Source organism: Arenimonas composti TR7-09 = DSM 18010, from assembly GCF_000426365.1.
GTDB classification, from domain to species: domain Bacteria; phylum Pseudomonadota; class Gammaproteobacteria; order Xanthomonadales; family Xanthomonadaceae; genus Arenimonas; species Arenimonas composti.
This window is the reverse complement of sequence record NZ_AUFF01000002.1, coordinates 371836-428337: the sequence shown is the minus strand read 5'-3', so window position 1 is coordinate 428337 and position 56502 is coordinate 371836. Positions and strand designations below refer to the sequence as shown.

General features: G+C 71.1%; 49 protein-coding genes and 2 pseudogenes (1 of these 51 only partly in view). 24 read left to right on the top strand and 27 right to left on the bottom strand.

Going from position 1 to position 56502, the window contains the following annotated elements:
• The 7 genes from K311_RS17565 to K311_RS0106235 form a co-directional block, all read right to left on the bottom strand.
• Positions 1 to 203, bottom strand: partial view of an acyltransferase gene (locus K311_RS17565; RefSeq protein WP_161627302.1) — the 5' portion only. It extends 367 nt beyond the left edge of the window; the window shows 203 of its 570 coding nt (coding positions 1-203); its start codon is at positions 201 to 203; its stop codon lies off the left edge, out of view.
• A complete protein-coding gene (locus K311_RS0106260; RefSeq protein WP_026816603.1) occupies positions 193 to 1257 on the bottom strand; it encodes an acyltransferase family protein in 1065 nt (354 codons plus the stop codon). Before K311_RS0106260 ends, K311_RS17565 begins: the two co-directional genes overlap by 11 nt.
• 430 nt (positions 1258 to 1687) lie before the next feature.
• Positions 1688 to 3964 carry a GumC family protein gene (locus tag K311_RS15700; RefSeq protein WP_081683307.1) on the bottom strand — a complete coding sequence of 759 codons (2277 nt, stop codon included), beginning with the start codon at positions 3962 to 3964 and terminating at the stop codon, positions 1688 to 1690.
• Between the two features lie 15 nt (positions 3965 to 3979).
• Positions 3980 to 4705, bottom strand: coding sequence for a polysaccharide biosynthesis/export family protein (locus tag K311_RS0106250; RefSeq protein ID WP_043796953.1), 726 nt, complete (start codon positions 4703 to 4705; stop codon positions 3980 to 3982).
• A 29-nt stretch (positions 4706 to 4734) separates the two neighbouring features.
• A complete protein-coding gene (locus tag K311_RS15695) occupies positions 4735 to 5526 on the bottom strand; it encodes a tyrosine-protein phosphatase (protein ID WP_043796945.1) in 792 nt (263 codons plus the stop codon).
• Positions 5523 to 6683, bottom strand: a complete 1161-nt coding sequence (locus tag K311_RS15690) for a glycosyltransferase family 4 protein (protein ID WP_051239609.1) — start codon at positions 6681 to 6683, stop codon at positions 5523 to 5525. Before K311_RS15690 ends, K311_RS15695 begins: the two co-directional genes overlap by 4 nt.
• A gap of 147 nt (positions 6684 to 6830) precedes the next feature.
• A complete protein-coding gene (locus K311_RS0106235) occupies positions 6831 to 8285 on the bottom strand; it encodes a mannose-1-phosphate guanylyltransferase/mannose-6-phosphate isomerase (RefSeq protein WP_026816601.1) in 1455 nt (484 codons plus the stop codon).
• A 94-nt stretch (positions 8286 to 8379) separates the two neighbouring features.
• On the opposite strand from K311_RS0106235, the gene K311_RS0106230 reads away from it, so the two are divergent.
• Entirely contained in the window at positions 8380 to 9378 is a 999-nt protein-coding gene (locus K311_RS0106230; RefSeq protein WP_026816600.1) for an aminoglycoside phosphotransferase family protein, read from the top strand.
• A 47-nt stretch (positions 9379 to 9425) separates the two neighbouring features.
• Entirely contained in the window at positions 9426 to 10124 is a 699-nt protein-coding gene (murU, locus tag K311_RS0106225) for an N-acetylmuramate alpha-1-phosphate uridylyltransferase MurU (RefSeq protein WP_026816599.1), read from the top strand.
• On the opposite strand, the gene hda is transcribed toward murU, so the two are convergent.
• From hda to K311_RS15680, 4 genes are read right to left on the bottom strand one after another with little or no spacing between them, the layout of a single operon-like run.
• Positions 10121 to 10819 (bottom strand): DnaA regulatory inactivator Hda, encoded by a 699-nt coding sequence (hda, locus tag K311_RS0106220; protein WP_026816598.1) that lies wholly within the window; start codon positions 10817 to 10819, stop codon positions 10121 to 10123. The two genes, murU and hda, sit on opposite strands and share 4 nt — an antisense overlap.
• Positions 10816 to 12075 carry an AI-2E family transporter gene (locus tag K311_RS15685; RefSeq protein WP_081683306.1) on the bottom strand — a complete coding sequence of 420 codons (1260 nt, stop codon included), beginning with the start codon at positions 12073 to 12075 and terminating at the stop codon, positions 10816 to 10818. The genes hda and K311_RS15685 overlap by 4 nt, the downstream gene beginning before the upstream one ends.
• Complete coding sequence (locus tag K311_RS0106210; RefSeq protein ID WP_026816597.1) at positions 12072 to 12647, bottom strand: CDP-alcohol phosphatidyltransferase family protein; 576 nt, start codon at positions 12645 to 12647, stop codon at positions 12072 to 12074. The genes K311_RS15685 and K311_RS0106210 overlap by 4 nt, the downstream gene beginning before the upstream one ends.
• Positions 12644 to 13783: a DUF2066 domain-containing protein gene (locus K311_RS15680; RefSeq protein WP_051239608.1), complete on the bottom strand. Its 1140-nt coding sequence runs from the start codon at positions 13781 to 13783 to the stop codon at positions 12644 to 12646. Before K311_RS15680 ends, K311_RS0106210 begins: the two co-directional genes overlap by 4 nt.
• 103 nt (positions 13784 to 13886) lie before the next feature.
• Here K311_RS15680 and purM point away from each other — a divergent pair, with 103 nt between their 5' ends.
• The 3 genes from purM to K311_RS0106190 all read left to right on the top strand — a co-directional run bounded on the left by purM (position 13887) and on the right by K311_RS0106190 (position 16515).
• On the top strand, positions 13887 to 14951 hold the full coding sequence (gene purM, locus K311_RS0106200; RefSeq protein WP_051239606.1) for a phosphoribosylformylglycinamidine cyclo-ligase: 1065 nt from the start codon (positions 13887 to 13889) through the stop codon (positions 14949 to 14951).
• Positions 14952 to 15139: 188 nt separating this feature from the next.
• Positions 15140 to 15802, top strand: a complete 663-nt coding sequence (gene purN, locus K311_RS0106195; protein WP_026816595.1) for a phosphoribosylglycinamide formyltransferase — start codon at positions 15140 to 15142, stop codon at positions 15800 to 15802.
• Positions 15799 to 16515, top strand: a complete 717-nt coding sequence (locus K311_RS0106190) for a DUF3108 domain-containing protein (protein WP_026816594.1) — start codon at positions 15799 to 15801, stop codon at positions 16513 to 16515. Before purN ends, K311_RS0106190 begins: the two co-directional genes overlap by 4 nt.
• Positions 16516 to 16518: 3 nt before the next feature.
• Here the strand turns inward: K311_RS0106190 and murA are convergent, their stop codons facing one another.
• The gene (gene murA / locus K311_RS0106185; protein ID WP_026816593.1) at positions 16519 to 17778 is read right to left on the bottom strand and encodes a UDP-N-acetylglucosamine 1-carboxyvinyltransferase; all 1260 of its coding nucleotides are present in this window, start codon (positions 17776 to 17778) and stop codon (positions 16519 to 16521) included.
• 185 nt (positions 17779 to 17963) lie between these two features.
• Positions 17964 to 18197, bottom strand: a complete 234-nt coding sequence (locus K311_RS0106180; RefSeq protein ID WP_026816592.1) for a BolA family protein — start codon at positions 18195 to 18197, stop codon at positions 17964 to 17966.
• A 65-nt stretch (positions 18198 to 18262) separates the two neighbouring features.
• Here K311_RS0106180 and K311_RS0106175 point away from each other — a divergent pair, with 65 nt between their 5' ends.
• The 10 genes from K311_RS0106175 (at position 18263) to rapZ (ending at position 25950) form a co-directional block, all read left to right on the top strand.
• Complete coding sequence (locus K311_RS0106175) at positions 18263 to 19264, top strand: KpsF/GutQ family sugar-phosphate isomerase (RefSeq protein WP_026816591.1); 1002 nt, start codon at positions 18263 to 18265, stop codon at positions 19262 to 19264.
• 7 nt (positions 19265 to 19271) lie between these two features.
• On the top strand, positions 19272 to 19826 hold the full coding sequence (locus tag K311_RS0106170; protein WP_026816590.1) for a KdsC family phosphatase: 555 nt from the start codon (positions 19272 to 19274) through the stop codon (positions 19824 to 19826).
• Positions 19823 to 20380 (top strand): LPS export ABC transporter periplasmic protein LptC, encoded by a 558-nt coding sequence (lptC, locus tag K311_RS17560; RefSeq protein WP_051239604.1) that lies wholly within the window; start codon positions 19823 to 19825, stop codon positions 20378 to 20380. Before K311_RS0106170 ends, lptC begins: the two co-directional genes overlap by 4 nt.
• A complete protein-coding gene (gene lptA, locus K311_RS0106160; RefSeq protein ID WP_026816589.1) occupies positions 20367 to 20927 on the top strand; it encodes a lipopolysaccharide transport periplasmic protein LptA in 561 nt (186 codons plus the stop codon). Before lptC ends, lptA begins: the two co-directional genes overlap by 14 nt.
• Positions 20927 to 21646, top strand: a complete 720-nt coding sequence (gene lptB, locus K311_RS0106155; RefSeq protein ID WP_026816588.1) for an LPS export ABC transporter ATP-binding protein — start codon at positions 20927 to 20929, stop codon at positions 21644 to 21646. Before lptA ends, lptB begins: the two co-directional genes overlap by 1 nt.
• Before the next feature lie 32 nt (positions 21647 to 21678).
• On the top strand, positions 21679 to 23121 hold the full coding sequence (locus tag K311_RS0106150) for an RNA polymerase factor sigma-54 (RefSeq protein ID WP_026816587.1): 1443 nt from the start codon (positions 21679 to 21681) through the stop codon (positions 23119 to 23121).
• 201 nt (positions 23122 to 23322) lie between these two features.
• Positions 23323 to 23649: a ribosome hibernation-promoting factor, HPF/YfiA family gene (gene hpf, locus K311_RS0106145; RefSeq protein WP_026816586.1), complete on the top strand. Its 327-nt coding sequence runs from the start codon at positions 23323 to 23325 to the stop codon at positions 23647 to 23649.
• A gap of 4 nt (positions 23650 to 23653) precedes the next feature.
• Positions 23654 to 24127 (top strand): PTS sugar transporter subunit IIA, encoded by a 474-nt coding sequence (locus K311_RS0106140; RefSeq protein WP_026816585.1) that lies wholly within the window; start codon positions 23654 to 23656, stop codon positions 24125 to 24127.
• On the top strand, positions 24128 to 25078 hold the full coding sequence (hprK, locus tag K311_RS0106135; RefSeq protein WP_026816584.1) for an HPr(Ser) kinase/phosphatase: 951 nt from the start codon (positions 24128 to 24130) through the stop codon (positions 25076 to 25078).
• Complete coding sequence (rapZ, locus tag K311_RS0106130) at positions 25075 to 25950, top strand: RNase adapter RapZ (RefSeq protein ID WP_026816583.1); 876 nt, start codon at positions 25075 to 25077, stop codon at positions 25948 to 25950. Before hprK ends, rapZ begins: the two co-directional genes overlap by 4 nt.
• A 72-nt stretch (positions 25951 to 26022) precedes the next feature.
• On the opposite strand, the gene K311_RS0106125 is transcribed toward rapZ, so the two are convergent.
• From K311_RS0106125 to K311_RS18035, 5 genes are all read right to left on the bottom strand, one after another.
• Entirely contained in the window at positions 26023 to 26466 is a 444-nt protein-coding gene (locus K311_RS0106125; RefSeq protein ID WP_026816582.1) for a FecR family protein, read from the bottom strand.
• Between the two features lie 100 nt (positions 26467 to 26566).
• Positions 26567 to 28282 carry a phosphoenolpyruvate--protein phosphotransferase gene (gene ptsP / locus K311_RS0106120; protein ID WP_026816581.1) on the bottom strand — a complete coding sequence of 572 codons (1716 nt, stop codon included), beginning with the start codon at positions 28280 to 28282 and terminating at the stop codon, positions 26567 to 26569.
• Positions 28282 to 28551: an HPr family phosphocarrier protein gene (locus tag K311_RS0106115; protein ID WP_026816580.1), complete on the bottom strand. Its 270-nt coding sequence runs from the start codon at positions 28549 to 28551 to the stop codon at positions 28282 to 28284. Before K311_RS0106115 ends, ptsP begins: the two co-directional genes overlap by 1 nt.
• Positions 28544 to 28936, bottom strand: coding sequence for a PTS sugar transporter subunit IIA (locus tag K311_RS0106110; protein WP_026816579.1), 393 nt, complete (start codon positions 28934 to 28936; stop codon positions 28544 to 28546). The genes K311_RS0106115 and K311_RS0106110 overlap by 8 nt, the downstream gene beginning before the upstream one ends.
• Positions 28937 to 29004: 68 nt before the next feature.
• Positions 29005 to 29352: a GNAT family N-acetyltransferase gene (locus K311_RS18035; protein WP_245570631.1), complete on the bottom strand. Its 348-nt coding sequence runs from the start codon at positions 29350 to 29352 to the stop codon at positions 29005 to 29007.
• Here K311_RS18035 and mgtE point away from each other — a divergent pair.
• Both mgtE and K311_RS15670 read left to right on the top strand, forming a co-directional pair.
• Entirely contained in the window at positions 29332 to 30693 is a 1362-nt protein-coding gene (mgtE, locus tag K311_RS0106105) for a magnesium transporter (RefSeq protein ID WP_026816578.1), read from the top strand. The two genes, K311_RS18035 and mgtE, sit on opposite strands and share 21 nt — an antisense overlap.
• A complete protein-coding gene (locus tag K311_RS15670; protein ID WP_051239602.1) occupies positions 30693 to 31391 on the top strand; it encodes a potassium channel family protein in 699 nt (232 codons plus the stop codon). The genes mgtE and K311_RS15670 overlap by 1 nt, the downstream gene beginning before the upstream one ends.
• 137 nt (positions 31392 to 31528) lie before the next feature.
• On the opposite strand, the gene tsaB is transcribed toward K311_RS15670, so the two are convergent.
• The 4 genes and pseudogenes from tsaB to mrcB form a co-directional block, all read right to left on the bottom strand.
• The gene (tsaB, locus tag K311_RS0106095; RefSeq protein ID WP_026816577.1) at positions 31529 to 32245 is read right to left on the bottom strand and encodes a tRNA (adenosine(37)-N6)-threonylcarbamoyltransferase complex dimerization subunit type 1 TsaB; all 717 of its coding nucleotides are present in this window, start codon (positions 32243 to 32245) and stop codon (positions 31529 to 31531) included.
• 1 nt (position 32246) lies between these two features.
• Positions 32247 to 34241: a DNA repair helicase YoaA gene (yoaA, locus tag K311_RS15665; RefSeq protein WP_043796966.1), complete on the bottom strand. Its 1995-nt coding sequence runs from the start codon at positions 34239 to 34241 to the stop codon at positions 32247 to 32249.
• On the bottom strand, positions 34242 to 34778 hold the full coding sequence (locus tag K311_RS0106085) for a tetratricopeptide repeat protein (protein ID WP_026816576.1): 537 nt from the start codon (positions 34776 to 34778) through the stop codon (positions 34242 to 34244).
• Positions 34779 to 35020: 242 nt separating this feature from the next.
• Positions 35021 to 37285 (bottom strand): annotated as a pseudogene (gene mrcB, locus K311_RS15660) (penicillin-binding protein 1B); the annotation flags it as partial.
• An 80-nt stretch (positions 37286 to 37365) separates the two neighbouring features.
• Between mrcB and K311_RS19000 the strand changes: the two are divergent.
• Positions 37366 to 38925, top strand: a pseudogene (locus K311_RS19000) (glycosyltransferase family protein); the annotation flags it as partial.
• A gap of 888 nt (positions 38926 to 39813) precedes the next feature.
• The gene (locus K311_RS18970; protein ID WP_051239668.1) at positions 39814 to 41901 is read left to right on the top strand and encodes a glycosyltransferase; all 2088 of its coding nucleotides are present in this window, start codon (positions 39814 to 39816) and stop codon (positions 41899 to 41901) included.
• Positions 41902 to 41990: 89 nt separating this feature from the next.
• On the opposite strand, the gene K311_RS15655 is transcribed toward K311_RS18970, so the two are convergent.
• Positions 41991 to 43577, bottom strand: a complete 1587-nt coding sequence (locus tag K311_RS15655; protein ID WP_081683303.1) for a hypothetical protein — start codon at positions 43575 to 43577, stop codon at positions 41991 to 41993.
• 82 nt (positions 43578 to 43659) lie between these two features.
• Positions 43660 to 45714, bottom strand: coding sequence for a bifunctional (p)ppGpp synthetase/guanosine-3',5'-bis(diphosphate) 3'-pyrophosphohydrolase (locus K311_RS15650; protein ID WP_425476573.1), 2055 nt, complete (start codon positions 45712 to 45714; stop codon positions 43660 to 43662).
• Between the two features lie 156 nt (positions 45715 to 45870).
• On the opposite strand from K311_RS15650, the gene K311_RS0106060 reads away from it, so the two are divergent.
• On the top strand, positions 45871 to 46350 hold the full coding sequence (locus K311_RS0106060) for a hypothetical protein (RefSeq protein WP_051239596.1): 480 nt from the start codon (positions 45871 to 45873) through the stop codon (positions 46348 to 46350).
• Between the two features lie 122 nt (positions 46351 to 46472).
• Here the strand turns inward: K311_RS0106060 and hrpA are convergent, their stop codons facing one another.
• A complete protein-coding gene (gene hrpA, locus K311_RS0106055) occupies positions 46473 to 50591 on the bottom strand; it encodes an ATP-dependent RNA helicase HrpA (protein ID WP_026816573.1) in 4119 nt (1372 codons plus the stop codon).
• Positions 50592 to 50676: 85 nt separating this feature from the next.
• Here hrpA and K311_RS0106050 point away from each other — a divergent pair, with 85 nt between their 5' ends.
• The gene (locus tag K311_RS0106050) at positions 50677 to 51297 is read left to right on the top strand and encodes a Dps family protein (protein WP_081683302.1); all 621 of its coding nucleotides are present in this window, start codon (positions 50677 to 50679) and stop codon (positions 51295 to 51297) included.
• A 134-nt stretch (positions 51298 to 51431) separates the two neighbouring features.
• On the opposite strand, the gene K311_RS17555 is transcribed toward K311_RS0106050, so the two are convergent.
• Together K311_RS17555 and K311_RS15640 are read right to left on the bottom strand one after the other, a co-directional pair.
• Positions 51432 to 52085 (bottom strand): YiiX/YebB-like N1pC/P60 family cysteine hydrolase, encoded by a 654-nt coding sequence (locus K311_RS17555; RefSeq protein ID WP_026816571.1) that lies wholly within the window; start codon positions 52083 to 52085, stop codon positions 51432 to 51434.
• Between the two features lie 4 nt (positions 52086 to 52089).
• Entirely contained in the window at positions 52090 to 52482 is a 393-nt protein-coding gene (locus K311_RS15640) for a DUF4878 domain-containing protein (protein ID WP_043796967.1), read from the bottom strand.
• Positions 52483 to 52587: 105 nt separating this feature from the next.
• On the opposite strand from K311_RS15640, the gene recQ reads away from it, so the two are divergent.
• From recQ to K311_RS0106025, 3 genes are all read left to right on the top strand, one after another.
• Positions 52588 to 54408 carry a DNA helicase RecQ gene (gene recQ / locus K311_RS0106035; RefSeq protein ID WP_026816570.1) on the top strand — a complete coding sequence of 607 codons (1821 nt, stop codon included), beginning with the start codon at positions 52588 to 52590 and terminating at the stop codon, positions 54406 to 54408.
• Positions 54409 to 54450: 42 nt separating this feature from the next.
• Positions 54451 to 55488: a lipid A deacylase LpxR family protein gene (locus K311_RS0106030; RefSeq protein ID WP_026816569.1), complete on the top strand. Its 1038-nt coding sequence runs from the start codon at positions 54451 to 54453 to the stop codon at positions 55486 to 55488.
• A gap of 83 nt (positions 55489 to 55571) precedes the next feature.
• Entirely contained in the window at positions 55572 to 56333 is a 762-nt protein-coding gene (locus K311_RS0106025; RefSeq protein WP_026816568.1) for a hypothetical protein, read from the top strand.
• Positions 56334 to 56502 lie beyond the last annotated feature (169 nt).

The window sequence follows — 56502 nt, the reverse complement described above, 5'->3', positions numbered from 1 at the left end:
TGGTCGCCAATCGAGATGAGGAATGGCTCCGAGCCAAAAGTTCCAGGCTTAACGCCATAGAATCGGCAACCCTCACCAACTCTTGCGCCAACTCTCCTTAGCCATGCCTCCGGGTCCAATCGGATCGCGATCGAGTCGAAGACGAACTTGCCGTACTTCCGAATCCGAACTAACGAGCGAGAAGTTCCCACGTCACACTCCATTCGCCGGTTCAACGGCCGGACCCCGAGACGCATCGCGGCGAGTCCACCTCATGATGGGCTTTTCGACGCCATAGGTGAGGGCGGACGAAAGCGCAATCACTACGGAAATCACGGTCAAAAGCGCTATCGGTGCATGCACACCTGCGTCCCGGAGTCGCAGTATCAGTGCATAGCCGATGTTCTGGTGCACCAGATAGAGCGGATACGAGATTGCCCCAAACCAAACCAGCGGCCGAAATGACGGCGCGCCGAAATTGGAATACCACCTCGAGGTAAACAAATAGATCAGCCCGGCACAGATAATCACGACCACTGACTCCAAAGGCTCCAGTGTCGTGAAAGCGTCGACGCAAAAGACCAGCGCGAACAAGAAGAGCGTGCGTGGCCCAACTCGCCGGTTGTGAAACAGATAGATCGAGATCCCCAATGCAAACAGCGGAACCCAGTCTCCGATTATCAGGACCCGTATCGCAGTGAAAAGGCTAAGCTGCGGCGCCAGTACTGCGACCGCCTTGCCCAGTAGCACCCAGACGAACAAGGCGATTGGGAACAAGCGTGGGGGTACCAGGAAGTAGATCGCTGCTATCCAGAAGTAGAAGATGAGCTCTACCTCAAGGCTCCAATAGACTCCATCCACGAAGTTCGCCCCCAAGAGACGAGGAATCATCGTTAGATTGAGGAGCGCATCTGACCAAGACGCCTCTCTGCCGGGAAGCGTGAGCTGTGAAACCAAGGCAAAAGTGACACCAACAGCAACCCAGAATATCGGGTACAGGCGATAGAATCTGGCCTTCGCAAAGTCAACCACACCAAGCCCAGCAGCGCGGAGCTTGTTAAGCGTCATAAATATTACGTACCCACTTATGACGAAGAACACGTGCACGCCAACATGGCCGATGCCGAAGGTGAATGCTGAGCCATATTGAGGATACAGCTCGCCGAGCCTTGAGGTGTAGTGATACGCAACCACCATAAGGGCAGCCACACCTCTCATCATGTCGAGCGGAAGTTGCCTCGTTTGAGTTTGGCTATGCATATCGGAAGTTTCGCTCATGCTTAGGAGCGCCCGCGGCTTCGGGAGACCTGCATTCTAATGACGCCCCACCCATCTTCCCTGTCGATAGCAAAGCGCGATGGCGATGCACCTGACTCCGCCCCGAATCCTATGCTGGCCAAGCTGCACGCTGGTCTTTGTTTGGAAGCGCGTCACGGACTTAGCTCCGCCCAAATGGCCATAGTTAAAGTTCAGGGGCGCACATCGCAGTCACCCGGAATATCAATCGCATCAGAGGAGGGAATTCGCCCCAAGGCAGCGGCGCCGAAGCATTCATTCCGGAGCGTTGATCGTGTCTCCCAACGGAGCGTTCGAGAAAACGCCCTACTTGCCTTGGCAACGCAGCTTGGGATAGACGGCGTTACTCGACTGCATTCCAATCCGGCAGGGGGATTTAATTGTTCCTAACGGAAAGGAAGGTATCCGCTCACTAACTCGCCGTGAGCTTCTTAGTCGATTCCCCAGCACCATAAGAGTAGTAGTTGTAGCCGCCGTAGTGATAGCCGGACACTTTCGCATCAAACTTCGTCAACAGAGCACCGATTACGCGAGCACGAGCAGCCTGGAGTCGTTTAAGCGCATTTTTGGCGTGTGCAACGCGCGTCCCACCTGCCTCGATCACCAGAAGCGTGCCGCTCGTCATGTTTGCGAGCGTGGGCGCATCAGCGAGGCCCATGACCGGCGGCCCGTCGATAATCACATGGTCGTACTTGTCGCTCGCGACCTTGACGAGAGCGATCATCTTGGGTCCAGCGAGCAGTTCTGCGGGGTTCGGCGGGAGTGGGCCGGAAGAAAGGAAACTGAAATTTGACAGTTCAGTTTGTTTGATTACATCCATCGCCTTCGCGGCTCCCGAAAGGTAGTTGCTCAATCCTGCGCTGTTATCGCTCCCCACTGCCCTATGGAGTGAAGGGTTTCGAAGATCGGCGTCAATGATCAGAACCCTTTTCCCGAGCTGGGCAAAGTTCTGGGCCAACATGAAGGCCGTCGTTGATTTCCCCTCAGACGGGGAAGCGCTAGTGATTAGCAAGCTTCGGGGCACGCCACTTTCAGTTGCAAACTGAAGCGCAGTCCGAAGTGAGCGGTATGCTTCTGCGAAGGCCGACCGGGGATCGGCGATGGCCCTTGCCGGGGTCATCGGCGACTTCAAGAGAGGGATCACCCCAAGCACGGCCTGCCCAAGCAACCTTTCGACGTCCTCCGGGTGCTTGACGCTGTCGTCGATCACTTCAAACAGCAGAGCGAGGAGCAATCCGACGACGAGTCCCAATAGCAGACCAATCGCCAAGTTCATCGAAAGCCGCGGTTTGTACTTTGAAATCGGAAGCTCGGCAGGATCGACGATTGAGATGTTGTTAGTGCCAACACCCCCGGCAACGCCGATCTCCTTGTATCGCTGAAGCAGCGCGTCATATTGCTGCCGGTTGGTGTCGACTTCCCGACGCAGGATGTTGTACTCAATGCTTCGGTTGCGCAGGTCGAGCACTTCATCTTTCAAGGCATCGATCTGAGCACGAAGCATCTGTTCCTGTGCAAGCGCAGACTCGTACTCGCCCCTGATCGCCGCCTTGATGTTTCCAACTTCGGTCTGAATCTGTCGGTCAAGCTCATCAATCTGGGCCTGCAGCTGCTGCATCTCCGGAAAGGCAGGCTTGAAGATGCTGAGCTTGTCCTGATACTGAGCCTGCAAGTCGGCACGGCGTTCTTGCAGCGCTTGGACGATTTCACTGCCGAGGACGGCGCTAAGGCCCATGCCCGACGCTGACTCCGCATGCTTCCAGCGCGCTTCCGCACGAATGCGTTGGTCTTGGGCGGCTGCCAACGTTGAGTTCAGCTCGGAAAGACTCTGCGTCGAGAGGGACGATCCGTCGATTGCATCAACAATTCGCTCGCGCTGGGCGAACTCGACCAGCCGCGATTCAGAATCCTCCAATTGAATTCGAAGCTGCTCTAGCCTCTCCTCCAGGAAGGTTTTGGCGTATGAAGATGCGTCGAAGCGGCGCTCCAGATTGCTCGCGATATAGGCCTCAGCGACGGCATTGACGACGCGCTGCGAAAAAGCTGCGTCCGGACTGTCAAAGTGAACTCGAACTAGACGCGAGTTACGCACCGGCTCAATGCTGAGGCTTGCGAGAAAGCTGTTGATGCGCAATGTCTGTCTGACGGATTCTGTGGCGGCGAGATGAGCCGCATCGAGTTCCTCGTCGTCAGTTTCTCCGGCCAGGCCTAGCAAGAGTTTCCACGGCGCAGGCGCCGTCATGGCTTGGTATGCCGTGTCGTTTTCTAGATCAAGCTCACTAATGACTCGTTGAGCGAGCGACCGGCTCTTTAGCAGCTCATATTGAGTTTGAAAGAAATCTCGATCCGCAGGGGACTCTGCCGGATTGAACCCTTCCACCTGAACCACCTGCATCGTGTCGCGCTCGATCTGAAGCGTTGCAGTTGCGCGATAGATGGGAGTCAGCAGCAGAGTCCCGACCAATGCAGCGATCGAAATGATCAGCGTTGCGGCGATTACCGTCCAGCGACGCTTTACGATTACTCGCCAGTAATCAAGAAGATCGATTTCGCCCTTTCTTTCGGGTTCGGCTGGCTCAGCCAGCTCCGCACTGAGAAGCCGTTCGCGCGACGCAAGCATATGCCGCGGCTGTGGTTTTGGAGCCGGCGCCGGCAAACCGGCCTCCTGGGGGTCGAATTCCTGGTTCATCACGAGAGTCCTGGATCAGAATGTGCGGAAACCAACGATGCCGCGCAGGCTCTCGGTGATCGTTTTCAGGGCAGTCCGCGGGCCGGACTGGTCGATGACGATGATGTCGTCGCCGTAGACCTGCGGGTCTTCGGCGTTGCCGGCGCGGATCTCGCGCAGGTCGAACAGCGCCGCCATCCGCTGGCCGTCGATGGTGCGGAACACGACCACCGCCGACGGGTCCGCCAGCGGGGTCAGGCCTTCGCTCATCGCCACCGCCTGCAGCAGGCTGGTGCGGCCGGTGATCGGGAAGATGCCGGGCTTGTTGACGGCGCCTTCCACGGTGATGCGCTGGCTGGTGTATTCCTTCACGAACACGCTGACCTGCGGGTTCTGCAGGAATTCCTCGGACAGCCGGCGGGCGATTTCCTGCTCGAGCTCCGGCACCGTCTTGCCGCCGGCGGCCACGGCGCCGATCAGCGGCAGCGAGATCATGCCCGATGAGTTGACGCGGACCTCGCGGTTCATCGCGTCGAGCTGGAACACGCTGATCTGCAGCAGGTCGAGGGCGCCGACGCGGTAGTCGGGTACGCCGGTGTAGGCGCCGCTGGCGCCGGTGGAGTCCGGGGCCGGCAGCGCTTCGTTGGCCACGACCACGGCGCGCGCATTGCCGGCCCGCAGGTTGCCGGTGTTGCTGGTGACGCAGGCCGTCAGCAGCAGCACGCAGAGCAGCAGCAGGAACCGGAAGTAAGCGCGGGTCATCGTCATTTCCTACGGAAGGGCTCGGGATTCTACTGGAACAGGCGCCGCCAGAAGCCGCCCTTCCCCTTCGCGCTGGGTCTGGGCGCCGGCAGCGGCGGCAATTCGGACGGCGGACGGTCGTCGAGGATCCCCTGCGGACGCGTGACGACCAGGTGAGTCGCTTCCTCGGCGCCGACCCGGCGGGCCGCCGCTTCCCGTCCTTCGGCGAGCAGCGGCGGCCGCTTGTCGATGTGGTGGGAGTCGGTGGCGAGGATGTGTACCAGCCCTTCGTCGAGCATCCGCTCGGCCCAGTACTGCGGGCGGCGGCCGAAGCGGCCGGTGAGGCTGCCCGAGGTCAGCTGCATCCAGCAGCCCTGGTGCACCAGGTCCGGGAACACCTGGTAGTGGCTTTCGATCCAGCTGAGCCGTTCCGGGTGGGTGATCACCGGCACGATGCCGGCGGTCATCAGCCCGAACACCGATTCGGCGAAGCGCGGCGGCGCCACGTGGTGCGGCGGCTCGAGCAGCAGGTAGCGGCTTCCGCAGATCGTCGGCACCCGGCCACCCTTGATGCCGCCGACCAGGTCGGGGGCCAGGTGGGTGTCGGCGCCGAAGCCGAGCTGCAGCGGGATGCCGGCCTTCGCGAGCTCGGCGCGGAAGGCGTCGACCGCGGCGGCGATGCCGTCCTTCGAGTTCTCGTACAGGCCCGGGTAGATGTGCGGGGTGCAGGCGGTGAAGGTGATGCCGTCCGCGACCGCGCAGCGGGCCATCGCCAGCGACACGTCCAGTGCCGTCGGGCCGTCGTCGATGGCCGGCAGCATGTGGCAGTGCAGGTCGATCATCGGGCGGGACCGTCGGCGGGCACGGCCTCGTCGTCGTCGCCGTCGTCCACGGCCTGGCGGCTGACGAAGGCGCCACGCAGGCGCTTGAGCCGCTCGACCGCCAGTTCGTGGTCACGGGTGAACACGAACCAGCCGACCAGCAGCACGCCGAACAGCACGACCAGCAGCGGCCGCCAGATGTCCAGCTTCACCGCGAAGGCGGCGAACAGGCCCAGCGCCAGCGACACCCCGGCCATCAGCAGCACCACCGCCACCGGCTTGAAGCCGGCATCGAGCAGCAGGTGGTGCATGTGCTGGCGGTCGGCCGAGAACGGCGACTTGCCCTGCATCAGCCGGCGGAAGATCAGCACGATGCAGTCGATCAGCGGCAGCGCGATCGTCCACGGCCCCAGCACCGGCGACACCGGGTGCTGTTCGTTCTGGGTCAGCTGCACGCTGCACCAGGCGATGACGAAGCCGAGCAGCATGCTGCCGCCGTTGCCGAGGAACACCCGCGCCCGCGGCTGCCACGGGAAGCGGAAATTCCACAGCAGGAAGCCGACCAGCGCCGCCGCCACCGCCAGCAGGTGGCCGGCGATGCGGAAGTCGCCGGAATACAGGGCGAAGCAGGTGAACAGCGCCACCGACACCAGCGACAGCGAGCCGGCGAGGCCGTCGACGCCGTCGGCCATGTTCAGGGCGTTGATGACGCCGACGACGATGAAGATCGTGAACGGGAAGGCGAACAGGCCGATGTTGGAGCCGGCGAAGCCGAACACGTCCTGCAGGTTGGTGGCGGTGACGCCGGCCAAGAGCATCATCGCGGTGCCGGCCAGGGCCTGGGCGCCGATGCGCCAGCGGGCGCTGATGTCGAAGCGGTCGTCGAGCTGGCCGACCAGCACCAGGCCGATCGCGCAGGCGGCGAAGGTGACCAAACGGATGTCGATCGGCGTCTCGGTGAACAGGGTGACCAGGATCAGGCTGACCAGGATGCCGAGCCCACCGACCACCGGGATCGGCGCCCCGTGGTCCTTGCGGCCGCCGGGCTTGTCGACCATTCCGAAGCGCAGCGCCACTGGCACCAGCGCCCGGATCAGCACCGCGCAGGTCAGCAGGCAGATGCCCGCGCGCAGCCATTGTGCAAGCTCGATCTTCTCGATCAAGGCCAGATACTGCATCAAGGACCCCCTGTCCCCGTTTTTGACGGCGAGAAACGCGATCTTGGGCGCGTGTTCATGCCGGGAACGGGGATTCTAACCGGTAACGGCAGGGGATCGCGCCTGAACGCGCTCCTACGGGTGGGGGGATCGCGCCTGAAGGCGCTCCTACAGGTCGGGGGGGGAGTGGCGGCCATAGGCATCCTCGAAACGGACGATGTCGTCTTCACCCAGATAGCTGCCCGACTGCACTTCGATGAGCTCGAGCGGCACCTTGCCGGGGTTCTCCAGACGGTGGCGGCTGCCCAGCGGGATATAGGTACTCTGGTTCTCGCTGAGCAGAAACTCGCGGTCGTCGCAGGTGACGCGGGCGCTGCCGCTGACGACGATCCAGTGTTCGGCGCGGTGGTGGTGCATCTGCAGGCTGAGCGCGGCGCCGGGATTGACGACGATGCGCTTGACCTGGAAGCGGTCGCCGCTGTCGATGCCGTCGTAGCTGCCCCAGGGCCGGTACACCTTGCGGTGCACGCTGGCCTGCGGGCGGCCTTCGGCCTTCAGCCGGGCGACGATGTCCTTCACCTGCTGCACCTTCTCCTTCGCCGCGACCAGCAGGGCGTCGTCGGTGTCGACGACGATCACGTCCTCGAGCCCGAGCAGGCTCACCAGCCGCCTTCCGCCCCAGGCCAGGGTGTTGCGGCAATCCAGTGCGATCACGTCGCCGTGGTGGGCATTGCCGTCCGCATCCTGGTCGGCCACCTGCCACAGCGCCGACCACGAGCCGACGTCGTTCCAGCCCACGTCGACCGGCAGAACGGCGGCGCTTCGCGTCCGTTCCATCACCGCGTAGTCGATGGAATCTGAGGGGCAGGCCGCGAAGGCCGCGTGTTGAAGGCGCGTGAAATCGGCATCCTGAGCGGCCCCGGCCAGGGCGGCCTCGGCGGCGGCGGCGATCCCCGGGGCGAAGGCCTGCAGCTCGGCGAGATAGCGCGAGGCGCGGAACAGGAACATGCCCGAGTTCCAATAGTGGTCGCCGCTGGCGACGTAGGCCTCGGCGGTGGCGCGGTCGGGTTTCTCGACGAAGCGGGCGACCGGGCGCACGGCGCCTTCGGGATCCCCGGCGACGCTGCCGGCGCCGGCGCGGATGTAGCCGTAGCCGGTTTCCGGGGCGTCCGGCACCACGCCGAAGGTGACCAGGGCGCCGGCGGCGGCGGCCGGCAGCGCGCGCTCGACCGCGGCGCGGAAGCCGGCGGCGTCGGCGATCACGTGGTCGGAGGGCAGCACCAGCAGCAGCGGGTCGGCGCCACCGGCGCGCGCCTGCAGGGCGGCGACGGCGATCGCCGGGGCGGTGTTGCGGCCGACCGGTTCGAGCAGCAGCGCCGACGGCTTCACGCCGACCCGGCGCAGCTGTTCGGCGACCATGAAGCGGTGTTCCTCGTTGGCGACGACGATCGGCGCCGCCACCCCGGCCAGGCCGGCGACCCGGCGCCAGGTGGCCTGCAGCATCGACGCGTCGCCGACCAGGGGCTGGAACTGCTTCGGGTGGGTTTCCCGCGACAGCGGCCAGAGCCGGGTGCCGGAGCCGCCGGAAAGCAGTACGGGAACGAGAGGGGTCTTGCTGGCCATCGCGGTCTTTCGTGTTCGGACCGGCGCAGGATAGCCGGCCCGAGCGGCTACTATCCGGTCTTTCGTACCCCGAGCCGCCGGCGCAAGCGATTTCATGGCCCTGCCCACCCGCGAAGAACTCCGCCTGGAATGGACCCGCCAGGCCCTCGCCGATCCCGATGCGCCGCTGCGGCGGGCGTCCAACGACGCCAGCTTCCGCAGCTACTGGCGGGCGGAATCGGCCGGGCGCAGCTGGATCGTCATGGACGCGCCGCCGGACCGCGAGGACATCCGCCCCTGGCTCGACGTCGCCGACCGCCTGGCCCGCGCCGGCCTGCACGTGCCGGAGATCCAGGCCGCCGACCCCGAGCGCGGCTTCGTGCTGATGGAAGACCTCGGCGACCGCACCCTGCTCCCCGAGCTGTCGTTGGCCACGGTCGACCGCCACTACGGCGACGCCCTCGCCGCCCTGCTGGCGATGCAGCTGAAGGCCGACACCGCCGGCCTGCCGGTCTACGACGAACCGCGCCTGGTCGCCGAGATGGAGCTGATGCCGGAGTGGCTGCTGCGCCGCCACCTCGGCCGGGAGATCGGCTGCGAGCAGTGGGACGTCATCGAATCGGCCTTCCGGGTACTGGTCGACAGCGCGCTGGCGCAGCCGCAGGTGTTCGTGCACCGCGACTTCCACTCGCGCAACCTGCTGATCACCGACCGCGACAATCCCGGCATCGTCGATTTCCAGGACGCGGTGCGCGGGCCGGTCACCTACGACCTGGTGTCGCTGCTGCGCGACTGCTACATCGAATGGCCGCGCGAGCGGGTCGAGGCCTGGGCCGGGGATTACCGGCAGATGCTGGCGAACGCCGGCGTGCCGGTGCCGGGCCGCGAGGCCTTCCTGCGCGCCTTCGACCTGATGGGGCTGCAGCGGCACATCAAGGTGCTCGGCATCTTCTGCCGGCTCTGGTACCGCGACGGCAAGGCCGGCTACCTCGGCGACCTGCCGCTGGTGTGGAAGTACGTGCGCGAGGTCGGCGGGCGCTATCCGGAGATCGCGCCACTGGTGGGGCTGATCGCCGGGGCGATCGGCGACCGCGACCTGACGATGCCGCAGTGACGCGGGCCGCAATGAGGGACACGGACCGCAATGCAGGACGCTGACCCGTGAAGGCGCTGATCTTCGCCGCCGGGCGCGGCGAGCGCATGCGGCCGCTGACCGACACCACGCCGAAGCCGCTGCTGCCGGTGCGCGGCAAGCCGCTGATCGTCTGGCACCTGGAGCGGCTGGCGGCGATCGGGGTGCGCGAGGTCGTGGTCAATACGAGCTGGCTGGCGGAGTGCTTCGAACCGGCGCTCGGCGACGGCGCGCGCTGGGGGCTGCGCCTGCACTGGTCGTACGAGGGGCCGGAGCCGCTGGAGACCGGCGGCGGCATGCTCGCGGCGCTGCCGCGGCTCGGCGAGGGGCCCTTCCTCGGGCTGAACGGCGACGTCTGGTGCGACGCCGACCTCGCCGCCCTGCCCCGCGATCCGCCGGGGCTGGCGCATCTGCTGCTGGTCGACAACCCCGGGCACCACCCGGGCGGGGATTTCGTGCTCGGGGCGGACGGGCGGGTTGCCGCCGAGGGCGCGCCGCGGCTGACCTTCGCCGGCGTGGGCGTGTACCGGGCGGCGTTGCTGGACGGGTGGTGTTCGGCGGTGGGCGATGCGCCGGGGGTCGCGCTGGATCCGCCGCGCTTCAAGCTGGCGCCGGTGCTGCGTGCGGCGATGGCGCGCGGCCTGGTGACCGGGCAGCGGCACGCGGGCGAGTGGACCGACGTCGGCACCATCGAGCGCCTGCGCCAGTTGGGGACGTACCCCGCTTAACGGGGTACGTCCCCGTTCAGGAGTCGGCGGAGGAAGGGGACGGTGAGTCGGCGCTGCGCGGCGAGGCTGGCGCGGTCGGCGCGGTCGAGCAGTGCGGTCAGGGAGCCGAGGTCGCGGTCGACGCGGCGTTCCAGCCAGTCCAGCACGGCGTCGTCGAGGTCGAGGCCGCGGCGGGCGGCGCGGGCGCGCAGCACGTCGCGGCGGCCGGTGTCGTCGAGCAGCGCCAGGTTCACGCGGGTGCACTGGCCCAGCCGGGTCACGAGGTCGGGCAGCGCCAGGCCCAGCGCCGCCGGCGCCTGCCGCGCCGCGTACACGACGGTGGCGCCGCCGGCGCGGGCGCGGTTGTGGAAATGGAACAGCGCCTCTTCGTCGCCGCCGTGCCCGGCGACCGCATCGAGCCCGTCCAGGCACACGAGGTCGGCGCCTTCCTGCGCCGGCAGCATGTCGGCCAGATGCCCGGAGAACCCGGCCAGCGGCAGGTAGGCGGCGCGCCGGCCGGTTTCGGCCGCGGCGGCGCAGGCGGCGAGCAGCAGGTGGGTCTTGCCGCTTCCCGCCGGCCCGGCCAGATACAGCCAGTCGCCGCCCGCGGTCGCGGCCGCGGCGAGCGCGGCGACGGCTTCGGGCTGGCCGTGGAAGGTGTCGAGACGCTGGTCCGGCGGCGCCCGCAGGCCGAGCGGCAACTGCGGCGTGATCACGGCTGCCCTGTAGGAGCGCCTTCAGGCGCGACCTCACCTGTAGGAGCGGCTTCAGCCGCGATCGCACCTGTAGGAACGCCTTCAGGCGCGATTTCTTCCATCGCGGCTGAAGCCGCTCCTACGGGGGCGGGCGGGATCGCGCCTGAAGGCGCTCCTACAACAGAACCAGGGGTTTCGTCGGCGCCGTAGAGCTGGCTCTCGGTGTAGCGCTGGTGCAGGTAGCGGCCGACCACGACCACCACCGCCGCGACCGGCAGCGCCAGCAGCACGCCGAGGAAGCCGAACAGCTGCCCGCCGGCCATGATCGCGAAGATCACCGCCACCGGATGCAGGCCGATCTTGTCGCCGACCAGCCACGGCGTCAGGAAGAAGCTCTCGAGCAGCTGGCCGACGCCGAACACCCCGAGCACCAGCGCCAGATGCATCAGGTCGCCGTGCTGGACCAGGGTCGCGATCACCGCCAGGCCGACGCCGATCGCGGCGCCGAGATAGGGCACGAAGCTCACCAGCCCGGCGATGAAGCCGATCAGGATGCCGAGGTCGACCCCGACCAGACTCAGCCCGGTCGCATAGACCGCGCCGAGCGCGATCATCACGCTCAGCTGGCCGCGCAGGAAGCCGCCGAGCACCTGGTCGGACTCGTGCGCCAGCCGCACGACCACCGGCTCCACCGGCCGCGGCAGCAGGTCGCGCAGCATCCGCCCCATCGCCTGGCCGTCGCGCATGAAATAGAAGGTCACCACCGGCACCAGCGCCAGGTTGACGATCCAGCCGATGATCGCCAGCCCCGAGCGCGACACCCCGCCGAACACCGTCGCGGCGATGCCGCCGGCCTCCTGCCAGTGCTGGCGCAGCAGCATGATCACGTTGCTGGGGTCGAAGTAGCCGCGCAGCTCGAGGTTGAAGCGCTCCTCCGCCCACGGCACCGCGGTGAAGGTGATCCACGCGCCGAGCCGCGGCAGCCAGTCGATCAGCTTCGAGATCTGCCGTTCGATCAGCGGGATCAGCAGCAGCACCGCCAGCACGATCACCAGCGTCATCAGGCAGAACACCAGCACCACCGCGGTGGTGCGCGAACGCCCGGCCTGCTCGACCCGGCGCACCAGCGGCTCGCCGATCCAGGCCAGCAGGGCGGCGACCACGAACGGCGTGAGGATCGGCGCCAGCAGCCAGATCAGCACGCCGACGCCGACGGCCAGCGCCAGCCACTGCCAGCGGCGACGGTCGCTGAAGGGATCGGGGAGGGGTCGGTTCATCGTGGGCGTTTCCCGGAGGCCTGCCATGCCTTCGCACCATAACGGAAGACGTAGTCGAGGCCGCTGAGCAGGGTCACGAGCGCGACGCCGACCAGCAGCTGGCGCATCACCGCCAGGTACTCGCCGCGGTCCAGGCCCCACAGACCGGCCGCATCGCCGAGGCAGAACAGCACCAGCGCCAGCTGCAGCAGGGTGCTGGCCTTGCCGAGCCAGCTCGGCGCCGCCTCGAAGCCGCGCCTGAGCCGCCACCAGGCGGCGGCGCCGGCGACGATCACCAGATCGCGCCCGAGCACCAGCGCCGGCACCCAGCCCGGCAGTTTCAGCGCCCACCACAGGCCGAGGAAGGCGGCCGCCGCCAGCAGCTTGTCGGCGATCGGGTCGAGGGCGCCGCCGAGGCGGCTCTGCCAGCCGTGCCGGCGCGCCAGCCAGCCGTCGGCGAGGTCGCTGAGCGCGGCGGCGACGGCCAGCCAGAACGCCGCCCGCCAGTGCCCCTGCAGCATCAGCCACGGCAGCACCGGCGCCATCGCCAGGCGCAGGCCGGTGATGGCGTTGGGCAGGTGGCGCAGGTTCATGGCCGCAGCTGGTAGCGGCGTGCCTCCGGAGGAGCCAGCGGATCGGCCTGCAGCACGTCGCCGGAGGCCAGGAAGCGGTCGAAGCCCTCGGGGCCGACGGCCAGTTCCAGGTGCAGGCGCAGCGAGTCCGGGCCGGCCTCGAGCACGCGCAGCTCGCGCACCACGGCGAGCTTCTGCAGATAGCCCATCGCCCGGGCGAAGTCGGCGGCGCCGTGCACGCGCACGACCTCGATCACGAGCGGGCCGGGTTCGCCGGCGGCGACGGTGACCGCATCGCGGCGGGCCAGCGCATCGGCGGCGCCGTCGGCACCGGAGGCCAGCGCCCGCTGCGGGCTCGGGTCGCTGAAGGACCAGCGCGACAGCACCGTGCCGCCGTCGCTGAGCACCCAGTCGGCGGTCCAGCCGGCGCCGGCGCGGTAGAGCTTGCCGATCAGCTGGGTCTCGCCGCCGTAGCGCGAGGTCAGCGCCTGCATCGGGCCCGGGTCGAGCGACCAGATCGTGTTCACCGCCGCCTGCTCGACCGAGCTGCCGGAGGGCATGCCGAAACGCAGGCCGCGCTCGACGCCGCGGCTGGCCAGCGGCTTCACGACATTGAGCTGCTGGGCGTTGACCAGGCGGGCGCCGCGGCCGTCGTCGATCGCCAGCCACAGCAGCGGCCGCGGCCGCGGGCTGGTCCAGTAACCGAGGCCGGCGCCGGCGACCAGGGCGTCGACGCTGCCCGGATCGAAGGCGAAGCTCATGTTCGTCTTCAGGATCGGCACGCCGCCGATCGCGGTGTTGCCGCCGGCGTCGCTGGCCTCGCTGGTGTCGCTGGTGACGACGAAGCTCTCGGCCTGCGGCAGCGCCCGGCGCACCACCGGATGCGCGGCGGCCTGCGGGTCGCCGGTGATCTTCACCATCACCTGCGCCAGCGCGCGCGCGGCGGCGGCGCGGCGCTCGGCGGCGCCCTGCGACAGCAGTTCGACCTCGGCGCGGTAGAGCTCGGGGTCGCGGGTCGCTTCCGGGGCGGCCACGGCACTGTCGGCGTCGCCGCCGGTTTCGGGCTGCGGGGATGCGGCGTCCTGTGCGGCGGCCAGCGCGGGCGCCAGCAGCGTCGTCAGCAGCAGCGCGGCGAGCCTTCGTGGAAACGGGGACATGGACGGAACCGGAATCGAGACTGCCGGCATGGTGCCGCAAGCGGCCGGCAGCCGTCCACGACGCGCGCCGCGCCGGCCGGCCGGTCGCGGCGCCGCTGCTAGAATGCGCGCCTTCCCCCGCGCCGGAACCGCCGTGACCACGCCCACTCCCCTCACCTACCGTGACGCCGGCGTCGACATCGACGCGGGCAACCAGGTCGTCGATCGGATCAAGCCGCTGGTCAAGCGCACCTTCCGCCCGGAAGTGATGGGCGGCCTCGGTGGTTTCGGCGCGCTGTTCGACCTGTCGAACAAGTACAGGGAGCCGGTGCTGGTCTCGGGCACCGACGGCGTCGGCACCAAGCTCAAGCTCGCCCAGCAGCTGAACCGCCACGACTCGATCGGCATCGACCTGGTGGCGATGTGCGTCAACGACGTGCTGGTGCAGGGCGCCGAACCGCTGTTCTTCCTCGACTATTTCGCCACCGGCAAGCTGCAGGTCGACACCACGGTGGCCGTCGTCGGCGGCATCGCCAAGGGCTGCGAACTCGCCGGCTGCGCCCTGATCGGCGGCGAGACCGCCGAGATGCCGGACATGTACCCGCCGGGCGAATACGACCTGGCCGGCTTCTGCGTCGCCGCGGTCGAGAAGTCGGCGATCGTCGACGGCGCGGCGGTACGCGCCGGCGACGTGCTGCTCGGCGTCTCCTCCAGCGGCCCGCATTCGAACGGCTATTCGCTGGTCCGCAAGATCTACGAGCGCGCCGGCCGCCCGGCCGACACCGAGGTCGGCGGCGTGCGCCTGATCGACGCGCTGATGGCGCCGACGCGCATCTATGTGAAGCCGGTGCTGCAGCTGCTGCCGGCGCACGAGATCCACGCGATGGCGCACATCACCGGCGGCGGCCTGACCGAGAACATCATCCGGGTGATCCCGGACGGCCTCGGGCTGTCCATCGATGCCGCGTCCTGGCCACTGCCGCCGGTGTTCGACTGGCTGATGCGCGAGGGCGCGGTGCCGAAGGAAGAGATGTGGCGCACCTTCAACTGCGGCATCGGCTTCGTCTTCGTCGCCCCGCCGGCGGCGCTGCCGGCCCTCGAAGCGGCGCTGGCCGCGCTCGAGCTCCCGAGCTGGCGCATCGGCGAAGTGATCCCCGCCACCGGCCCCGACCGCGTCCGCATCGGCTGAGCGCCCGGTCGAGTCGAGCGAAAGGAACGCAGATTCCGCAGATCAAGGCGGATGAAGGCGGTTCGTTCCACTGTTCGGGCCCTCGGAAATCGTGAGTCCTGGCCCAACCCTGTTGATCGATCCGCCCTTATCCGCGTGGATCTGCGAAATCTGCGTTCCCTTGCCATGACCTCCAAGGTTTCGGACGAATGAAGATCGCAGTGCTGGTTTCGGGGAGGGGCAGCAATCTGCGCGCGCTGGTCGCGGCGACGCGGGACGGGCGGGTGCCGGCGGAGGTCGTCGGGGTGTTCTCGGACAAGCCGGCCTGTGCGGCGCTGGCGTTCGCGCGTGAGGCCGGCATTCCGGCGCTCGCGCGGGCACCGAAGGATTACGCGGACCGCGACGCGCACGACGACGCGCTGTTCACGGAAATCGCCCGCGTTCAGCCCGACCTCATCGTCTGTGCGGGATACCTGCGCATCATCGGCGCCGCCGCGCTGATGCGTTTCGAGAACCGCATGCTCAACATCCACCCTTCCCTGCTGCCGAAATATCCGGGCCTGCACACGCATGCCAAGGCGCTCGCCGCCGGCGATGCCGAGCACGGCGCCAGCGTGCACAGCGTCATCCCGGCGCTCGACGCCGGCCCGGTGCTCGCACAGGCACGCATTCCGGTGCGGCCCGGCGACGACCCGGACGCGCTGGCGGAGCGGCTGCTGCCGCGCGAGCACGCCCTGCTCGTCGCGAGCGTGGCGCTGGTGGCGGAAGGGCGGATGCGGCTGCGCGACGACCACCTGCTTCTCGACGGCGAACGCCTGCAGCAGCCGCTGCAGCTCGACGCCGACGACCGCCTCACGGGAGCCACCGCATGAACCTTCTCCGCAGCACCGTCCTGGCCGCCGCCTTCGTGCTGCCGGCCGCCTCCGCCCTCGCGGCGCCGCCGCCGGCCGGATTCAGCGCCGAATACGAGGTGTTCCAGAACGACAAGAAGCTCGGCGTCGGCACGATCACGCTGCGCGTGCTCGCCGACGGCCGCTACGAGCTGGTCACCCACACCGAGGCGACCCAGGGCATGTACGGCGCCGCCGGCATCCGCCGCGACGAACGCAGCGTGATCGACTGGCGCGGCGCGCAGCCGGCCGGCGTCAGCTACCGGATGGAGCAGCGCGCGGCGTTCAGCCGGCGCACGCACGAGATCGACATCGACGCCGCCGCGCGCACCGCCGTCAGCCGCTACCGCGACGACACCTATCGCCTGCAGTGGAGCCCGGCGCTGATCGACAAGCACGGCCTGACCGCGGTGATGATGTCGGAACTGGCCGCCGGCTGGCGCGGCGAGCGCACGTTCTCCGTCGCCGAACGCCGCGACGTCGATGCGCAGGTCTACCGCACCGCCGCCGCGGTGCGCCTGCGCACCGCGATCGGCACCGAGCGCGCGATCCGCGTCGAGCGCGTGCGCGGCGACGGCAGCGGCCGCGTCACCAAGATCTGGTTCGCCCGCGAACGCGGCTGGCTGCCGCTGCGCATCAAGCAGTACGAAGGCGACGGCGACACCCTCGACCTGCGGATCGTACGGGTGCTCTGAGGCTCAGCTGGGCAGGCGGCGGATCTTCGCGCCGAGGGTGCCGAGCTTCTCTTCGATGTTCTCGTAGCCGCGATCGATGTGGTAGATGCGGTCGACGACGGTTTCGCCTTCGGCGACCAGGCCGGCCAGCACCAGCGACGCCGACGCGCGCAGGTCGGTAGCCATGATCGGCGCGCCGGTCATCTTCGGCACGCCGCGGATCACCGCGGTGTTGCCCTCGACGCGGATGTCGGCGCCCAGGCGCGACAGCTCGTTGAGGTGCATGAAGCGGTTCTCGAAGATCGTCTCGGTGATGATGCCGACGCCTTCGGCGATCGTGTTCAGCGCCGCGAACTGCGCCTGCATGTCGGTCGGGAAGGCCGGATACGGCGCGGTGGTCAGGTCGACCGCCCGCGGGCGGCGGCCGCGCATGTCGACCTCGATCCAGTCGGCGCCGGTGTTCACCTGGGCGCCGGCTTCCTCGAGCTTCACCAGCACCGCGTCGAGGATGTCGGCGCGGGTCTTCTTCGCGAGCACGCGGCCGCCGGTCATCGCGCCGGCGACCAGGAAGGTGCCGGTCTCGATGCGGTCGGGCAGCACGTCGTAGTGCACGCCCTGCAGGTTGTCGACGCCGTGCACGACGATGCGATTGCTGCCGGCGCCCTCGATCCGCGCGCCCATCGCGTTCAGGCAGTTGGCGAGGTCGACGACCTCCGGCTCCTGCGCGCAGTTCTCGAGCACCGACGTGCCCTTCGCCAGCGCCGCCGCCATCAGCACGTTCTCGGTGCCGGTGACGGTGATCAGGTCGAACACATAGCGGCCGCCCTTCAGGCGTTCGGCGCGGGCCTTGATGAAGCCGTTCTCGACCGTGACCTCGGCGCCGAGCGCCTGCAGGCCGCGGATGTGCTGCTCGACCGGCCGCGAACCGATCGCGCAGCCGCCGGGCAGCGACACCTCGGCATGGCCGAAGCGCGCCAGCAACGGACCGAGCACGAGCACCGAGGCGCGCATCGTCTTCACCAGTTCGTAGGGCGCGACGGTGCTGGTGATGAAGCGCGGGTCGGCGGTGATGGTCAGCTTCTCGTCGACCATCAGCTGCACGCCCATCGCGCCGAGCAGCTCCATCGTCGTGGTGACGTCGTGCAGGTGCGGCACGTTGCCGATCGAGATCGGGCCATCGGCGAGCAGCGTCGCCGCGAGGATCGGCAGTACGGCGTTCTTGGCGCCGGAAATCTGCACCTCGCCTTCGAGCGGCACGCCGCCGGTGATCACGATCTTCGCCATGTGCTGCTTCCGTCGAACCCTGTAGGAGCGCCTTCAGGCGCGATGCTTTGCTCTTGCAGGAGCGCCTTCGGGCGCGATCCCTTGCTTCTGTAGGAGCGCCTTCAGGCGCGATCCCTTGCTTCTGTAGGAGCGCCTTCAGGCGCGATGCTTTATCCGGTTGAAGAGCATCGCGCCTGAAGGCGCTCCTACAGGGAGGCTTCTTCGGGCGTGAGCGTCCGCAGCGCCAGCGCATGGATCTCCCGGCCCATGCGCTCGCCCAGGGTCGCGTAGACCAGCCGGTGCCGGGCCAGCGGCAGCTTGCCGCGGAACTGTTCGGCGACGACGGTGGCTTCGAAGTGGACGCCGTCGTCACCCTGGACGTCGGCGGTGGCGCCGGGGAGGCCGGCTTCGATCAGTTCGCGGATGGCTTCGGGATTCATGGCGACGGCGCGGTCGGCGCCCAGGCCTTACAATGCGGCCCCGCATGATACTCCAAGAGCCCGGCATGACCGCTCCGCGCCCGCTCCCGGACCTCACCGACGACGCCCTGATCGCCAGCGGCCGCCAGGTCGTGGCGATCGAAATGCAGGCGCTGGAGGCCCTCGGCGCCCGCCTCGGCACCGATTTCGCCGCCGCCTGCCGGCGCATCCTGGCCTGCGAGGGCCGGGTCGTCTGCACCGGCATGGGCAAGTCCGGGCACATCGCCCGCAAGATCGCCGCGACCCTGGCCTCGACCGGCACCCCGGCCTTCTTCATGCACCCCGGGGAGGCCAGCCACGGCGACCTCGGCATGGTCACCGACGCCGATGTCGTGCTGGCGCTGTCGAACTCCGGCGAATCCGAGGAGATCCTGCAGATCGTCCCGGCGCTCAAGCGCCAGGGCAATGCGCTGATCGCGATGACCGGCCGCCCGGCCTCGAGCATGGCCCGGCTCGCCGACGTCCACCTCGATGCCGGGGTGCCGCTGGAAGCCTGCCCGCTCGGCCTGGCCCCGACCTCGAGCACGACCGCGGCGCTGGCCCTCGGCGACGCGCTGGCCGTGGCCCTGCTCGAGGCCCGCGGCTTCACCGCCGAGGACTTCGCCCGCTCGCACCCGGCCGGCGCGCTCGGCCGCCGCCTGCTGCTGCACATCCGCGACGTGATGCACACCGGCGACGACTGCCCGGTGGTGCGCGCCGACGCGATGGCCAGCGCCGCGCTGCTGGAGATGACCCGCAAGCGCCTCGGCATGACCGCGGTGGTCGACGCCGACGGCGTGCTGCAGGGCGTGTTCACTGACGGCGACCTGCGCCGCTGCCTCGACGACGAGGACACCGATCTGCACGGCACCCCGGTGTCGGCGCTGATGGGCCGCAACCCGAAGACGATCGGTGCCGATGCGCTGGCCGTCGAGGCCGCGCACCTGATGGAAGAACACAAGATCAGCGCGCTGGTCGTGGTCGACGGCGAACGCCGCGTCGTCGGCGCCCTGAACATTCATGACCTGTTGCGCGCACGGGTGGTGTGATCCGGCCATGTCCCTCGATCCCGAACTGCTGCAGCGCGCCGCGCGCATCCGGCTCGCCTGTTTCGACGTCGACGGCACACTGACCGACGGCGGCCTCGTCTACCACGTGCTCGGCGAGGCGAAGGTCTTCGACGTCGCCGACGGCTTCGGCCTGAAGCTGCTGCAGGAACACGGCATCCACATCGCCTTCATCACCGCCCGCCGCGGCGAGATCGTCGCGGCCCGCGCGAAGGACCTCGGCGTCGAGCACGTGGTGATCGCCAGCCATGACAAGGCGGCGAGCCTGCGCGAGATCGCCGGCCGGCTCGGCATCGATCCCGCGGAAGCCGCGCACATGGGCGACGACCTCAACGACCTGCCGGCGATGGCGATCGCCGGCCTCGCGGCGGCGCCGGCGAACGCGCATCCCTGGGTCGCCGAGCGCGTGCACTGGATCGCCCGCGCCCGCGGCGGCCACGGCGCCGTGCGCGAGTTCTGCGACCTGCTGCTGCAGGCGCGCGGGCTGAAGGAGGCGATCCTCGCCCGCTACGGCGTCGGCGTCGGCGTCGGCGCGCCGCGATGAACCGCACCGCGCTCAACCTCGTGCTGATGGTCGCCTTCGTCGCCGGCGTCTGGCTGCTGTGGCGGCTGCGCGGCGACGAGGAGGTCGTCGCGACGCCGGTGCAGCGCTCCGATTACGTGCTGCGCGACTTCGAGCTGATCGCCCTCGACGAGGAAGGCGCCGAATCCTTCACCGCGCAGGGGCCCTACCTGCAGCGCGACGTCGGCGGCGAGAGCCTGAGCATGGTGCAGCCGCGCTTCACTTTCCCCGCGGCCGGCGGCAACGGCAGCTGGAACGCGCGCGCCGACAATGCCTGGGTGTCGCCCGGCGCGACCGAGGTGCACCTGCTGCACGACGTCAGCATCGTCGGTCCCGCCGGCTCCTCCGGCACGCCGCTGCGCGTCGACACCGAGCGCCTGCTCGTGCTGCCCGACGAGGACGCGCTGCGTTCGGATCATCGGGTGACCATCACGCAGGGCGACTCTATACTCGCCGGCACCGGCCTGCGCGGGGACATGAAGGCCAAGCGCTTCGAGCTTCTGGATCAGGTGAATGCCCGTTATGTCCCACGTTGAATCCCGTTTCCTGCTGCTGCTCGCCCTCGCCGCGCTGGTCTGCGCGCCGGCCGCTTCCGCACGTTCCACCGATCGCGACCAGCCGATGCAGGTCGACGCCGGCAGCGGCGATTTCTGCCTGCAGGACGACTGCGTGTCGCATCTGCGCGACGTGATCATCCGCCAGGGCACGCTGGAGATCCGCGCCGCCACCGCCGACATCCACAAGGTGCGCGGCGACATCGAACGCGTCGTGCTCGCCGGTTCGCCGGCGACCCTCATGCAGGTCGGCGACGACGGCCAGCCGACCAACGCCAGTGCCCAGCGCATCACCTACGTGCTCGCCGACGAACGCATGCTGCTCAGTGGCGACGCGGTGATCCGCCAGCCGCGCGGCGACCTGCGCGGCGACACGGTGACCTACGACATCAATTCCGGCCGCCTGACCGGCGGTGGCGACGGCCGCCGGGTGTCGATGACGATCCTGCCGCGCACGAACCGCGCCGCGGCCCCGGCCCCAGCCACGGACACGCCGGCCGAACCCGCCGCGCCGCCGACCGAAGACTGATGCTCACCGCGACCGGGCTGGCCAAGAGTTACCGCTCGCGGCGGGTCGTCACCGACTTCGGCCTGAGCCTGCGGCCGGGTGAGGTCGTCGGCCTGCTCGGCCCGAACGGCGCCGGCAAGACCACCTGCTTCTACATGATCGTCGGCCTGGTGTCGGCCGACGCCGGGCAGATCCTGCTCGACGGCAAGGACATCACCGCGCTGCCGATGCACGAGCGCGCCCGCCGCGGCCTCGGCTACCTGCCGCAGGAAGCGTCGGTGTTCCGCAAACTCAGCGTCGCCGACAACATCTCGGCGGTGCTCGAGCTGCGCAACGACCTCGACGAGGCCGGCCGCCTGCACGAGCTGTCGGCGCTGATGGAAGAACTGCAGGTCACCCACGTCGCCGACCAGGCCGGCGCCAGCCTGTCGGGCGGCGAGCGCCGCCGCGTCGAGATCGCCCGCGCCCTCGCCGCGGCGCCGCGCTTCATGCTGCTCGACGAGCCCTTCGCCGGCGTCGACCCGATTTCGGTCGGCGAGATCCAGAAGATCGTCCGCCACCTCAAGCAGCGCGGCATCGGCGTGCTGATCACCGACCACAACGTCCGCGAAACCTTGGGGATCTGCGACCGCGCGTATATCCTCAATGCCGGCAGTGTCCTCGCCCAGGGGGCGCCGGAGGACCTGCTGGAGAACCCGGACGTCCGCCGGGTCTACCTCGGCGAATCCTTCCGCCTCTAGCAGGCCGCTGGTCCCGTCCCCCGCGGAGCGCCATGAAACCGACCCTGCAGACCCGGCTAGGCCAGCAGCTGACCCTGACGCCCCAGTTGCGTCAGGCGATCCGGCTGCTGCAGCTGTCGACGCTGGAGCTGGAGGCGGAGCTGACCACCGCGGTCGAGTCCAACCCGCTGCTCGAGCGCGCCGAGGATCTCGAGGACTACGGCCGGAGCGATACGCCACCGTCCGAAGGCGGCGGCGAGGCCCCGACGTCCGACAGCGCCCCCGACCCCGCCCCGTCCGACGACGGCCCGGAGCCGCCGGAAATGGACGGCGAGTGGTACGAATCCAGCCATGGCGCCGGCGAGCGTCGCGGCAACGGCGAGGACGATCCGGAAGAGCTGACCGCCGCCGCGCCGATCGACCTGCACGACCACCTGCTGTGGCAGCTGAGCCTCAGCCACCTGTCGGCGCGCGACATCGCGATCGGCCAGGCCCTGATCGAGGCGATCAACGATGACGGCTACCTGGCATCGCCGATGGCCGACATCGAGGCGACGCTGCTGCCGGAAATCAGTGCCGACCCTGCCGAGATCGAGACCGTCCTGCGCATCGTCCAGCACTTCGACCCGGTCGGCAGCGGCGCCCGCAGCCTGTCCGAATGCCTGACCGTGCAGCTGAGCCTGCTCAGCGACGACACCGCCGGCCTGGGGCTGGCGCGGGAACTGGCGCGGCAGCACCTGGATGCCCTCGCCCGCCTCGGCGCCGAGCGGCTGGCGGCCCAGCTCGGCCGCGACGGCGCGGAAATGCAGGCGGCGGTGGCGCTGCTGAAGTCGCTCGACCCCAAGCCCGGCGCGCGCATCGGTGGCGGCAGCGCCGAATACATCGCCCCGGACGCGATCGCCTACCGCCACGGCGGCGTCTGGAAGGTGCAGCTGTCGGCGCACAGCCAGCCGCGGCTGGCGATCAACCGCCATTACGAACGCCTGATCGGCAAGGCCAGCCGCGAGGACGACAGCTACCTGCGCGGCCAGCTGCAGGAAGCGCGCTGGCTGATCAAGAGCCTGGAGACCCGCGCCGACACCCTGTTGCGGGTGGCGCGGGCGATCGTGCGCCAGCAGAGCGGTTTCCTCGACCACGGCAGCGAGGCGATGCGGCCGCTGACCCTGCGCGAGGTCGCCGAGGAACTGGGCCTGCACGAGTCGACCATTTCCCGGGCCACCACCCGCAAGTTCCTGCGCACGCCGCGCGGCACCTTCGAGTTCAAGCATTTCTTCAGTTCCGGCATCGCCACCGAACATGGCGGTGCCGCCTCGGCGACGGCGATCCAGGCGATGCTGCGCAAGCTGATCGAGGCCGAGAACCCGCGCCAGCCCTTGTCCGACCAGCGGCTGGCGGAATTCCTCAAGGGTGAGGGCATCCCCGTGGCGCGACGAACCGTGGCAAAGTACCGGGAAGCGATGAACATCCCCGCCTCCAACGAACGCCAGCGCCTCTAGCCCTCCCGTAGGAGCGCCTTCAGGCGCGATGCTTCGTGCGTGGAGGGTTCTCGATAAGAGCATCGCGCCTGAAGGCGCTCCTACGGGGGATGGAGGACGGCTGGAACCTTCAGCCCGCGACCCCATCTCAGTATTCGTGACGCGCAAGCGCGACACATCCCATCAAGAGGCGCCCCTGCGGCGCGACAGGAGGAAAGCGACATGCGGATCGAGATCAGCGGCCACCAGATCGACGTGACCCCGGCCCTGCGCGACTACGTCCAGGACAAGCTCGCGCGCGTCGCCCGCCATTTCGACCATCACCTCGAGGCGCGCGTGGTGCTCGCGGTCGACAAACTCGAGCAGAAGGCCGAGGCGACGCTCACGACCACCGGCAAGACCATGCATGCCGACGCGATCGCCCCGGACATGTACGCCGCGATCGACCTGCTGGCCGACAAGCTCGACCGCCTGGTGCTGAAGCAGAAGGAGAAGATGACCGACCATCGCCGCGGCGAATCCCCGGCCCGCACGGACACCTTCGGCTGACGTCATGCATCTGCTGGATCTGCTGAGTCCGGCGCGGGTGCGCACGGAGGTCCCGGTCAGCGGCAAGAAGCGGTTGCTGGAGGTGCTCGCGCGCGTGCTCGCCGACGGTGCCGGCGGCGACAGCGAGGCCGGCATCTACGACACCCTGTGCAGCCGCGAGCGGCTCGGCAGCACCGGCCTCGGCCACGGCGTGGCGATCCCGCACGCGCGCAGTGCGCGTGCGAAGGTCGCCACCGGCGCCTTCGTGCGCCTGGCCGAGGCGGTGGACTTCGGCGCCCCCGACGGCGAACCGGTCGACCTGGTCTTCGCCCTGGTGGTGCCCGAACACTTCGCGCAGCAGCACCTGCTGCTGCTCGCCGGCCTCGCCGAGATGTTCGGCGACGCCGGCTTCCGCGACCGCCTGCGCAAGGCGCCGGACCCGGCCGCCCTGCTCGCCCTGCTCGCCGACTGGCAGGCCACCCACGAGCCGGTGGGCTGAATGACCGACCGCCTGCGGGCCCGCGAACTCTTCGAGGAACTGCGCGAACGCCTCGCGCTGCGCTGGCTCGCCGGCCAGCGTGGCAGCGAGCGGCTGATCGAACGCGGCGAGCACCTGTCGCGGCGGCCCTCGCTCGCCGGCTACCTCAACGTGATCCACCCGAACAAGGTGCAGGTCGTCGGTTCGGCGGAACTGGCCTGGCTCGACGGCCTCGACGCCCGCCAGCGCTGGGAGACGCTGCAGAAGATCATGGACGCGCGGCCACTGGCCCTGGTCATCACCCAGGACCAGAGCTGCCCGAGCGACCTGCGCGAGCTCGCCGAGGAAACCGACACCGCGATCTGGGTGTCGCCACGGCGCGGCTTCGAGCTGCTGAACCTGCTGCAATACCACCTGGCGCGCGCGCTGGCACCGCGGCTGACGCTGCACGGCGTGTTCATGGAGATCTATTCGATCGGCGTGCTGATCACCGGCGACTCCGGCCTGGGCAAGAGCGAACTCGCGCTCGAGCTGATCAGCCGTGGCCATCGCCTGGTCGCCGACGACGCGCCCGAATTCACCCAGATCGCCCCCGACGTGCTCGACGGCACCTGCCCGGAGCTGCTGCAGGACCTGCTCGAGGTGCGCGGCCTCGGCATCATGAACATCCGGCAGATGTTCGGCGACACCGCGGTGAAGCGGAACAAGTACCTGCGCCTGATCGTGCACCTGGTGCGCGCGCAGGAACCGAGCGCCGAGGCGATGGCGCGCATCACCGGCGAGTCCCGCAGCCGCCGCGTGCTCGACCTCGACGTGCCGGTGGTCGAGCTGCCGGTCGCCGCCGGCCGCAACCTCGCGGTGCTCGCCGAGGCGGCGGTGCGCGTGCACCTGCTGCGCCTGAAGGGCGCCGACCCGGCCGTCGCCTTCCTCGCCCGCCACAGCGAATTCCTGCAGCAGAACGAACCCTCATGAACGAACCCGTGCGGCCCCTGCTGATCGTCGTCAGCGGCATGTCCGGCAGCGGCAAGTCGGTGGCCCTGCACACGCTCGAGGACCTCGACTTCTTCTGCACCGACAACCTGCCGGCCGAGCTGCTGCCGCGCTTCGTCACCGCGATCGGCGGCGCCGACAGCGCCCGCCAGCGGCTCGCCGTCGGCATCGACGTGCGCAGCGGCACGATCGACCTGGCGCGGATTCCGGAGTGGCTGTCGGCGGTCGGCGACCTCGGCATCGACTACAAGCTGGTGTTCTTCGACACCCGCGACGAGGTCCTGCTGAAGCGGTATTCCGACACCCGCCGGCGGCATCCGCTGAGCCACGACGGGCTGTCGCTGGCCGATGCGATCCGTCTCGAGCGGCAGGCGATGCGGCCGCTGCTGGCGATCGCCGACCTGGTGATGGACACCTCCGAGCTCAACGTGCACCAGATGCGCCGGCTGGTGCTGACCGAACTCGGCATCGAGGCGCAGCAGGGCATGTCGCTGCTGTTCGAGTCCTTCGCCTACAAGCGCGGGCTGCCGGCCGACGCCGATTTCGTGTTCGACGCGCGCGCGCTGCCGAACCCGCACTGGGACACGCGGCTGCGGCCGCTGTCCGGGCGTGACGCGGGGGTGCGCGACTTCCTGGATGCCGACCCCGCGACGCAGGCCTTCGTCGCGCAGGTCACCGCCTTCCTCGACGACTGGGTGCCGCGTTTCGAGTCCGGCACCCGCAGCTACTTCACGGTGGCCTTCGGCTGCACCGGCGGACGCCACCGCTCGGTCTACCTGGCCGAGACGATGGCCCGGCATTTCCGCGATGCCGGTCGCGACGCGGTGCTGACCTTCCACCGCGAACTCGAATAACGCGACCGGACCCGGAAATGAAACGGGCCGGCGTTGTCGCCGGCCCGTCGGGAAGCACGCGAGTGCATCGGATCAGGGGCTGACCGGCACGTCGAACTCGGCGTCCTTCTCCGAAATCAGCAGGATGGTCACGCCCATGACGCCGGCGACGACCAGGCCGGTGGCGCCGGCACTGCCACCGGCGCTGCCGACGGCCTGGGCGTACTGGCGCGGCACCGGCTGCACCGCGGCGACGGCACCGGCGCAGGGGGACATTTCCGGAACCACGACCATCGAGCCGGCCTCGACCACGAGCGGGCAGCCGTCCGCGAAGGTCAGCTGGGCGGTACCGCCTTCCATCACGAGCACGCGCTCGCCGGGCTGCAGGGCCTGGCCGTCGGCGGCGGTGACGAATTCGTCCCCCGCATTGACCATCACGACGCCGTCCTGGGCGGACAGGGTCGCGACCGGTTCGGCGGCGAAGGCCACCGAGGCTGCGCTGAGGGAAAGAGCGAGGGCGAGCAGTCGGCGCTTCATCTGGACATCTCCGTGACGGGGGTTGGCGGAGGGACGGTCGGTTTGGCCATCCTTCTACTCCGGGTGTCAACGCGGTGCAAACGAGGGACCGGACGCGCTGTCAGGTCCGTGCCAGCCAGCCCTCGATCCCGGCCCGGTCGTGGACCCGCAGCAGGGTCGCGGCGCGCCGGCGCAGGCGGCCGAAGTCGGCCGCGCGGACCGCCCGCCGGACCTCCAGCAGGCTGCCGGGATGCAGGCTCAGGTCGCGCAGGCCCAGGGCCAGCAGCAGCGGCACGTTGTCGGGGTCGGCGGCCATCTCGCCACAGACGGTGACGCCGATGCCCTCGCGGCGGGCATAGGCGAACAGTTCCGACAGCAGCCGCAGCAGGGCCGGGTGCCTCGGCGTGTACAGGTCGGCCAGGGCCTCGTGGTTGCGGTCCACCGCCAGCAGGTACTGCACCAGGTCGTTGGTGCCGACCGACACGAAATCGACCAGGTCGACGAAGTCCGGCAGGGCCAGCGCGGCCGCCGGCACTTCGACCATCGCACCCAGTTCGACCTGGTCGCCGGCCTGCACCGCGTCCGCGCGGAGCCCGGCGCGGACCTGTTCGATCAGCTGCGCCACCGCCAGCATCTCCTCGCGGCCGCTGACCATCGGCACCAGGATCCGCACGGGACCGTAGGCGGCGGCGCGCAGGATCGCCCGCAACTGGGTCGCGAACAGGGCCGAGTGCCGCAGCGACAGGCGCACGCCGCGCAGCCCGAGGGCCGGATTCGGCTCGCTGCGCAGGGCCAGGCCGGTGTGGTCGGCCTTGTCGGCGCCGAGGTCGAGGGTGCGGATGGTCACCGGGCGCCCGGCCATGCCGAGCACGAGGTCGCGGTAGGCGAGGAACTGCTCCTCCTCGGTCGGCAGCTCGCGGCGCTGCATGAACAGGAATTCGGTGCGGTACAGGCCGACGCCGTCGGCGCCGAGGGCATGCGCCTCGGCGACGTCGGTGCGGGTCTCGGCATTCGCCCAGAGGCGGACGTCGACACCGTCGACGGTGCGGGTCGGCTGCCGGCGCAGGCGAGTCAGCTGTGCCTGTTCGCGACCGGCGCGGGCGGCGCGGCGGTGGTAGTCGCGCAGGTCGCGGGCGTCGGGTTCCAGCAGCAGTTCGCCGCTGCCGCCGTCGACGATCAGGGCGTCGCCGTCGTTGGCCACCGCGAGGACGTCGCCGGCGCCGACCACCAGCGGCAGATGCAGGCTGCGCGCGAGGATCGCGCTGTGCGACAGCGGGCTGCCGGTGGCGGTCACCACCGCGACCACGCCCTGGGCCTGCAGGTCGGCCAGTTCCTGCGGGGCGATCGTCTCGCAGACCAGGATGTCGCCGGACAGGCCGGTGGCGCCGTCGTCGCCGCGCCGGTGCAGGGCGGCGTGGATGCGGCCGACGACGTGGTCGAGGTCCTCGCGGCGGCTGCGGAAATAGTCGTCCTGCATGCCCTCGAACACCGCCGCCAGGCGGTCGCGCTGCAGCTTAAGGGCGTAATCGGCGCCGTAGCGGCCGATGCGCACGAGTTCGTCGAGCCCCTGCAGCAGTTCCGGGTCGTCGAGGATCATCGCGTGCAGGTCGAGGAACTCGCCGACCTCGTGCGCGAGGGCGCCGTGCAGGCGTTCGCGCAGGGCGCGCAGTTCGTCGCGGGTCTGGGCGATCGCGGCGTGCAGGCGCGCGATCTCGGCCTCGACCTCGCCGGCCGCGATCCGGCGCTCGTCGACCACCAGCGCCTGCGGGTGGCGAACGCGCACGCGACCCAGGGCGATCCCCTTCGAGGCGCCGTGGCCGCGCAGCGCCCGCCGCATCAGCCGTCCTCGTCGAAACGACGCTCGAACAGCGCCGCCGCGGCCTCGGCCGCCGCCGCCTCGTCCTCGCCGTCGCAGCGCAGCAGCAGGCTGGCGCCGGGGGCGGCGGCGAGCAGCAGCACGCCCATGATGCTCTTGGCGTTCACCTCGCGGCCGCGGCCGGTCAGCGTCACCTGCGCCTTGTAGGCCGACAGCAGTTGCACGAGTTTGGCCGCGGCCCGCGCATGCAGGCCGAGCCGGTTGGACACCCGCAGTTCGCGCTCAAGCATCGTCCTGTATCACTCCATTGCGGGCGCCGGCGGCCGCCGTCCGCGCCAGCTCGTCCAGTTCCAGATCGGGATAGTTCTGCACCCGCAGCAGCATCGGCAGGCTCAGGCCGCTGACCCGCCGCGCCGGGGTGCCCAGCCGCGACAGCGCCGCGGCCAGCCGCGACGGCGTCGCGCCGTAGAGGTCGACCAGCACCAGCACGCCGTCGCCGCCGTCGACGCGGCGCAGCGCCGCGCTGGCGGCCGGCAGCTGCTCGTCGGCGCCGTCCTCCCAGGCCACCTCGAACACCCCGGTCGGCAGCGGCAGCGGCGACAGCAGCCGCCGCGCCGCGGCGAGCAGCGCAGTCCCGACGCCCTCATGGGTGAGGAGGAGGATTCCGACAGGCATGGCGGAACATTAGCAGGAGCCGTTCGCGGTTCGTACGCGCTGGTCCGCGGGAACGGCCCGCGCGCCGCTCACACGGCCGGCGGCCGGCGCAGGGAATGGAAGGCGATGTCGCGGCGGGTGCGGAAACCGATGCGCCCGTACAGCCCTTTCGCATGCGTGTTGTGGTGGGCGACGTGCAGGAAGGGCAGCCGGCCCGAGGCAAGGATGTCATTCGCCAGCAGGCAGGTCAGCCGGCGCGCGTAGCCGCGGCCGGTGAAGTCGGGGTGGGTGCAGATGGCGCTGAGTTCGCGGGATCGTCGTGAGCGCGGTGTGGAAGGGATTGTCGAGTTCGTGCACGGACATAGGCGTACCGGCGGAGCGCCCGCATAATACGCGCGCCTCAACGGGAGCGAGCGATGGCCGACGCCGTGCGCCACGACAAGACCGCGCGCCAGCTGCGTCTGCTTTCCGACGCGCTGGACACCGGCCGTCTCGGCCCGGTGCGGCGGCTCGTCAACACGCTCTCCCCGGCCGAGATCGGCAACCTGCTCGAATCGCTGCCGGTCGCCAAGCGCGCGATCGTCTGGGGCCTGGTCGACCCCGAGGACGACGGCGAGGTGCTGGTGCACGTCGGCGAGGACGTGCGCGAGAGCCTGCTCGCGGAGATGGACGAGGACGAGATCGTCGCCGCGGTCGAGGACCTCGACATCGACGACCTCGCGCTGCTCGCCGAGGACCTGCCGGACACGGTGATCGAGGAGGTCCTGAAGTCGATGGACCGCGAGAACCGCGAGCGGCTCGAGCAGGTCCTGAGCTACGGCGAGGACACCGCCGGGCGCCTGATGAACCCGGACGTGATCACGGTGCGCGCCGACGTCACCGTCGACGTCGTGCTGCGCTACCTGCGCCTGCGCGGCGAGATCCCCGAGCACACCGACCACCTGTTCGTGGTCAGCCGCCGCCACCAGTACCTCGGCCGGGTCGCGATCGCGGCCCTGCTGACCCACGACGTGTCGACCCCGATCAACGAGCTGATCGACGACGAGCAGCCGGCGATCGCGGTCGACACCTCGTCCGACGAGGTCGCCTCGCAGTTCTCGCACCACGACTGGATCTCTGCGCCGGTGGTCGACGGCAACAACATCCTGCTCGGGCGCATCACCATCGACGACGTCGTCGACATCATCCGCGAGCAGGGCGAGCACCAGGCGCTGAGCGCCGCCGGTCTGGACGAGGACGAGGACCTGTTCAGCCCGGTGCCGCGCGCCTTCCGCCGCCGCGTGGTGTGGCTGGCGGTCAACCTGGGCACGGCCTTCCTGGCCTCGGCGGTGGTCGGCCAGTTCCAGGGCACGATCGACCGGCTCGTCGCGCTGGCGGTGCTGATGCCGATCGTCGCCGGCATGGGCGGCAATGCCGGCACCCAGGTGCTGGCGCTGATGGTGCGCGGCCTCGCGCTCGGCCAGGTCGGCGCCTCCAACGTGCGGCCGCTGGTGTGGAAGGAAGTGCGGGTGGCCCTGCTCAACGGCCTGCTGATCGGCGGCGTCGTCGGGCTGGCGACCTGGGCCTGGTTCCACGACCACGAACTGGCGCTGGTGATCTTCGGCGCGATGATCATCAACCTGCTGTCGGCGGCGCTGGCCGGCGTGCTGGTGCCGCTGACCCTGAAGCGGCTGCGGCTCGATCCCGCGCTGGCCGGCGGCGTCGTGCTGACCACGGTCACCGACGTGATGGGCTTCTTCTCGTTCCTCGGCCTGGCGACCCTGGTGCTGCTGCGGTGATGATCCGCCCGGAGACGGTGCGCCGGATCGCCGCGCTGCCGAACGCCGGGCTGCTGCTGTCGCTGCTGGCGCTGGTCCTGCTCTACCCCTTCCTCGAACCGCGTCCGGAAGGGCGCGCGGCGATCGCGATCTGGGACCTGCTGATCCTGGTGCTGGCGCTGCGCGCGGCGAGCGCGACCGGACCGGAGCACCGCATCGGCTACCTGCTGGCGATCCCGGCGATCGCGTTGCACGTGGTCGCCTCCTTCGTGCCCGGCCCCGGCTGGCTGCAGGCGAACTTCGCGACGCAGGCGATGTTCCATGCCTTCGTCTGCGTCTGCCTGCTGCGCTACATCCTGCGGGACGAGGTGATGACCCTCGACGAGCTGTTCGCGGCGGCCGGCTGCTACGTGCTGATGGCCTTCGTGTTCGCCTATGTCTATGCCCTGGTCGAGCGTTATTCGCCGGGTTCCTTCGCGGTGGCCTCCGACACCGATCCGGTGCTGCTGACGAGCTGGTTCGAGCTGCTGTATTTCAGCTTCACCGCGCTGACCAGCGTCGGCTTCGGCGACATCACGCCGGTCAACAACCACGCGCGCTCGCTGGTGATGATCGAGCAGATGGTCGGCGTGCTCTATCTCGCGCTGATCATCTCGCGGCTGGTGGCGTTGCAGGCGGCACGGGTGAGAAACGAGAAACGAGGAACGAGAAACGAGTGAAGCGCTCGCGGCTCTCGCCGGTAACGCGCCTTCGGAATGCCGCATCTGATCACGCGAGATGCGGCGATCATGGCTGGTCTCTGCGGGATTCATCGGCGGCATTCGAAGAGCGAGAGCCCGCGCGCGCAGCGCGCGCTTCACTCGTTTCCCGTTCCTCGTTTCTCGTTTCCCGCTTTCAGCGCCTGCTGCTCGGCGATCGTGAGCGCGACGTTGTCGCGCAGGTACGCGGGCTCCAGGGCATCGGGCGGGATCGCTTCGCCGCGGGCGTAGGCCGCCGCGGCGAGTTTCGCGAGGTCGGCGGCGTGTGGCAGTGCTGTCGCATCGACGGCGTGCAGCCGGTCGCCGAAGCGCATCACCAGGGCGCCGTCGGCGGCGGCGAAGCCGGTGCCGATGCCGTGCGACGGTGCTGCGGGCAGCGGGGCTTCGCTCGGGGACAGGATGATCTCGGGGCCGGCGGCGGTGACGAGGCCATCGGGGCCGCGCTGGAATTCGCCGAGGTAGACCTCGCCCATGCGCGCATCGATCGCGGCGACGATGTGCTCGCGGCGGCCCTGCATCGCCAGCACGGCGAGGGTGGAAACGGGCAGCACCGGGCGGTCGAGGGCGAGCGCCAGCCCCTGCGCCAGCGCGATCGCGAGGCGGACGCCGGTGAACGCGCCGGGGCCGCGGCCGACGGCGATCGCGTCGAGCTGCGATTTGCCGATGCCCGCCTCCGCGAGCAGTTGCTCCGCCCAGGGCAGCACCCGCTTCGTGTGCATGCGCGGCGCCAGTTCGTGCCGCTCGCGCACATCGCCGTCGACGTACACGGCTACGGAGCAGGCTTCGGTCGCGGTTTCGATCGCCAGCAAACGCATGTCAGAACTCCGGTTCGGGCGCCGCGGTCGCCGTCGCGCTCCCGGCGAAGAATGCCTGCACGTCGGCGAGCGCGCGCGTGCGCGGGAACGGCGGCAGGCTGGCGAAGAAGCTGCGGCCGTAGCTCTTGCTGACCAGGCGCGGGTCGCAGAGCACGAGCACACCGCGGTCGCGGTCGCTGCGGATCAGCCGGCCGACGCCCTGCTTCAGTGCGATGACCGCCTGCGGCAGCTGTTCGTCGCGGAAGGGCTGGCCGCCGCGGCGGCGCACCGCCTCCAGCCGCGCCTCGAGCACCGGATCACCGGGCGAGGCGAACGGCAGGCGATCGATCACCACGAGGCTGAGCGCCTCGCCGGCGACGTCGACGCCTTCCCAGAAGCTGGCGGCGCCGAGCAGCACGCCGTTGCCGGACTCGCGAAAGCGTTCGAGCAACACGTTGCGCGGCGCGGTGCCCTGCACGAAGAGCGGCCAGGGCGCGTCCTGCATCTGCTCGGCGGCCTCGCGCAGCGCGCGGTGCGAGGTGAACAGCAGGAAGGCGCGGCCGTTCGAGGCCTCCAGCACCGGCCAGATCGCGTCGAGCATCGCCGGCACGTAATCGCGCTGGTTCGGCTCGGGCAGGCCGGGCGGCAGGTAGCACAGAGCCTGGTCCGGCCAGTCGAACGGACTGGGCTGCAGCAGGGTGCGCGGCGCCTCGAGGCCGAGGCGGCGGCCGATGTGCTCGAAATCGCCGGCGACCGCCAGCGTCGCCGAGGTGAAGATCCACGCGGCCCGGCTCTTCTCGCGATACGCGCGCAGCGGCGCCGACACGTCGAGCGGCGTGCGCTGCAGCATGAAACCGCGCTGCGTGAGCTCGAACCACAGCACGGAAAAGGGCTCTGACCCCGGTTGTTCCGGAGCCTCGGCCCCGGGAAGGTATCCCGGCTTTTCACCGACCCACGCCCGCAGGCGCTTGAGCAGCTCCCCCGCCCGCGCCGCCAGCGCCGCGAAGCCCGGCGACGACTCCGCCAGCGGCGCCAGCGCGGCATCGAGCTGGACCAGCGCGCGGTCGAGCCCGGCCAGGGCCTCGGCGATCCGCGGCGTCGCGAGCAGCCGCGCCTGCGGCCCGCGCTGCGGCAGGCCTTCCATCGCCAGGCGGGTGTCGCGCATCGTGCGCTCGAGGTCCTGCGCCGGCGTCATCACCGTCGCCAGTGCGCCGGTGACGTTGCGGCACTCCGCGAGGCTGTCGCGGGCGAGGTCGAGCAGCTGCCGCGCCGACACCGCCTCGCCGAAGAACTGCGCCGCGAGTTCCGGCAGCTGGTGCGCCTCGTCGAGCACGAAGGCGGCGGCGCCGGGCAGGATCTCGCCGAAACCCTCGGCCTTCAGTGCGAGGTCGGCGAGCAGCAGATGGTGGTTCACGACGACGACGTCGGCGGCCTGGGCCTGCTGCCGCGCCTTCGCGACGAAGCACTCTTCCCAGAACGGGCATTCGGCGCCGAGGCAGTTGTCGGCCGTCGAGGTGACCTGCGGCCACAGCGGCGAGTCCTCGGCGATGTCGGCCAGTTCGGCGAGGTCGCCGCGCAGCGTCCGACCGCTCCAGGCGACGACGCGCTGGAACTGCGCCGCGACCTCGCGGCTGGCGAAACGCTCGCCCTTCGCCTGCTCCATGCGGTACAGGCACAGGTAGTTCGCGCGGCCCTTCAGCAGCGCCGTCTTCAGGCCGGCGGCGAGGGCGCTGCGCACGCGCGGCAGGTCGCGGTGATAGAGCTGGTCCTGCAGCGCACGGGTGCCGGTGGAGATGATCACCCGCTTGCCGGACAGCAGCGCCGGCACGAGGTAGGCATAGGTCTTGCCGGTGCCGGTGCCGGCCTCGGCGACGAGGGTGGCGCCGTCGTCGATCGCGTCGGCCACCGCCTCGGCGAGATGGCGCTGCGCCTCGCGCGGCACGTAGCCGTCGAGGCCGAGCGCCAGCGGCCCGTCGGCGGCGAGCGCCGCCAGGGCCAGGTCCGCGAGCCTGTCCACTTACATCCGGACCGGCGGCGCGACCGTGCAGCGGGCGATCTGGGCGCCGGCGTTCGCGGCACCGACGGCGTCGCCGCGGGCGAGCCGCGACTGTTCGACCGTCGCCCAGTTGCGCCGGCACAGGCCGCCGAGCTTCGGGCCGCGTTCGTAGGAGCTGTTCGCCAGCTGCTCGGCCTGTTCCCAGGCGCGGCGCAGCAGCGCCAGTTCGGCCTTCCACTGCAGCAGGTCGGGGTCGTCGACGCTGATCGCCAGCGCGCGGTCGAGCGCGGCCTCGGCGTCGCGCAGGCGGCCGGCGCGTTCCTGTGCCGCGGCGGCGTCACGCAGGTCCTCGACCTGCGGGTCGCGCAGCGGTTGCACTTCCAGCTCGACGCCGGTCTGGCCGGCGGCGCGCACCGCCGCGACCATGGCCGGCGGATCCAGCGGCGCCGGGCCGGCGCGGCGCGGCGCCGGTGCCGGCGCGGACGGACCGCTGCTGCAGGCGGCGAGCGCGGTCGCCGTGGCGACGGCGAGGAGGAGGCGGGGGAGCGGTCGGTTCATGCGTCGGCTTCTCAGGGACGGCGTTGCCGCCAACGTTCACGGGTGCGGCTGCGGTCGCGCAAGTCGCGGATCCGCTCGCGTTCGGCGTCGATTTCTTCCCCGCGTGAACGGGGCGCGTCGCGGCGGTCGTCGCTGCGCTCGGCGCCGCGCTCGTCGCGGTCCGCGCGCTCGTCGGCGCGGTCGCCGCCGCCGAAGCGGAACCAGTCGAGCCAGTCGCGCTCGCGGCAGCTGGCGTGGTCCGGCGGCAGGTAGCCGGCGACGAAGGGGAAGCGGCGGGCGCCCTCGCAGTCCTCTTCGGTGGTCGCGAAGCGGTCGGCGGCGACCCAGCCGTATTCGAGGCCGGCGTCGCCGACGTCGAGCGGCGCCGTCGGCAGCTTCGTGAACAGCGCCGACCACACCTTCATCGCGCCGGTGGAGCCGTACAGCCCGGTCGGCTCGTTCTGGTCGTTGCCGACCCAGACCACCGCCAGGTGGTCGCCGGTGTAGCCGGCGAACCAGCTGTCGCGGCTGTCGTTGCTGGTGCCGGTCTTGCCGGCCGGGGACAGCCGGCCGAGGCCGTCGTTGAGCAGCGCGCGGCCGGTGCCGTTGCGCACCGCGTCCTGCAGCGCGACGGTGACCAGGCGGGCGGCGATCGCATCGCCTTCCTGCGCCGGCTGGGTATCGAAGTCGTAGCGGTTGATCGCCGCGCCCTGCGGATCGAGCACCGCCCGCACCGCACGCAATGGCTGGATGCGGCCGCCGGACGCGAGGAACTGGTAGCTCTGCGCCATCGCGAACGGGCTGAGGTCGACCGCGCCGAGGATCAGCGAGGGATTCGCCGGCGCGCGCAGGCCGGCCAGCACCTTCAGCAGCTCGGCGAGGCGATCGGGGCCGACGTCCATGCCGATGCGCACCGTCGCCTGGTTGTAGGAGCGCGACAGCGCGTCCATCAGGCTGACGGTGCCGTGGCTGCGGCCGTCGGCATTGTCCGGCGACCAGGTGCGGCCGTTCGCCAGCGTCACCGTGACCGGCGTGTCCTCGACCGGCGTCGCCAGCGACCAGCGGTCGGGCTGCGCCAGCGCCAGCAGGTAGACCATCGGCTTGAGCAGCGAACCGACCGGGCGCTGCGCTTCGAGCGCGCGGTTGAAGCCGGGCTGGTCGGGCACGCGGTTGCCGACCATCGCCAGCACCTCGCCGGCGTGGGCATCGGTGACGACCAGGCCGGCCTGCAGCGGCGGGCCGTCGGCGCGCTGCACCTTGCCGAGGGTGTCGCTGACCGCCTGTTCGGACAGCAACTGGGCCGACGGCGCCAGCGTCGTCAGCACCGTCAGGCCGGCGCCGCGCAGGGCGTCGGCCGGGTAGTCGCGGGCGAGCTGGCGGCGGACCAGGTCCATGAAGGCCGGATTGCGGTTGCGCGCCAGGCCCGGCCGGGCGCTGACCCCGAGCGGCGCGGCGCGGGCGCGCGCGGCCTCTTCCGGCGGGATCAGCTCGAGTTCCTCCCACACCGACAGCACCAGGTCGCGCCGTTCCTTCGCGCGTTCCGGATGCCGGCGTGGGTCGTAGGTCGGCGGTCCCTTCACCATGCCGACCAGCAGGGCCATGTCCTCGGTGCGCAGGCTGGACAGGTCGCGGCCGAACCAGAACTCGCTGGCGGCGGCGACGCCGTGCACGGCCTGGTTGCCCTGCTGGCCCAGATAGACCTGGTTGAGATAGGTCTCGAGGATCCGCTCCTTGTCGTAGCGGAACTCGATGATCAGCGCGTAGGCGGCTTCCTTGAGCTTGCGCGACCAGTTCACGTCGCGGCTCAGGAACAGGCTGCGCACCAGCTGCTGGGTCAGGGTGCTGGCGCCCTGCTCGATCTCGCCCTCGCGCAGGTTCACCCAGGCCGCGCGCAGCACGCCCCAGGGGTCGACGCCGTGGTGGTGCTTGAAGTTGCGGTCCTCGACCGCCTGCAGGCCGGTGACCAGCAGCGAGGGCACGTCGCGGATGCGCACCAGCCGGCGCTCCTCCTGCACGTTGCCGTACAGGGTGGCGATACGTGCCGGGTCGATGCGGGCGGCAGCCAGCGGCTTGTCGGCGGCGCGGTCGCGCAGGGCCTGCACGCGACCGCCGGCGAGCACGACCTCGATGCGCGCCCGCGGCACCGGCCCGTCGACGTCGGTGAAGCCACGGGTGGCGATGCGGAAGCGGTCGCCATTGCGCTGGTAGGTCGCCGGGGTGTCACCGACGCCGTCGTCGCGATAGCCGGCGGCCAGCAGATCGATCTCCAGCGTCGCCGCGTCGAGCCGGATGCCCGGCGCCAGCGCCAGCGGCCGCGCATAGACGCGGGTCGGCACCTGCCAGCGCAGCGCCTCGAACTCGGCGCGCACCTGCTTGTCGAGCACGTAGAAGACCGGGATGCCGACCACCAGCGCCAGCGCGAACAGCACCAGGGCGCCTCGCAGCAGCCAGCGCAGCCAGCGCCGGCGCGGGGGACTGTTGCGTGAGGTGTCGCGGGATTTTCCGGGGGAGGCGTTCTTGCGCGGCACGGACGTGGATAATCCGGAATTCGCCCGAGTCTAGCAGCCCGCTCCGAAGGGCCCCTACCCCGAGACTGAACGAAAGACGCATGGATGCTTCCCGCCTTCCGGTCCTGACGCTGTGGTCGCCCACCGCCTTCACGGGCGATGCCCTGCGCCCACGCGGGATCCCGGCGGCGCTGCGGCTGATCGACGACGTCGCCGCCGACGCCGAAGCGGCCCTGGCCGCGGCGGTGGCCACCCACCCGGGGCGCGATGTGCTGCTGATGCAGGCCGACGCGGCGCTCGACGTCGACGGCTGGCGGCGACTGGAAGCGGCATGGCGCGACGGCGGCTGGGACGTGCTCAGTCCGGTCGACGGCGACGACGCCGCGGCCTGGACCTTCGGCGAACACGCGAGCGTCGCCGCGACCGCCTGGAATCCGCGCTGCAGCCTGTGGTGCGCCGACGCGGCGCGGCGGCATGGGAACGCGTCGGGGCGAGCGCTGCGCCTGGGCCGCCTGCCCTGCGTCGGCGTTCCCGCCGCCGCCGCCGATGCGCCTGCGGACTCGGGCACCCCGGTCCTGCGCCCCGGCGAGGAAGTCGTGCTGCACGTGCTGCACAGCTGGGGCGGCGGCGCCGAACGTTTCGTGCGCGACCTGATCGCCGGCGACGGCGAACGCGCGCACCTGGTGCTGGTCGCGCACAACGACGGCGACCAGCCGCCGTTCGGTCGCCGCCTCGCCCTGTACCACGACCTCGACGCGGCGCCGCTGCGCGAGTGGGCGCTGTCGGCGCCGATCGTCGACACCGCCGAACAGGCGCCGGAGGTGCAGGCGATCCTCGCGGCGCTGCTGCCGGAATGGGGCATCGGCGCGGTGATCGTGTCCTCGCTGATCGGGCACAGCCTCGACGTGCTGCGCACCGGCCTGCCGACCGCGCTCTGCGTGCACGACGCCTACCCGGTGTGGCCGCTGCTGCACGACGAGCGCGACCCCCGCCGCGAGCCCTTCGACAGCGACGCCCTCGCCGCCGGCCTGGCCGACCCCGGCAACCTGTTCACCGGCCGCGACGCCGCCGGCTGGCGCCGCCTGCGCGACGCCTGGCTCGATGCGCTCGACCACGCCGGCGCCCGCCTGGTCGCCCCGAGCGCCTTCGCCTGCGAGCGGCTGTGCGCGATCGAGCCGGAGCTGCGCGAGCACGACTGGAAGATCCTGCCGCACGGGCTGGCGCCGCTGCCGCCGTCGCGCGAACCGGTGCGGCCACGGCCGGCCGGCGCGCCGCTGCGGGTGCTGGTGCCCGGCCGCCTGCACGGCGGCAAGGGCGAGCACCTGATCGCCGCGCTGCTGCCGCTGCTGCCGGACGACGTCGAGCTGGTGCTGCTCGGCGCCGGCCACGCCGGCGCGCGTTTCGAGGGCCTGCCGCAGGTGCGGGTGATCCGCGACTACCACCGCGACGACCTGCCGACGTGGATCGCGCGCCTGCAGCCCGACCTCGCGCTGATCGCTTCCACCGTGCCGGAGACCTTCAGCTACACGCTGTCGGAGATGCAGGCACTCGGCCTGCCGGTGCTGTGCGCGGCGCCCGGCGCGCCACGCGAACGCCTGCGCTTCGGCGGCGGCCTGGCGGTGGCGACCGATGCCGGGGCGGTGGCGATCGAACTGCAGCGGCTGGCCGCCGACCGCCGCGCCCTCGCCGACCTGCGTGCCGCCGAGCCGCCGCAGCCCGACCTCGCGGCGATGGCCGAAGCCTGGCGCCTGCTGCTGCCGGTGGCGCCGGTGCCGCTGATGCTGCCGCCGGCCGACGCCGGCCAGCTGCGCCTGCAGCAGGCGCTGGCGGTGCTGGCCGAAACCACGCGCCAGCTCCAGGAAAGCCGCGCCGCGCAGCAGCGCGCCGACGCCGAGCTGGTGTCGCGCGCCGACTGGGCTCACGACCTGCAGCGGCAGATCGACGCCGCGGTCGCGCAATTGCAGACCACCCAGCGTGAGCTCGACGACCGCACCGGCTGGGCGCATGCCCTGCAGCGCGAGATCGAAGCGCTGCGCGCGCAGGGTGGCGACGACGAGGCGCTGGCGGCGCTGCGCCGCAAGGCCGCCGACCTGCAGGATGCGGTCGCGTCCTTCGAGGCGCTGCGTGCCGCCGACGCCGCCTCCCTCGCCGGCCTGCGCGACGAACTCGCGGAATGCCGCCGCCAGCTCGCGGCGCAGGACGCGGCCGTGCGCGAACTCGCCGCCGCCGAGGCCGAGGCCAGCGCCGCCGTCGACGAACTGCAGCGCCGCCTGCAGACCGCCGACGAGATCGCCGTCGAGGACGCCGCCGAACTCGCCGAACTCAGCGCCCGAATCGGCACGCTCGAGCGCGAACTCGCCGAATCGCACCGCTACTACGAAACCGACACCACCGACCTCATCCGCCAGCGCGACGTCGCGATCGCCCAGCGCGATGCCTTCGAGGCCGAACTCGCGGCGCTGAAGGGAAAATCCGCCCGGCGCCCGTGGTCGCGGCTCGGCGGCGCCCTGCGCGACCGCGCCCTGGACGGCCAGTACCGCGCCAGCGGCATGCGCAGCCTGCTCGCCCGCGGCGTCGCCAGCCTGCGTACCCGCGGCGTCGGCGGCACCCTGCAGCACTGGCAGTCGCGCCGCCGCGGCGACGCCGCCACCGGCATCACCGACACCTCGCCGCCGCGGCTCACGCCGCCGACGCTGATCGTCGACTACGACACGCTGCGACTGCCGGCCGCCGATGCCCCGCGCGCCAGCATCGTGATCCCGGTCTACGACCAGCTGCCCTACACCCTCGCCTGCCTGCAGGCGCTGGCCGCAGCGAAGGACACGGCCGGCTTCGAGGTGATCGTCGTCGACGACGGCTCCAGCGACGCCAGCGAACGGGTGCTGCCGAAGATCGCCGGCCTGCGCTACCACCGCAACGAACGCAACCTCGGCTTCGTCGGCGCCTGCAATGCCGGCGCCGCGCTGGCGAAGGGCGAGTACCTCGTCTTCCTCAACAACGACACCACGCCGCAGCCCGGCTGGCTCGATGCGTTGCTGCGCACCTTCGCCGACTTCCCCGACACCGGCCTGGCCGGCAGCAAGCTCGTCTACCCCGACGGCCGCCTGCAGGAAGCCGGCGGCATCGTGTTCGCCGACGGCTCGGGCTGGAATTACGGGCGCTTCGCCGATCCCGAACACCCGGCCTTCAATTTCGTGCGCGAGGTCGATTACTGCTCCGGCGCGGCGATCGCGCTGCCGCGGGCGCTGTTCAACGAACTCGGCGGCTTCGACACCCTGTTCGCCCCCGCCTACTACGAGGACACCGACCTGGCGATGCGCGTGCGCCGCCACGGCCTGAAGGTGCGTTACCAGCCGGCCTCGGTCGTCGTGCACCACGAGGGCGTCACCGCCGGCACCGACACCACGCGCGGGGTGAAGGCGCACCAGGTCACCAACCAGGCCAAATTCCTCGAACGCTGGAAGGACGTGCTGGCGCGCGCGCACCAGCCGCCGGGCACCGCGCCCGCGATCGCCGCCGACCGCCGCCGCGCCGGCGGCCGGCGCGTGCTGGTGCTCGATGCCTGCACCCCGACGCCGGACCGCGATTCCGGCTCGGTGCGCATGGCGGCGCTGCTGAAGCTGCTGCACGACGAATGCGGCAGCGTCGTGTTCTTCGCCGAGAACCGCGCCCACGACGGCCGCTATACCCGCGCGCTGCAGGCCGACGGCGTCGAGGTCTGGTGGCATCCCTTCCTCGCCGACGTGCCGCGCTGGCTGGAACAGCACGGCGGCGACTTCGACCTGGTGGTCGGCAGCCGCCACTACGTGCTGGCGCCGCTGCTGCCCCTGCTGCGCCGGCACGCAGCGCGCGCGCGCATCGTTTTCGACACCGTCGACCTGCACCACCTGCGCGAACAGCGCGAGGCCGAACTGGCCGGCGATCCCGCCCGCCGCCGCGCCGCCGCCCGCACCCGCCGCGCCGAGCTGGCGCTGGTGAGCCAGTGCGATGCCACCTGGGTCGTCAGCCCGGCGGAACAGGCGCTGCTGGCGAAGGAAGCACCGGCGGCGCCGGTCGAGGTCGTGTCCAACATCCACGACGTCGCCGGCGCCGGCGCGAAGTACGACGCGCGCAGCGGCCTGCTGTTCGTCGGCAGCTACCGGCACCCGCCGAACGTCGACGCCGCGCTGTGGCTGGCCGACGAGATCCTGCCGCGGGTGCACGCGCAGCTGCCCGACGTGGTGCTGAACCTGGTCGGTGGCGACGCGCCGCCGCCGGTGCAGGCGCTGGCCACGCGCGACGGCATCGTCTTCCACGGCTACGTGCCCGATGTCGTGCCGCTGCTCGAAGGCTGCCGCGTCGGCGTCGCGCCGCTGCGCTACGGCGCCGGCGTCAAGGGCAAGGTCAACCACGCCCTCGCCCACGGCCAGCCGGTGGTCGCGACGACGTGTGCGGTCGAAGGCATGCACCTGCACGACGGCGACGACGTGCTGATCGCCGACGACGCCGAAACCTTCGCCGACGCCGTCGTCCGCCTCTACCGCGACCCCGGCCTGTGGCACCGGCTGGCGGCGGGCGGACTGGAGAACACGCGGCGGCATTTTTCCGTCGACGCGGCGCGGGAGGCGGTGCGGCGCACGCTGGCGCGGTTCCCGTAACCCCCACCGCTGTGGGAGCGGCTTCAGCCGCGATGCTCTTCCCGGCGTTGACCGGAGCGGAAAGAAAAGCATCGCGGCTGAAGCCGCTCCTACAGGGCCTTGCGCAGGCGCTCGCGCATCGACGCGAGTCCGGGATTGCCGGGATCCACCTGCTCCGCCGACACCAGCGCGCGCCGGGCGAGCGCGAGTTCGCCGGCGCCGAGGCGCTCTTCGGCGAAGGCGAGCCAGCGGTTGCCGAGGCGGCGGCGTTCGTCGGCGAGGCCTTCGCCGGGCACGCGGGCGGCCATCGCATCGAGGCAGGCCTGGGCGCGGGAGAGACGGTTGGAGGCCAGTGCGTCCTCGAAGCAGGCGCGGGCGCGACGGTCGTATTCGCCGGTGGCGGCCGCCAGCGACGGATCGTCGGGGGCGATCGCGGCGGCGGCGCGCAGGCGGTCCCAGGCGGAATCGCCGGGCGGATCGATCAGGTCGCCGCGGCGCATCGCCTCGCCGGCCTGGCGCAGCAGGCGGGCGAAGTCGTCGGGATCGCTGGGGGCCGGCAAGGTCTCGGCGCGGGCGCGGGCGGCGGACAACGCGCGTTCGGCGACCGCGATCGCCGGCAGGTCCGGTGACCAGTCGCGGGCGAGCTCGAGCGAGGCCTCGGCCGCGGTGAAGTCGAAGTCGGCGGCCTGGCGGCCGGCACGGGCCGCGAGCGCGGCGGCGGCATCGTCCAGGCCGGCGCGGGCCTCGAGCGATTCCGGGTCGGCGGCGAGCAGTTCGCGGTAGGCGGCGCCGGCGGTTTCCGGCTGGCCGCGGCGCAGGGCCGCGGCGGCGGCGGCGAGCGCGGCCTCGCGGCGGCCGGCCTGGCGCGACTGCGCTTCACCGAGGCGGGCGCGCACGGCCGGCAGGTCGAGGTGGCTGGGATCGTCGGCGACGACCCGCGCGACCAGGGCCTGCGCGGTCGCGAGGTCGTCGTGATCCAGCGCCACTTCGGCGCGCCGCAGCAGTTCGGTCAGCGCCTGGCGCCGGCCCTGCAGCGCGAGGGCATTCTCCGGCCAGCGCGCCAGCGCCTCGGCGTACAGCGCCAGGGCGCCGTCGGGCAGCTCCTCGAGGCGGCCGGCGGCGCGGGCCGCCTCGGCACGCGTCAGCAGACCGGCGAGATCCGCCTCGGCGCTTTCGAGCTGCTGCAGATCGTGGTCGATCGCCTCGAGGTCGGCGGCCGGGGCGGCGAGGCTGCGCGCGAGTTCGACCCGGGCGCGGGCGGTGGTGGCGTCGCCCGCGGCCAGCGCGGTGCGCGCCTGCAGCAGCGCCGCATCGCGCACCGCGACCAGGCCGCTGCGGGCGCCGGCATGGTCGGGATCGCGTGCCAGCACCGCGTTGAAGCGTTCGCGGGCGCCGCTGCCGTCGGGATTGCTCAGCTCGCCGCGGGCGAGCGCCGATTGCGCCTCCGCCAGCAACTGGTGCAGGTCCGACGGTGGCACCAGGGTGCGGCTCAGCGACTCGCGCCAGTGCGCCAGTCCGAGCGCGAGGCCGGCGAGCGCCAGGATCGCGACCGCCAGCGCCAGCCACGGGCCGAGCCGGCGCGGCGGGGGCGGCGACGACGGCGGCGCGGCCGGCGGGTCCCGGCCACCATCGAGGTCGAGGTCGTCGAGGGCGCCGAGGCTCGGCGTCGCAGCCGGCGGCGGGCGGCGTTCCGTCATGCGCGCGCTTCCTTCATCGGCGCGAGGATAGCAGCGGCCCCGCGCGGCTCCGCCCCGGCAACCCGGCAGGGGCGGCCGGCGTTCAGCCGCTGCGGCTGGCCTCGCGCACGCCGGGGATCGCCGCGAGGCGCCCCAGCAGGTCGCTGAGCTGTCCGTAGTCGGCGACGCGGACGCGGAAGCGCAGGGTCGCGATGCCGTCGTCGGCGACCCGCGAATCGACCGCCAGGATGTTCACCGCGAGCTGCGCGACCGCGTTCGTCACGTCCTTCAGCAGCCACTTGCGGTCGAAGGCGCGGATGACGACGTCGACCTCGTAGCTGGCCGCCCCGCGCCGGCCCCATTCGACCGGCAGCGCCCGGTCCGGATGCTCGCCGAGCAGGCGCTGCACCGCCGCGCAGCCGGCGCGGTGGATGCTGACGCCGCGGCCGCGGGTCAGGTAGCCGACGATCGGGTCGCCGGGCACCGGCTGGCAGCAGCGGGCGATCTGGCTGAGCAGGTTGCCGACGCCCTCGACGGTGAACGGCGTCTTCGCCGGTGCACCTGCCGGACGCCGCGGCGCGGGCGGCGCCGGGGCCGGCGCGGCTTCCGCCTTCTGCGCCTGGGCGTGGTCGTGCAGGCTGCGGCTGACCTGGCTCGGGCCGAGGTCGCCGAGCGCCAGCGCCAGGTGCAGGTCGTCGAGCCCCGGCAGGCGGAACTTCGCGAGCACCGGCGCGAGGTCCGCCTGCATCAGGCCCATGCGCCGCAGTTCCTTCTCGAGGATCTCGCGGCCGGCCTGCAGGTTGCGCTCGCGGTCGATGCGGTGGAACCAGGCGCGCACTTTGTCACGGGCCCGCGAGGTGACCAGGAAGCCGCTGCCGGCCTGCAGCCAGTCGCGCCGCGGCTCGGCGTGCTTGCCGGTCAGGATCTCGATGCGGTCGCCGGTCTGCGGCTGGTGGTCCAGCGGGACGATGCGGCCGTTGACCTTGGCGCCGCGGCAGCGGTGGCCGACCTCGGTGTGGATCGCATAGGCGAAGTCGAGCACGGTGGCGCCGCGGCGCAGGTCGATCACCTCGCCGCGCGGCGTCAGCACGTAGACGCGGTCCTCGACGATCTCGGTGCTGAAGCCCTCGAGCAGCGCATCGTCGTCGTCGCCGCGCTGCTCGAGCAGCTGGCGCATCCAGGCGACCTTGCGCTCGAACGCGGCGTCGCCGCCGCCGCCCTCCTTGTAACGCCAGTGCGCGGCGACACCGAGTTCGGCGTGCTCGTGCATCTCGCGGGTGCGGATCTGCACTTCGAGCACACGGCCGCCGGGGCCGACCAGGGCGGTGTGCAGCGAGCGGTAGTCGTTGCCCTTCGGATGCGCGATGTAGTCGTCGAACTCCGACGGCACCGACGGCCAGAGCTGGTGCACGACGCCGAGCGCCGCGTAGCAGGCCGGGATGTCGTCGACCAGCACGCGCACCGCGCGGATGTCGTAGAGCTCGCTGAAGGGCACGCCCTTGCGCTGCATCTTCTTCCAGATGCTGTAGATGTGCTTGGCGCGGCCGGTGACTTCGGCCGCGATGCCGGCCTCGGACAGCGCGCGGCCGATGCGCCGGCGGGCGTCCTCGATGAAGCGCTCGCGATCGCCGCGCTTCTCGTCGAGCAGGCGGGCGATGCGCGCATAGGTTTCCGGCTCGCGCCAGCGGAACGCGAGGTCCTCGAGTTCCCATTTCAGCTGCCAGATGCCGAGCCGGTTTGCCAGCGGCGCGTGGATGTCGGCGGTGAGTTCGGCCAGCGCGAGGCGCTCGTCGGCCGGCAGGGCCGCGGCATCGCGCAGCAGCACGAGCTGTTCCGCCAGCAGCACCAGCACCGCGCGCAGGTCGCGCACCAGGGCCAGCAGGAGGCGGCGCAGGCCCTCGGCACTGCCGCGCCCCTGGCGCTGGTGGTGCAGCGCATGCACCTGGCGCGCGGCGGCCAGGCCGTCGAGCAGTGCTGGCACCCGCGGGACGGCGTCGAGCGCGCCGGCCGGCAAGGCCGCACGCAGGGCCGGCCACAGATGCAGGCTGGCGGCGGCGATCACCTCGGCGTCGGCGCGCAACGGCGCCAGCGTCGCCAGGACGCGCACCGCGAAGGCCTCCTCGGCGCAGGGCGGCAGCCCGGCGGCGAGTTCACGCAGCAGCGGCAGCGGCGTGGTGTCCGGCGCTTCGCCGGCGAGCCAGTCGGACAGCCGCGGCGGCGATGTGGGGATGGTGTTCAAGTGGCGCCGTCATTCCGCGGGGAGGTAGACTGCCCCGCGATCGACCGTCGATTCAACCCGTCCGGAACCCTCCCCATGCGTTCACTGCTGTCGCTGTCCGTTCTCCTGTTCGCCTTCGCCGCCGGCGGCGCTTCCGCGCAGCAGTTCTCGTCGCTGGAGGAGAAGATGAGCCACGCCGAATTCACCGCGGCCGGCCTCGACAAGCTGAGCCCGGAGGAACTGGCGGCGCTGAACGCCTGGATCGCGCAGAAGGTCGCCACCGCCCCGGCCACCGCGGCGCCGGCCGGCGAGGACCGTCGCGGCTTCCTGGCCTCCTCCGCCGGCCCGGGCGACGCGATCGTCTCGAGCATCGACGGCGAGTTCCGCGGCTGGCGCGAGAAGGGCGACCGCATCGTCCTCGCCAACGGCCAGATCTGGGAAGTCACCGAGTCGACCAGCCGGCTGGTCGTGCGGGTGCAGAACCCGACCGTGATCATCGAGCCGGGCATGCTCGGGGCCTGGTACCTGCGCATCGACGGCTACAACACCCGCGCCAAGGTCGTCCGCATCAAGTAAGCCCCACGCGCGCCGTTCCGGCGCGCGCCGAAGCGCGTGCGGCCGCGGCTGGTTACGTCGCCGCGCCGCCGCGCTGCGACGTACCCGCCCGGCCGCAGTCGCGCCAATCGCCCGCCGGGCGGTCAGCGGAGGGATTCGAGGCGGCGGGCGAGGCGTTTGGCGGAGACGGGGCCGCGGGTGCCGAGTTCCTGGGCGAAGAGCGAGACGCGGAGTTCCTCGAGGTCCCAGCGGAATTCCTGCCATTCCGGCCGCCCGTCGCGACCTTCGGCGCGGGCGCGGGCGAGCGCGTCGGTGAAGGGCTTGAGTTCGAGCATGCGCTGCTGGTCGCGCTGCGGATCGCGCAGCGCGCGTTCGGCGCGCAGCGCGAGCGCCTTCAGGTAGCGCGGCAGCTCGGCCAGCGCCGGCGCCGGGGTGCGGCGCAGGACGTCGGCGGGCACGAGTTCGGCCAGGCGGGCGCGCAGATCGTCGAGATTGCCGGCGGCCCAGCCCATCAGCGGCGATTCCAGCTTCGGCTTGAGCTCGGCGACGGTGCCGAGGATGGCTTCGGCCAGCTGCAGCCGCTGCATCGCGGTGGCGAACAGGGACTTGCCGGCGGCGTCGACGCGGGCGGCGAAGGTTTCCTGGTCGCGGATGTCGGCCAGCGGCGCTTCGTCGAGCACGGCATTGAGCGCGGCTTCCGCGAGGTCTTCGGCGAGACCGGCGGCACCGCCCTCGCGCGCCGGCGTCGCGCCGGGCACCGTCTGCAGCACCGCGTAGAGCAGCGCCAGCTTCGGCTGGATCGGCAGTTGCTTGCGGATGCGGCGGGCGCGTTCGGCGAGGGCCAGGCCCGCGAGGCGGCGGACGCCGGCGGCGTGTTCGCGCACGGCCTCGCCGGCGTCGGCGAACACGCTGAGGGCGACGGCGTCGCCGCGGTCGACCAGGGCCGGGAACGCAGGCACGCCGGCGGCACCGGGGATCTGTCGCGGGATCGGCTCCGCCGGGAAGCTGGTCAGGCCCTCGCGGGCGAGGCGCTCGCCGGCGCGTTCGGCGAAGGCGCGCTCGGCGGCGGCGCCGAAGCGCGCGCGCAGTTCCTCGAGGTCGCGCGACATCGCCAGCATGCGGCCGTCGCGTTCGGCCAGGCGCAGGTTCATGCGCAGATGCGGTTCCAGCGCCGCTTCGTCGAAGTCGAGGGCGCCGACCGCGACACCCGTCACCTTCGTCAGGAAGCGCGCGAGGCTGCCGGTGATCGCGTCGGCGGGCGGGTAGGCCGCGCGGTTCCCGGCGGCCGGATCGAAAACCGCCGCGGCGAACGCGCGCGCGAAATCCGGCGCCGGCACGTAGTTGCGGCGGATCGCCTTCGGCAGGCCGCGGATCAGCGCCGCCGCCTTCTCCTCCAGCAGGCCGGGCACCAGCCAGCCGGGGCGCGCCGGATCGAGGGCGCCGAGCAGGTGCAGCGGCAGGTCGAGGGTGACGCCGTCCTCGGCATGGCCGGGTTCGAAGCGGTAATGCAGCGCGAGGCGGCTGTCGCCGAGCGGCAGGTATTTCGGGAAGCGGTCGGCCTCGCTGCCCTCGCCCGGGAGCAGTTCGGCCAGCGACCACTCCAGCGCCTTCTTCTGCGCCGGGGTCGCGCGCGCGTACCAGGCGTCGAGCGCGGAAATCGAGTTGATCTCCGGCGGCAGGCGGTCGAGGTACCAGCGCGCCTGCCAGTCCTCGTCGGCGACGAGGCCGGCGCGGCGCTGCTTGGCCTCCTCCTCGCGTGCCTTCTCCAGCGTGGCGAGATTGCGCTTCAGGAAGGGCGCGCGTGGATCGGCCTCGCCCGGCACCAGGCCCTGGCGCACGAAGATCTCGCGCGCCTCGGCCGGGTAGAGGCCGCCGTAATGCACCGGCTTCCGCGGCGCCAGCACGAGCCCGAAGAGGCTGATCTGTTCGCTGCCGATCACCCTGCCCTGCTTGCGCGACCAGTGCGGATCGAAATGGCGGCGCGCGAGCAGGTGCGGCAGTTCGTCGATCACCCACTCCGGCTCGATCTTCGCCGCGGTCAGGCCCCAGATCCGGGCCGTGTCGAGCAGGGTCGCGACCAGCACCCAGGCCGGCGGTGCCTTCGCCAGCGGCGAGGCGGGGAACAGCTGGAACTTGCGCTGGCGGGGGGCGTCGTAGAGGCCCTTCTCGCTGCGGTGGCCGACCTGGCTCGGCAGGCCGGTGAGTATGGCGCGGTGGAGGGGCGCGTAGGGGTCGGACTCCTTTTTCCCGCCCCTGGAAGCGGATGCCGGCGCAGCTTCACGGGAAAAAGGACTCCGACCCCGGTTTTTCCCGAGGGCGGGGCTTCCGCCTTCGGCGGAAGAAGAACCGGGGTCAGAGCCCTTTTCCCCCCGGACGGGCGTCGCAGGCGGGGTGCTGTCGGGGGGAAAAGGGGTCTGACCCCATTTCAGCTGCCGGCGCAGCTCGCGCCACTCGCGCATGCGCAGGAAGTTCAGGAAGCGGCGCTCGCACCAGTCGCGCAGTTTCGACTGGGTCAGTTCCTCGGCGGCTTCGGTATAGGCGGCCCAGAGCTTCAGGATGCCGACGAATTCCGAGTTCGGATCGGCGAAGGCGGCGTGGGCCTCGTCGGCCTTCTGGCGGGCGTCGGCCGGGCGTTCGCGCGGGTCCTGGATGCCGAGGAAGGAGGCGATCGTCAGCACCTCGTCCTCGACGCCGTGCACGCGCGCGGCGACCAGCATGCGCGCCAGCTTCGGATCCACCGGCAGCTCGGCCATCTGCCGGCCGATCGCGGTCAGTTGCCGGCGCTCGTCGATCGCCCCGAGTTCGGCCAGGGTCTGCCAGCCGTCGGCGATCGCGCGCGGATCCGGCGGATCGATGAACGGGAAGTCCTCGATGCGGCCGAGGCCGAGCACCAGCATGCGCAGGATCACCCCGGCCAGCGAGGCGCGCAGGATTTCCGGATCGGTGTAGCGCGGCCGCGCGTCGTAGTCGGCTTCGGCGTACAGGCGGTAGCAGATGCCGGCGGCGATGCGTCCGCAGCGGCCCTTGCGCTGGTCGGCGCTGGCCTGGCTGACCGGCTCGATGTGCAGGCGGTCGAGTTTGCCGCGCGGGCTGTAGCGCTTCACGCGCGCGGTGCCGGGGTCGATCACGTAGCGGATGCGCGGCACCGTCAGCGACGTCTCGGCGACGTTGGTCGAGAGCACGATGCGGCGGCCGGGGCCGGGACGGAACACGCGGTCCTGGTCGCGGGCCGACAGGCGCGCGTACAGCGGGATCACCTCGGTGTTGCGGTACTTGCGCCGGTTCAGGGCCGCATGCGCGTCGCGGATCTCGCGCTCGCCGGCGAGGAACACCAGGATGTCGCCGAGCGGGTCCTCGCGGGTGATTTCGTCGGTGGCGGCGACGATCGCCTCGGGGTCGGGGGAGGAAAAACCGGGGTCGGAGTACTTTTTCCCCGGTGCCTTCGCCGGCGCCGGCGTTTCATCGGGAGGAAAAGTACTCCGACCCCGGTTTTCGACCGGCCGCCAGCGCACTTCCACCGGATGGCTGCGGCCCTCGACCGAAACCACCGGCGCATCACCGAAGTGGCGGGCGAAGCGCTCGGTGTCGATCGTCGCCGAGGTCACGATGACCTTCAGGTCGGGCCGCCGCTGCACGAGCTGCTTCAGGTAGCCGAGCAGGAAATCGATGTTGAGGCTGCGCTCGTGTGCCTCGTCGACGATGATCGTGTCGTATTTCGACAGCCAGCGGTCGGACTGGATCTCGGCCAGCAGGATGCCGTCGGTCATGAACTTGACGTAGGTGCCGTCGCCGACCTGTTCGGTGAAGCGCACCTGGTAACCGACCGCGCCGCCGAGCTCGGTCTGCAGTTCCTCGGCGACCCGGCGCGCGACCGCGCGCGCGGCGATGCGCCGCGGCTGCGTGCAGCCGATCAGGCCGGCGGCGCCGCGGCCGGCCGCCAGGCACAGCTTCGGCAGCTGGGTGGTCTTGCCGGAACCGGTCTCGCCGGCGACCACCAGCACCGGGTGCGCGCGGATCAGTTCGACGATGCGTTCGGCCTCGCGCGCGACCGGCAGGTCGTCCGGAAAGGTCGGCACCGGCGCCGCCGCGGCGCGTGCTTCGCGGGCGGTGCGCGAGGCCGCGAGGGCGCGCACGAAGGCGTCCCGGGCCGCGGCGTCGTCGGGCGCACGCCGGGCCGCCGCCTGCAGGCGCAGCAGGCGGCCGCGGTCGCGGCTCAGCGCGACGTCGGCGAGCGCGTCGGATTCGTGTTTACGGGATCGCATCGCCGGTTATGGTAACAATCGCGCCGTGACCGACCCCCGAACGCGCGGCCGGACCGCGCCGCGCCGAACCGACTGGAGAATCCCGATGGCCGCGAAGAAGACACCGGACGCTTCCGCCAAGCGCGCGAACGCGACTTCCACCCCGCAGGCGAAGACCACGAAGCCGAAGAAGCCCGGCACCGACGGCGGCGCCAAGACGCCGCGCCCGATCACCCCGGCCCAGACCAGCCGCGGCATGGACATCGGCATCGACACCGAGCACCGGCAGAAGATCGCCGAAGGCCTGTCGCATTTCCTCGCCGACAGCTACACGCTGTACCTGAAGACGCACAACTTCCACTGGAACGTGACCGGCCCGATGTTCAATTCGCTGCACGCGATGTTCATGGACCAGTACACCGAGGAGTGGACCGCGCTCGACGAGATCGCCGAGCGCATCCGTGCACTCGGCTTCAACGCCCCGGGCTCCTACGCCGAGTTCGACCGCCTGACCTCGATCCGCGAGGAAACCGGTGCCGACGGGGCGCCGCGCTGGGAGGACATGGTCCGCCAGCTGGTCGCGGGTAACGAAGCCGTGTGCCGCACCGCCCGCCAGGTCGCCGAACTCGCCGACGAAGGCGACGACGATCCGACCGAGGACCTGATGACCCAGCGCCTGCAGATCCACGAGAAGTACGCGTGGATGCTGCGCTCCCTGCTCGAGTGACGACCCGGGAAGGATGAGTGCGGGCGAGGACGGCGCCGCGTGCGGAAGTGCGCGGCGCTGCTTTTCGTGCCTGTTGGAGTTCCGCCCGGATCGCGCCTGAAGGCGCTCCTACGGGGAGCGGGCGGGGCGGTGGATCAGTAGGGGTCGCCGGGGAGGCGATGTTCCAGGACCGGCTGCACGCGCGGACTCTGCAGCAGGTCTTCGATGCTGATGACTTCGCGGCCGAACCAGAGGCTGCGCGGACGCGCGATGTCCTCGCCGGTCGCCGCCAGCACCAGCGCCTGCACCCACTCGGTGCAGTACATCGCGGCGCCATCGTCGTCGAGGGTGAAGGCCGCGTCGAACGGGATCGACTGCCAGTGTGCGTCGGCGGCGAGGGCGGCGATCGCCTGCAGCTGCTCGTCGCTCATGCGCAGGCGCACGACCGCGACGCCCTGGGCTTCGGCGAGGAAATGTTCGAGGGTGTCGTTGCGCACGCCGCCGACGCCGGTGTGTTCGTCGGCCTCGGTGTGCATCACCCGCCAGCCGCCGTCACCCGGCAGCAGCAAGCCCACGTGGCTGAAATAGCCGCCGCCGGCATTCGCGGCATAGCGGCTGACGCGGCCGGTGCCGCGGCGGAACACCAGGTCGCCGTCGTGCAGCGCGAGTGACAGCCGGGACAGGTCGACCTGGGTGAGGATGGTGTAACCCGGCGGCGGGGTGGCGGGCGCGGACGCCCACCACCACGTGCCGGCGGCACCCGCCAGCGTCAGTGCCGCGACGCCGGCGAGCAGCAGGCCTTTGCGCATCGGCTCACTTGTCCGGGGCGAGCACCAGCTTCCACTGGCCGTCTTCCTTCACCAGCTGCTGGGTCTCTTCCTCGCCTTCCGGATTGCGGAAGCGGACCGTCGCCTTGTCGCCGTCGATCTTCTCTTCGAGGATCTCGATCGGCTTGGCGCTCTCGCAGCCTTCCTTGACCTGCTTCTTCATTTCCTCGGCCTTCGCCGGCTCCGACATCACCGCGGTGATCATGCCGACGACGGGCTGCGAGGACGCGCTGGCGTACTTGGCGATCGTGCTCGGATCGCCGCTGCTGCACAGCTCGGCGTTCATCCTGATGATCACGTCGCCGGGGCCGTTGCCGCCGCCGCAGGCGGCCAGGGCGAAGGTCACGGCCGCGAGGGCAGTCAGACGAAGTTTCTTCATGGCGGTTTCCTGATGTCTAGGTGAGGTGAAGGTGCAACGCGGGGCGAGTGTATCCGCTCATGGCCGGTTTCGCCCGTACGCCGGCGCGGAAACTAGAATGGCGCGATGGGTTCTCCCCCACTCGACGTCCTGCGCCGCATCTTCGGCCACCCCGGTTTCCGGGGCCGGCAGCAGGAGGTCGTCGACGCACTGGTCGCCGGCGAGGACTGCCTCGTGCTGATGCCGACCGGCGCCGGCAAGTCGCTGTGCTACCAGGTGCCGGCGCTGCTGCGCGCGGGCACCGGCATCGTGGTCTCGCCGCTGATCGCGCTGATGCAGGACCAGGTCGAGGCGCTGGCGCAGCTCGGCGTGCGCGCCGCCTTCCTCAACTCCTCGCTCGCCGCCGGCGAGGCGGCGCGTGTCGAACAGCAGCTGCTGCGCGGCGAACTCGACCTGCTGTACGTCGCCCCGGAACGGCTGCTCACCGAACGTTTCCTGGCACTGCTCGAACGCTCGCGCATCGCCCTGTTCGCGATCGACGAGGCGCACTGCGTGTCGCAATGGGGCCACGACTTCCGTCCGGAATACCGCGAGCTCAACCTGCTGCACGAGCGCTGGCCGCAGGTGCCGCGCATCGCCCTCACCGCGACCGCCGACCCGCCGACGCGGCGCGAGATCGCCGAGCGCCTGGGCCTGCAGGACGCGCACTGGTTCGTCACCTCGTTCGACCGCCCGAACATCCGCTACCGCGTCGTCGAGAAGGACAACCCGAAGCGGCAGCTGCTCGACTTCCTCGCCGCGCATCCGGGCGAGGCCGGCATCGTCTATTGCCTGTCGCGGCGCAAGGTCGAGGAGACCGCGGCCTTCCTGCAGGAACAGGGTTTCGCCGCCCTGCCCTACCACGCCGGCATGGACGCCGCCGCGCGCGCCGCCAACCAGCGCCGCTTCCTGCGCGAGGACGGCGTGGTGATGTGCGCCACCATCGCCTTCGGCATGGGCATCGACAAGCCCGACGTGCGCTTCGTCGCCCACCTCGACCTGCCGAAATCGATCGAGGGTTATTACCAGGAGACCGGCCGCGCCGGCCGCGACGGCGAACCGGCGGAAGCCTGGCTCTGCTACGGCCTGGCCGATCTGGTGCTGCTGCGGCAGATGATCGAGAACGGCGAGGCCTCGGAAGAACGCCGCTGGCTCGAGCGGCGCAAGCTCGACACCCTGCTCGGCTATTGCGAATCGACGCGCTGCCGCCGGCAGACGCTGCTCGCGGCCTTCGGCGAACAGCTGCCCGATGCCTGCGGCAACTGCGACAACTGCCTGTCGCCGCCGCGCACCTGGGACGGCACCGTCGCCGCGCAGAAGGCGCTGTCGACGGTGTACCGCACCGGCCAGCGTTTCGGCGTCGGCCACCTCACCGACGTGCTGCGCGGGGTCGACAACGAGCGCGTGCACCAGCTCGGCCATGACCGCCTGAGCGTCTACGGCGTCGGCGCCGACATCGACGAGCGGCGCTGGAAGTCGGTGTTCCGCCAGCTCGTCGCGCTCGGCCTGCTCGAAGTCGACATCGAGGGCCGCGGCTCGCTGCGGCTGACCGCCGCCAGCCGGGCGGTGCTCAAGGGCGAACAGCGGGTGGACCTGCGCGAAGAAGCGGAAAAGCCGCCGCGACGCAGCCGCAGCGCACGCCGTGGCGGCGACGGCGCGAGTTCGCCGGTCGCCGAACTCGATGCCGCCGACCGCACGGTGTTCGAGGCGCTGCGCCGGCTGCGTGCGCGCCTCGCCGCCGAGCAGGCGCTGCCGCCCTACGTGATCTTCCACGACGCGACCCTGCGCGAGATCGCCGCGCGGCGTCCGCGCGATCTCGACGAACTCGCCGGCATCGGCGGGGTCGGCGCCACCAAGCTCGAACGCTACGGCGAACAGGTGCTGGCTACACTCAACGGTGACGAGTGACCCGTCAGCCTTCAGGGCCGACCACTCGAGGATCCGTACGCCATGCCGCATCGCCGGTTGTCTTCCGCCCTGCTGTCCGCGGCGGTCCTCGCGTCATCTCCGGCGTTCGCCGATTGCGGCGAGGGCAGCGCGCCCGGCCGGGTCCTGGGGCGGCTCGACAACGACGTCTGGGGCGGCACCCACCAGGACCAGGGCTATACGGCCGGCGCCAACCTCGCGTGGTCGTCGCCGACCGGCGACCTCGCCGAGGACGACTGCCTGCCGGCGCCCGCGCGCCTCGCCGGCCGCGCCCTGCCCTGGCTGGTCGGCGAAGGCCGCACCGGCAACGTGACGATCGCCGTCACCCAGGCGATCTACACGCCGATGGACCGCGACCGCACTGACGTGATCCTCGAAGACCGCCCCTACGCCGGCATCACCACGTTCGCGTTCGCGATCAACGTGCGCGACGGCGATCGCCTGGCGACGACCCAGCTGCGGCTGGGCCTGGTCGGACCATCGGCGCGCGGCGAGGAGATCCAGGGGGCGATCCACGGCCTGTTCGGCCGCAACACCTTCGCCGGCTGGGACAACCAGCTGCGCGACGAGCCGGTGATCCAGCTCGGCCACGAGCGGGTCTGGCGGCGCACGTTCGCCAGCGACGACGGCGGCCGCTACTGGGAGGGCTCGCTGCACGCCGGTGGCGTCGCCGGCAATCTGGCGACGTATGCGAACTTCGGCGGCGAGATCCGCTTCGGCCGCGACCTGCCCGACGACATGGTGAGTTCGCCGTTCCGCCTCGCCGGCGACGGCCTGGCGCCGCGGCTGCAGCCGCTGTCCGAAGGCGACGGCTGGCGCTGGCACGTGTTCGCCAGCCTCGACAACCGCCTGGTCGCGCACGACATCACCCTCGACGGCAGCACCTGGAAGGACAGCCATTCGGTCGACCGCCGCCGCTACGTCGCCGACCTGACCCTCGGTATCGTGTTCGCGCGTGGGCCGTGGCGCTTCGCCGCGACCCATACCCGCCGCACCCGCGAGTTCGCCGGCCAGGCCGAGGCTCCGGTGTTCGGCACCTTCAGCCTGAGCCGTACATGGTGAGCCGGAAAGAACCGAGATCGGAAAAACCGGGGTCGGAGTACTTTTCCGGCGCCCGGTGCCGGAGTCGCGGACGTGCGGCGGCGATGTCGGCGTGCGCGCTCGCGCTCGCGGGCGCGCTCGCCGCGACGGGCCAGGCCCGCGCGCCGGCAGCGGCGGTCGCCCGCCCCGGCGACGTCGAGCAGCGCGCCTGCCTGCAGCGCGCCGAAGCGGCGCTGACCGCGGAGGCACGCGCGACCCTGCGCCGGATCACCGGCCAGGAGCGCCGCCTGCTGGCGCTGCGCGGTTACCTGCGCTCGCCCGACCTCGCGGGCCGCTGGACCTGGAGCGCGCAGCAGGTCGCCGACTGGCGGCACTCGCCGGACCACGCGCGGGCGCTGCGGGAGATCGCCCGCGTGCAGGAGCGCTTCGCGACGCTCAATCCCGGCTACCGCCTGCACGTGAACACCGAGGTGCGTAGCGTCGACACCCAGGTGCTGCGCTGGAACGACAACCGCTCGGTCGCTCGCGCCGCCGCGGCGCTGGCGCCGCAGGCGCGCCGCGCCTGTCTCGGCGAAGGCGCCGAGGGCTTCGTCGCCTGGCTGCGCGGCAGCGAACTCGCGGTGCCGCCGAACCTCGCGGTGCCCGGCCTGTCGCCGCACGGCCAGGGCCGCGCCTTCGACTTCCAGGTGTTCCGCGGCGAACGCCTCGTCGCCGGCACCGACTCCCGCCGCATCCAGGCCGACTGGCGCGACGGCGGCTGGGCGGAGAAGCTCGCCGAGGCGGTGCGCATCAGCGACGCGTTCGCGGGGCCGCTGGTGTCCCCCGACGAGCCCTGGCACTACGACTACCTCCCCCCACCCCCGTAGGAGCGGCTTCAGCCGCGATGCCCTTCCTTCCGTAGGAGCGGCTTCAGCCGCGATGCCTTCCCTTCCGTAGGAGCGGCTTCAGCCGCGATGCCTTCCCTTCCGTAGGAGCGGCTTCAGCCGCGATTGGTTTGGCGAAGAGCATCGCGGCTGAAGCCGCTCCTACGGGGGG

Bases quoted from the DNA above. Each gene is read 5' to 3' on its own strand.
- K311_RS15690 (WP_051239609.1), bottom strand. From the start codon at position 6,683: ATGCAGTATCTGGCCTTGATCGAGAAGATCGAGCTTGCACAATGGCTG.
- K311_RS15700 (WP_081683307.1), bottom strand. From the start codon at position 3,964: ATGAACCAGGAATTCGACCCCCAGGAGGCCGGTTTGCCGGCGCCGGCT.
- K311_RS15670 (WP_051239602.1), top strand. From the start codon at position 30,693: ATGATCCGCCCGGAGACGGTGCGCCGGATCGCCGCGCTGCCGAACGCC.
- purN (WP_026816595.1), top strand. From the start codon at position 15,140: ATGAAGATCGCAGTGCTGGTTTCGGGGAGGGGCAGCAATCTGCGCGCG.
- K311_RS18970 (WP_051239668.1), top strand. From the start codon at position 39,814: ATGCGCAGCCTGCTCGCCCGCGGCGTCGCCAGCCTGCGTACCCGCGGC.
- mgtE (WP_026816578.1), top strand. From the start codon at position 29,332: ATGGCCGACGCCGTGCGCCACGACAAGACCGCGCGCCAGCTGCGTCTG.
- K311_RS0106125 (WP_026816582.1), bottom strand. From the start codon at position 26,466: ATGAAGCGCCGACTGCTCGCCCTCGCTCTTTCCCTCAGCGCAGCCTCG.
- K311_RS15640 (WP_043796967.1), bottom strand. From the start codon at position 52,482: ATGAAGAAACTTCGTCTGACTGCCCTCGCGGCCGTGACCTTCGCCCTG.
- K311_RS15655 (WP_081683303.1), bottom strand. From the start codon at position 43,577: ATGACGGAACGCCGCCCGCCGCCGGCTGCGACGCCGAGCCTCGGCGCC.
- purM (WP_051239606.1), top strand. From the start codon at position 13,887: ATGCGCGCCTTCCCCCGCGCCGGAACCGCCGTGACCACGCCCACTCCC.
- hpf (WP_026816586.1), top strand. From the start codon at position 23,323: ATGCGGATCGAGATCAGCGGCCACCAGATCGACGTGACCCCGGCCCTG.
- K311_RS0106150 (WP_026816587.1), top strand. From the start codon at position 21,679: ATGAAACCGACCCTGCAGACCCGGCTAGGCCAGCAGCTGACCCTGACG.
- murA (WP_026816593.1), bottom strand. From the start codon at position 17,778: ATGGCGAAGATCGTGATCACCGGCGGCGTGCCGCTCGAAGGCGAGGTG.
- K311_RS0106235 (WP_026816601.1), bottom strand. From the start codon at position 8,285: ATGGCCAGCAAGACCCCTCTCGTTCCCGTACTGCTTTCCGGCGGCTCC.
- rapZ (WP_026816583.1), top strand. From the start codon at position 25,075: ATGAACGAACCCGTGCGGCCCCTGCTGATCGTCGTCAGCGGCATGTCC.
- K311_RS0106050 (WP_081683302.1), top strand. From the start codon at position 50,677: ATGGCCGCGAAGAAGACACCGGACGCTTCCGCCAAGCGCGCGAACGCG.
- K311_RS0106030 (WP_026816569.1), top strand. From the start codon at position 54,451: ATGCCGCATCGCCGGTTGTCTTCCGCCCTGCTGTCCGCGGCGGTCCTC.
- K311_RS0106180 (WP_026816592.1), bottom strand. From the start codon at position 18,197: ATGAATCCCGAAGCCATCCGCGAACTGATCGAAGCCGGCCTCCCCGGC.
- hrpA (WP_026816573.1), bottom strand. From the start codon at position 50,591: ATGCGATCCCGTAAACACGAATCCGACGCGCTCGCCGACGTCGCGCTG.
- K311_RS15685 (WP_081683306.1), bottom strand. From the start codon at position 12,075: ATGAACCGACCCCTCCCCGATCCCTTCAGCGACCGTCGCCGCTGGCAG.
- K311_RS17555 (WP_026816571.1), bottom strand. From the start codon at position 52,085: ATGCGCAAAGGCCTGCTGCTCGCCGGCGTCGCGGCACTGACGCTGGCG.
- K311_RS0106140 (WP_026816585.1), top strand. From the start codon at position 23,654: ATGCATCTGCTGGATCTGCTGAGTCCGGCGCGGGTGCGCACGGAGGTC.
- K311_RS0106060 (WP_051239596.1), top strand. From the start codon at position 45,871: ATGCGTTCACTGCTGTCGCTGTCCGTTCTCCTGTTCGCCTTCGCCGCC.
- K311_RS0106260 (WP_026816603.1), bottom strand. From the start codon at position 1,257: ATGAGCGAAACTTCCGATATGCATAGCCAAACTCAAACGAGGCAACTT.
- tsaB (WP_026816577.1), bottom strand. From the start codon at position 32,245: ATGCGTTTGCTGGCGATCGAAACCGCGACCGAAGCCTGCTCCGTAGCC.
- K311_RS0106190 (WP_026816594.1), top strand. From the start codon at position 15,799: ATGAACCTTCTCCGCAGCACCGTCCTGGCCGCCGCCTTCGTGCTGCCG.
- recQ (WP_026816570.1), top strand. From the start codon at position 52,588: ATGGGTTCTCCCCCACTCGACGTCCTGCGCCGCATCTTCGGCCACCCC.
- lptA (WP_026816589.1), top strand. From the start codon at position 20,367: ATGTCCCACGTTGAATCCCGTTTCCTGCTGCTGCTCGCCCTCGCCGCG.
- K311_RS15680 (WP_051239608.1), bottom strand. From the start codon at position 13,783: ATGTCCCCGTTTCCACGAAGGCTCGCCGCGCTGCTGCTGACGACGCTG.
- K311_RS0106230 (WP_026816600.1), top strand. From the start codon at position 8,380: ATGGCCCTGCCCACCCGCGAAGAACTCCGCCTGGAATGGACCCGCCAG.
- K311_RS0106025 (WP_026816568.1), top strand. From the start codon at position 55,572: ATGTCGGCGTGCGCGCTCGCGCTCGCGGGCGCGCTCGCCGCGACGGGC.
- K311_RS0106175 (WP_026816591.1), top strand. From the start codon at position 18,263: ATGACCGCTCCGCGCCCGCTCCCGGACCTCACCGACGACGCCCTGATC.
- K311_RS0106115 (WP_026816580.1), bottom strand. From the start codon at position 28,551: ATGCTTGAGCGCGAACTGCGGGTGTCCAACCGGCTCGGCCTGCATGCG.
- K311_RS0106170 (WP_026816590.1), top strand. From the start codon at position 19,272: ATGTCCCTCGATCCCGAACTGCTGCAGCGCGCCGCGCGCATCCGGCTC.
- lptC (WP_051239604.1), top strand. From the start codon at position 19,823: ATGAACCGCACCGCGCTCAACCTCGTGCTGATGGTCGCCTTCGTCGCC.
- K311_RS0106250 (WP_043796953.1), bottom strand. From the start codon at position 4,705: ATGACCCGCGCTTACTTCCGGTTCCTGCTGCTGCTCTGCGTGCTGCTG.
- K311_RS0106085 (WP_026816576.1), bottom strand. From the start codon at position 34,778: ATGAACCGACCGCTCCCCCGCCTCCTCCTCGCCGTCGCCACGGCGACC.
- K311_RS0106110 (WP_026816579.1), bottom strand. From the start codon at position 28,936: ATGCCTGTCGGAATCCTCCTCCTCACCCATGAGGGCGTCGGGACTGCG.
- lptB (WP_026816588.1), top strand. From the start codon at position 20,927: ATGCTCACCGCGACCGGGCTGGCCAAGAGTTACCGCTCGCGGCGGGTC.
- hprK (WP_026816584.1), top strand. From the start codon at position 24,128: ATGACCGACCGCCTGCGGGCCCGCGAACTCTTCGAGGAACTGCGCGAA.
- K311_RS15695 (WP_043796945.1), bottom strand. From the start codon at position 5,526: ATGATCGACCTGCACTGCCACATGCTGCCGGCCATCGACGACGGCCCG.
- ptsP (WP_026816581.1), bottom strand. From the start codon at position 28,282: ATGCGGCGGGCGCTGCGCGGCCACGGCGCCTCGAAGGGGATCGCCCTG.
- K311_RS0106210 (WP_026816597.1), bottom strand. From the start codon at position 12,647: ATGAACCTGCGCCACCTGCCCAACGCCATCACCGGCCTGCGCCTGGCG.